At 69.3% G+C, this 56,269-nt stretch carries 60 protein-coding genes, 1 tRNA gene and 1 pseudogene (1 of these 62 only partly in view); 47 read left to right on the forward strand and 15 right to left on the reverse strand.

Annotated features, from left to right (window positions below; translation table 11 throughout):
* Positions 1 to 46: 46 nt before the first annotated feature.
* The 4 genes from BIU97_RS13900 to ptsP all read right to left on the reverse strand — a co-directional run bounded on the left by BIU97_RS13900 (position 47) and on the right by ptsP (position 4,992).
* Positions 47 to 1,204: a mannitol-1-phosphate 5-dehydrogenase gene (locus tag BIU97_RS13900; RefSeq protein WP_071261428.1), complete on the reverse strand. Its 1,158-nt coding sequence runs from the start codon at positions 1,202 to 1,204 to the stop codon at positions 47 to 49.
* Entirely contained in the window at positions 1,201 to 1,638 is a 438-nt protein-coding gene (locus BIU97_RS13905) for a PTS sugar transporter subunit IIA (RefSeq protein WP_071261425.1), read from the reverse strand. The genes BIU97_RS13900 and BIU97_RS13905 overlap by 4 nt, the downstream gene beginning before the upstream one ends.
* Before the next feature lie 91 nt (positions 1,639 to 1,729).
* The gene (locus BIU97_RS13910) at positions 1,730 to 3,274 is read right to left on the reverse strand and encodes a PTS mannitol transporter subunit IICB (protein WP_071261423.1); all 1,545 of its coding nucleotides are present in this window, start codon (positions 3,272 to 3,274) and stop codon (positions 1,730 to 1,732) included.
* 62 nt (positions 3,275 to 3,336) lie between these two features.
* Positions 3,337 to 4,992 carry a phosphoenolpyruvate--protein phosphotransferase gene (ptsP, locus tag BIU97_RS13915; protein WP_071261420.1) on the reverse strand — a complete coding sequence of 552 codons (1,656 nt, stop codon included), beginning with the start codon at positions 4,990 to 4,992 and terminating at the stop codon, positions 3,337 to 3,339.
* Positions 4,993 to 5,247: 255 nt separating this feature from the next.
* On the opposite strand from ptsP, the gene BIU97_RS13920 reads away from it, so the two are divergent.
* Positions 5,248 to 6,018, forward strand: coding sequence for a DeoR/GlpR family DNA-binding transcription regulator (locus tag BIU97_RS13920; protein ID WP_071261418.1), 771 nt, complete (start codon positions 5,248 to 5,250; stop codon positions 6,016 to 6,018).
* 77 nt (positions 6,019 to 6,095) lie between these two features.
* The gene (locus BIU97_RS13925; protein ID WP_071261388.1) at positions 6,096 to 6,368 is read left to right on the forward strand and encodes an HPr family phosphocarrier protein; all 273 of its coding nucleotides are present in this window, start codon (positions 6,096 to 6,098) and stop codon (positions 6,366 to 6,368) included.
* Positions 6,369 to 6,460: 92 nt separating this feature from the next.
* Here the strand turns inward: BIU97_RS13925 and BIU97_RS13930 are convergent, their stop codons facing one another.
* On the reverse strand, positions 6,461 to 6,793 hold the full coding sequence (locus BIU97_RS13930; RefSeq protein WP_071261386.1) for a hypothetical protein: 333 nt from the start codon (positions 6,791 to 6,793) through the stop codon (positions 6,461 to 6,463).
* Positions 6,794 to 6,845: 52 nt separating this feature from the next.
* Between BIU97_RS13930 and BIU97_RS13935 the strand changes: the two genes are divergently transcribed.
* The 7 genes and pseudogenes from BIU97_RS13935 to BIU97_RS13965 all read left to right on the forward strand — a co-directional run bounded on the left by BIU97_RS13935 (position 6,846) and on the right by BIU97_RS13965 (position 14,574).
* On the forward strand, positions 6,846 to 7,688 hold the full coding sequence (locus BIU97_RS13935) for an exodeoxyribonuclease III (RefSeq protein ID WP_071261381.1): 843 nt from the start codon (positions 6,846 to 6,848) through the stop codon (positions 7,686 to 7,688).
* Between the two features lie 40 nt (positions 7,689 to 7,728).
* Positions 7,729 to 8,739: a tryptophan--tRNA ligase gene (trpS, locus tag BIU97_RS13940; protein WP_071261379.1), complete on the forward strand. Its 1,011-nt coding sequence runs from the start codon at positions 7,729 to 7,731 to the stop codon at positions 8,737 to 8,739.
* A gap of 2 nt (positions 8,740 to 8,741) precedes the next feature.
* Positions 8,742 to 9,299, forward strand: a complete 558-nt coding sequence (locus tag BIU97_RS13945) for a GNAT family N-acetyltransferase (protein ID WP_071261376.1) — start codon at positions 8,742 to 8,744, stop codon at positions 9,297 to 9,299.
* Between the two features lie 75 nt (positions 9,300 to 9,374).
* Complete coding sequence (gene ribD / locus BIU97_RS13950; RefSeq protein ID WP_071298068.1) at positions 9,375 to 10,409, forward strand: bifunctional diaminohydroxyphosphoribosylaminopyrimidine deaminase/5-amino-6-(5-phosphoribosylamino)uracil reductase RibD; 1,035 nt, start codon at positions 9,375 to 9,377, stop codon at positions 10,407 to 10,409.
* 29 nt (positions 10,410 to 10,438) lie between these two features.
* Positions 10,439 to 11,062, forward strand: a pseudogene (ribA, locus tag BIU97_RS13955) (GTP cyclohydrolase II); the annotation flags it as partial.
* Between the two features lie 183 nt (positions 11,063 to 11,245).
* Positions 11,246 to 12,616 (forward strand): MFS transporter, encoded by a 1,371-nt coding sequence (locus BIU97_RS13960; protein ID WP_071261366.1) that lies wholly within the window; start codon positions 11,246 to 11,248, stop codon positions 12,614 to 12,616.
* Positions 12,617 to 12,729: 113 nt separating this feature from the next.
* Positions 12,730 to 14,574, forward strand: a complete 1,845-nt coding sequence (locus BIU97_RS13965) for an ABC transporter ATP-binding protein (protein ID WP_071261362.1) — start codon at positions 12,730 to 12,732, stop codon at positions 14,572 to 14,574.
* 81 nt (positions 14,575 to 14,655) lie between these two features.
* Here the strand turns inward: BIU97_RS13965 and BIU97_RS13970 are convergent, their stop codons facing one another.
* From BIU97_RS13970 to BIU97_RS13990, 4 genes are all read right to left on the reverse strand, one after another.
* On the reverse strand, positions 14,656 to 16,158 hold the full coding sequence (locus BIU97_RS13970) for an NAD-dependent succinate-semialdehyde dehydrogenase (protein WP_083404845.1): 1,503 nt from the start codon (positions 16,156 to 16,158) through the stop codon (positions 14,656 to 14,658).
* Positions 16,155 to 16,775, reverse strand: coding sequence for an isochorismatase family protein (locus tag BIU97_RS13975; protein WP_071261358.1), 621 nt, complete (start codon positions 16,773 to 16,775; stop codon positions 16,155 to 16,157). The genes BIU97_RS13970 and BIU97_RS13975 overlap by 4 nt, the downstream gene beginning before the upstream one ends.
* A gap of 23 nt (positions 16,776 to 16,798) precedes the next feature.
* A complete protein-coding gene (gene dacB / locus BIU97_RS13980) occupies positions 16,799 to 18,307 on the reverse strand; it encodes a D-alanyl-D-alanine carboxypeptidase/D-alanyl-D-alanine endopeptidase (RefSeq protein ID WP_083420968.1) in 1,509 nt (502 codons plus the stop codon).
* 72 nt (positions 18,308 to 18,379) lie between these two features.
* Positions 18,380 to 19,375, reverse strand: a complete 996-nt coding sequence (locus BIU97_RS13990; RefSeq protein ID WP_071261355.1) for a Gfo/Idh/MocA family protein — start codon at positions 19,373 to 19,375, stop codon at positions 18,380 to 18,382.
* A gap of 155 nt (positions 19,376 to 19,530) precedes the next feature.
* Between BIU97_RS13990 and BIU97_RS13995 the strand changes: the two genes are divergently transcribed.
* Entirely contained in the window at positions 19,531 to 21,201 is a 1,671-nt protein-coding gene (locus BIU97_RS13995) for an HAD family acid phosphatase (RefSeq protein ID WP_071261353.1), read from the forward strand.
* Positions 21,202 to 21,261: 60 nt separating this feature from the next.
* Here the strand turns inward: BIU97_RS13995 and BIU97_RS14000 are convergent, their stop codons facing one another.
* Both BIU97_RS14000 and BIU97_RS18160 read right to left on the reverse strand, forming a co-directional pair.
* Complete coding sequence (locus tag BIU97_RS14000; protein ID WP_139196049.1) at positions 21,262 to 21,702, reverse strand: BLUF domain-containing protein; 441 nt, start codon at positions 21,700 to 21,702, stop codon at positions 21,262 to 21,264.
* Positions 21,703 to 22,161: 459 nt separating this feature from the next.
* Positions 22,162 to 22,245, reverse strand: a tRNA-Ser gene (locus tag BIU97_RS18160).
* Positions 22,246 to 22,360: 115 nt separating this feature from the next.
* On the opposite strand from BIU97_RS18160, the gene BIU97_RS14005 reads away from it, so the two are divergent.
* From BIU97_RS14005 to BIU97_RS14010, 4 genes are all read left to right on the forward strand, one after another.
* Positions 22,361 to 23,635 (forward strand): tyrosine-type recombinase/integrase, encoded by a 1,275-nt coding sequence (locus BIU97_RS14005; protein WP_071297968.1) that lies wholly within the window; start codon positions 22,361 to 22,363, stop codon positions 23,633 to 23,635.
* A gap of 164 nt (positions 23,636 to 23,799) precedes the next feature.
* Positions 23,800 to 24,264 carry a hypothetical protein gene (locus BIU97_RS17780; RefSeq protein ID WP_139196050.1) on the forward strand — a complete coding sequence of 155 codons (465 nt, stop codon included), beginning with the start codon at positions 23,800 to 23,802 and terminating at the stop codon, positions 24,262 to 24,264.
* A complete protein-coding gene (locus BIU97_RS17785) occupies positions 24,258 to 24,485 on the forward strand; it encodes a hypothetical protein (RefSeq protein WP_139196051.1) in 228 nt (75 codons plus the stop codon). Before BIU97_RS17780 ends, BIU97_RS17785 begins: the two co-directional genes overlap by 7 nt.
* A 404-nt stretch (positions 24,486 to 24,889) precedes the next feature.
* Positions 24,890 to 26,185, forward strand: a complete 1,296-nt coding sequence (locus BIU97_RS14010) for a hypothetical protein (protein ID WP_139196052.1) — start codon at positions 24,890 to 24,892, stop codon at positions 26,183 to 26,185.
* A 35-nt stretch (positions 26,186 to 26,220) separates the two neighbouring features.
* Here BIU97_RS14010 and BIU97_RS14015 read toward each other — a convergent pair whose 3' ends face one another.
* Positions 26,221 to 26,718 carry a helix-turn-helix transcriptional regulator gene (locus BIU97_RS14015; protein ID WP_071297970.1) on the reverse strand — a complete coding sequence of 166 codons (498 nt, stop codon included), beginning with the start codon at positions 26,716 to 26,718 and terminating at the stop codon, positions 26,221 to 26,223.
* Between the two features lie 120 nt (positions 26,719 to 26,838).
* Here BIU97_RS14015 and BIU97_RS14020 point away from each other — a divergent pair, with 120 nt between their 5' ends.
* The 11 genes from BIU97_RS14020 to BIU97_RS14065 all read left to right on the forward strand — a co-directional run bounded on the left by BIU97_RS14020 (position 26,839) and on the right by BIU97_RS14065 (position 33,542).
* Positions 26,839 to 27,081, forward strand: a complete 243-nt coding sequence (locus tag BIU97_RS14020) for a helix-turn-helix domain-containing protein (protein WP_071297971.1) — start codon at positions 26,839 to 26,841, stop codon at positions 27,079 to 27,081.
* Positions 27,078 to 27,284, forward strand: coding sequence for a helix-turn-helix domain-containing protein (locus BIU97_RS14025; protein WP_071297972.1), 207 nt, complete (start codon positions 27,078 to 27,080; stop codon positions 27,282 to 27,284). The genes BIU97_RS14020 and BIU97_RS14025 overlap by 4 nt, the downstream gene beginning before the upstream one ends.
* 351 nt (positions 27,285 to 27,635) lie before the next feature.
* Positions 27,636 to 28,451 (forward strand): Rha family transcriptional regulator, encoded by an 816-nt coding sequence (locus BIU97_RS14030; RefSeq protein WP_071297973.1) that lies wholly within the window; start codon positions 27,636 to 27,638, stop codon positions 28,449 to 28,451.
* 84 nt (positions 28,452 to 28,535) lie between these two features.
* Positions 28,536 to 28,685 carry a hypothetical protein gene (locus BIU97_RS18165; RefSeq protein WP_175472458.1) on the forward strand — a complete coding sequence of 50 codons (150 nt, stop codon included), beginning with the start codon at positions 28,536 to 28,538 and terminating at the stop codon, positions 28,683 to 28,685.
* Between the two features lie 69 nt (positions 28,686 to 28,754).
* On the forward strand, positions 28,755 to 29,159 hold the full coding sequence (locus BIU97_RS14035; RefSeq protein WP_139196053.1) for a hypothetical protein: 405 nt from the start codon (positions 28,755 to 28,757) through the stop codon (positions 29,157 to 29,159).
* A complete protein-coding gene (locus BIU97_RS14040; RefSeq protein WP_071297975.1) occupies positions 29,156 to 29,635 on the forward strand; it encodes a helix-turn-helix domain-containing protein in 480 nt (159 codons plus the stop codon). The genes BIU97_RS14035 and BIU97_RS14040 overlap by 4 nt, the downstream gene beginning before the upstream one ends.
* The gene (locus BIU97_RS14045; protein ID WP_071297976.1) at positions 29,635 to 29,844 is read left to right on the forward strand and encodes a hypothetical protein; all 210 of its coding nucleotides are present in this window, start codon (positions 29,635 to 29,637) and stop codon (positions 29,842 to 29,844) included. Before BIU97_RS14040 ends, BIU97_RS14045 begins: the two co-directional genes overlap by 1 nt.
* A gap of 25 nt (positions 29,845 to 29,869) precedes the next feature.
* Positions 29,870 to 30,361, forward strand: a complete 492-nt coding sequence (locus BIU97_RS14050; RefSeq protein ID WP_071297977.1) for a hypothetical protein — start codon at positions 29,870 to 29,872, stop codon at positions 30,359 to 30,361.
* A gap of 33 nt (positions 30,362 to 30,394) precedes the next feature.
* The gene (locus BIU97_RS14055) at positions 30,395 to 31,303 is read left to right on the forward strand and encodes a hypothetical protein (protein ID WP_071297978.1); all 909 of its coding nucleotides are present in this window, start codon (positions 30,395 to 30,397) and stop codon (positions 31,301 to 31,303) included.
* On the forward strand, positions 31,296 to 32,510 hold the full coding sequence (locus BIU97_RS14060) for a DnaB-like helicase C-terminal domain-containing protein (RefSeq protein ID WP_071297979.1): 1,215 nt from the start codon (positions 31,296 to 31,298) through the stop codon (positions 32,508 to 32,510). The genes BIU97_RS14055 and BIU97_RS14060 overlap by 8 nt, the downstream gene beginning before the upstream one ends.
* Before the next feature lie 87 nt (positions 32,511 to 32,597).
* Positions 32,598 to 33,542 carry a hypothetical protein gene (locus BIU97_RS14065; RefSeq protein ID WP_071297980.1) on the forward strand — a complete coding sequence of 315 codons (945 nt, stop codon included), beginning with the start codon at positions 32,598 to 32,600 and terminating at the stop codon, positions 33,540 to 33,542.
* Positions 33,543 to 33,903: 361 nt separating this feature from the next.
* Here the strand turns inward: BIU97_RS14065 and BIU97_RS14075 are convergent, their stop codons facing one another.
* From BIU97_RS14075 to BIU97_RS14085, 3 genes are all read right to left on the reverse strand, one after another.
* On the reverse strand, positions 33,904 to 34,836 hold the full coding sequence (locus BIU97_RS14075) for a TIR domain-containing protein (protein WP_071297981.1): 933 nt from the start codon (positions 34,834 to 34,836) through the stop codon (positions 33,904 to 33,906).
* Between the two features lie 605 nt (positions 34,837 to 35,441).
* A complete protein-coding gene (locus BIU97_RS14080; RefSeq protein WP_139196054.1) occupies positions 35,442 to 35,933 on the reverse strand; it encodes a hypothetical protein in 492 nt (163 codons plus the stop codon).
* A complete protein-coding gene (locus BIU97_RS14085) occupies positions 35,933 to 36,133 on the reverse strand; it encodes a hypothetical protein (RefSeq protein WP_139196055.1) in 201 nt (66 codons plus the stop codon). The genes BIU97_RS14080 and BIU97_RS14085 overlap by 1 nt, the downstream gene beginning before the upstream one ends.
* 318 nt (positions 36,134 to 36,451) lie before the next feature.
* Between BIU97_RS14085 and BIU97_RS18170 the strand changes: the two genes are divergently transcribed.
* From BIU97_RS18170 to BIU97_RS14195, 22 genes are all read left to right on the forward strand, one after another.
* On the forward strand, positions 36,452 to 36,613 hold the full coding sequence (locus BIU97_RS18170) for a hypothetical protein (protein ID WP_175472459.1): 162 nt from the start codon (positions 36,452 to 36,454) through the stop codon (positions 36,611 to 36,613).
* A complete protein-coding gene (locus BIU97_RS14090; protein WP_071297984.1) occupies positions 36,613 to 36,987 on the forward strand; it encodes a hypothetical protein in 375 nt (124 codons plus the stop codon). Before BIU97_RS18170 ends, BIU97_RS14090 begins: the two co-directional genes overlap by 1 nt.
* Before the next feature lie 682 nt (positions 36,988 to 37,669).
* Positions 37,670 to 37,894 (forward strand): hypothetical protein, encoded by a 225-nt coding sequence (locus BIU97_RS14100; protein WP_071297986.1) that lies wholly within the window; start codon positions 37,670 to 37,672, stop codon positions 37,892 to 37,894.
* A 68-nt stretch (positions 37,895 to 37,962) separates the two neighbouring features.
* Positions 37,963 to 38,433: a phage terminase small subunit gene (locus BIU97_RS14105; RefSeq protein WP_071297987.1), complete on the forward strand. Its 471-nt coding sequence runs from the start codon at positions 37,963 to 37,965 to the stop codon at positions 38,431 to 38,433.
* The gene (locus tag BIU97_RS14110; RefSeq protein WP_071297988.1) at positions 38,433 to 40,082 is read left to right on the forward strand and encodes a hypothetical protein; all 1,650 of its coding nucleotides are present in this window, start codon (positions 38,433 to 38,435) and stop codon (positions 40,080 to 40,082) included. The genes BIU97_RS14105 and BIU97_RS14110 overlap by 1 nt, the downstream gene beginning before the upstream one ends.
* A 10-nt stretch (positions 40,083 to 40,092) precedes the next feature.
* Entirely contained in the window at positions 40,093 to 41,433 is a 1,341-nt protein-coding gene (locus tag BIU97_RS14115; RefSeq protein ID WP_071297989.1) for a phage portal protein, read from the forward strand.
* Entirely contained in the window at positions 41,414 to 42,262 is an 849-nt protein-coding gene (locus tag BIU97_RS14120) for a VG15 protein (RefSeq protein WP_071297990.1), read from the forward strand. Before BIU97_RS14115 ends, BIU97_RS14120 begins: the two co-directional genes overlap by 20 nt.
* 62 nt (positions 42,263 to 42,324) lie before the next feature.
* Positions 42,325 to 42,813 carry a hypothetical protein gene (locus BIU97_RS14125; protein ID WP_071297991.1) on the forward strand — a complete coding sequence of 163 codons (489 nt, stop codon included), beginning with the start codon at positions 42,325 to 42,327 and terminating at the stop codon, positions 42,811 to 42,813.
* A 59-nt stretch (positions 42,814 to 42,872) separates the two neighbouring features.
* Positions 42,873 to 43,850, forward strand: coding sequence for a P22 phage major capsid protein family protein (locus BIU97_RS14130; protein ID WP_071297992.1), 978 nt, complete (start codon positions 42,873 to 42,875; stop codon positions 43,848 to 43,850).
* A 13-nt stretch (positions 43,851 to 43,863) separates the two neighbouring features.
* Positions 43,864 to 44,433 carry a hypothetical protein gene (locus BIU97_RS14135; protein WP_071297993.1) on the forward strand — a complete coding sequence of 190 codons (570 nt, stop codon included), beginning with the start codon at positions 43,864 to 43,866 and terminating at the stop codon, positions 44,431 to 44,433.
* Entirely contained in the window at positions 44,430 to 44,768 is a 339-nt protein-coding gene (locus BIU97_RS14140) for a hypothetical protein (protein WP_071297994.1), read from the forward strand. The genes BIU97_RS14135 and BIU97_RS14140 overlap by 4 nt, the downstream gene beginning before the upstream one ends.
* Entirely contained in the window at positions 44,761 to 45,018 is a 258-nt protein-coding gene (locus tag BIU97_RS14145; protein ID WP_071297995.1) for a hypothetical protein, read from the forward strand. The genes BIU97_RS14140 and BIU97_RS14145 overlap by 8 nt, the downstream gene beginning before the upstream one ends.
* An 8-nt stretch (positions 45,019 to 45,026) precedes the next feature.
* On the forward strand, positions 45,027 to 45,437 hold the full coding sequence (locus tag BIU97_RS14150; RefSeq protein WP_071297996.1) for a hypothetical protein: 411 nt from the start codon (positions 45,027 to 45,029) through the stop codon (positions 45,435 to 45,437).
* A 113-nt stretch (positions 45,438 to 45,550) separates the two neighbouring features.
* Positions 45,551 to 46,114 (forward strand): phage tail tube protein, encoded by a 564-nt coding sequence (locus BIU97_RS14155; protein WP_071297997.1) that lies wholly within the window; start codon positions 45,551 to 45,553, stop codon positions 46,112 to 46,114.
* Positions 46,111 to 46,320: a hypothetical protein gene (locus BIU97_RS14160; RefSeq protein ID WP_071297998.1), complete on the forward strand. Its 210-nt coding sequence runs from the start codon at positions 46,111 to 46,113 to the stop codon at positions 46,318 to 46,320. Before BIU97_RS14155 ends, BIU97_RS14160 begins: the two co-directional genes overlap by 4 nt.
* 82 nt (positions 46,321 to 46,402) lie before the next feature.
* On the forward strand, positions 46,403 to 46,741 hold the full coding sequence (locus BIU97_RS14165) for a hypothetical protein (RefSeq protein ID WP_071297999.1): 339 nt from the start codon (positions 46,403 to 46,405) through the stop codon (positions 46,739 to 46,741).
* A gap of 152 nt (positions 46,742 to 46,893) precedes the next feature.
* Entirely contained in the window at positions 46,894 to 47,163 is a 270-nt protein-coding gene (locus tag BIU97_RS14170; protein ID WP_071298000.1) for a hypothetical protein, read from the forward strand.
* Between the two features lie 3 nt (positions 47,164 to 47,166).
* On the forward strand, positions 47,167 to 50,913 hold the full coding sequence (locus tag BIU97_RS14175; protein WP_071298001.1) for a tape measure protein: 3,747 nt from the start codon (positions 47,167 to 47,169) through the stop codon (positions 50,911 to 50,913).
* A complete protein-coding gene (locus BIU97_RS14180) occupies positions 50,910 to 51,776 on the forward strand; it encodes a hypothetical protein (RefSeq protein WP_071298002.1) in 867 nt (288 codons plus the stop codon). Before BIU97_RS14175 ends, BIU97_RS14180 begins: the two co-directional genes overlap by 4 nt.
* 12 nt (positions 51,777 to 51,788) lie before the next feature.
* Entirely contained in the window at positions 51,789 to 52,763 is a 975-nt protein-coding gene (locus BIU97_RS14185) for a hypothetical protein (protein ID WP_139196056.1), read from the forward strand.
* The gene (locus tag BIU97_RS14190) at positions 52,763 to 54,352 is read left to right on the forward strand and encodes a hypothetical protein (RefSeq protein ID WP_071298004.1); all 1,590 of its coding nucleotides are present in this window, start codon (positions 52,763 to 52,765) and stop codon (positions 54,350 to 54,352) included. Before BIU97_RS14185 ends, BIU97_RS14190 begins: the two co-directional genes overlap by 1 nt.
* Positions 54,349 to 56,269: the 5' portion of a hypothetical protein gene (locus BIU97_RS14195; protein ID WP_071298005.1), read on the forward strand. 338 nt of this gene lie beyond the right edge of the window; only the first 1,921 of its 2,259 coding nucleotides appear in the window; the start codon lies at positions 54,349 to 54,351; its stop codon lies off the right edge, out of view. The genes BIU97_RS14190 and BIU97_RS14195 overlap by 4 nt, the downstream gene beginning before the upstream one ends.

A 56,269-nucleotide genomic window follows, 5' to 3' on the forward strand; every position in this document is an offset into this window, starting at 1 on the left:
CCGTCACCAGCTGGTGACGGGCCTCCCGGTCGGCGACCTGCGGACGTCAGGCGCGCGCGGAACGGACCCGCTCGGCGAACGCGGCGTGCAGGGGGTGCTGCTCGTCGAGTCCGGTGACCTGCGTCACGACCGCCGCGTCGGACGTGTCCGACGCGAGCAGGGCCCGCAGCTCGACGCTCTGCTCGTCGTCCGGCACGTCGAAGCGGAGCGCGGCGCCCATCGCGTCGAGCAGCGCCGTCGGCTCGGTGCCGTCCTCGGCGAGGGCGGCGGCCGGCGAGACGAAGCGTTCGTCGCGGGACAGCTTGCGCAGCGGCTGGCGACCGACGCGCGTGACGGTGTCGGGCAGGTGCACGTTCTCGAACCGGGCGATGATCGCCTCGACGTACGCGCGGTGCACCTCGGGGTCGAGCTCGTGACGACGGACGAGCAGGTCGCTCGTCTCGGCGAGCACGGCCTCGAGCGCGGAACGCACGGCCGGGATCGCGATCGCGTCAGAGATCTTGTCGGCCCCGGCCACGAACCCGTGGTACGCGACGGTGGCGTGCCCGGTGTTCACGGTGAAGAGCTTCCGCTCGATCGAGGCGTCGAGGCCGTCGACGTAGTGCGCGCCGGGGATCTCCGGCTCGTTCCCGCCGAACGGCGTGCGGTCGATCGCCCACTCGTGGTACGTCTCGACGGTGACGTCGAGGCCGGCGCCCTCGGGCTGCGCGGGGACGATGCGGTCGACGGCGGTGTTCGCGAAGACGGCCTTGGCGAGCGCCGCGTCGCGGCCGTCCTCGGGCAGGGCGGCGACGATGAACTCGCGCAGCCGGTCGGTCGCGTTCAGCGCGTTCTCGCAGGCCATGACGGCGATCGGGGCCGCGTCGGCGTCGCGGGCGACGAGTGCCCGGGCGATGACCGGCGCGATGAACTTCAGGACGTTCGGGCCGACCGCACAGGTCACGACCTGGGCGGCCGCGATCTCGGCGACCACGCCGTCCTCGTCCTGCGCGCTGTTCAGCGCGCGGAAGTTCGTGACCTCGTGGTCCTGCGCCCCGGCCCCCACCTCGTGCACGGTGTACGAGTCGGCGGCGGCGAGGGCGTCGATGAGCGGTGCGGCGACGTCGGCGAAGACGACCTCGTAGCCGGCCTCGTGCAGGAGCAGGCCGACGAAGCCGCGGCCGATGTTGCCCGCGCCGAAGTGGACGGCGGTCCCGGTGCTCACTCGTTGACCTCGCCGAGGATCGACAGGATCGCGGCGGTGTCGCCGGCCTCGGTGAGCTTCTGCACCTCGTCCTCGTCGGAGAACACGATCGCGATCTTCGACAGGATGTCGAGGTGCTCGTTGTTCACGCCGGCGATGCCGACGACGAAGCGCACGGGGTTGCCGTCCCAGTCGATCGGGGTGGCGTAGCGGATGAACGACAGCGCCGACGACTTGATGGCGTCCTTCGCGTCGTTCGTGCCGTGCGGGATCGCGAGGAAGTTGCCCATGTAGGTGGACACGCTCTTCTCGCGCTCGAGCATGGCGGGGTAGTAGTCAGCGGTCACCGCGCCCGCGGCCTCGAGGATCTCGGCCGCCTCCTTCATCGCCTCCGACTTGGTCGGCGCGGTGTCCTCGGTGTGGATCCGGATCTGGCTCTCCTGCAGGACGGGCATCGGTGGTTCTCCTTGGTGTTCGACGACGTGGTGGAGGGGACGGGGTCGCCCCCGTCCCCTCCGATACTGCACTTCGTTACTGGTGGTGGCGTTACTGGTTCTTGAGCTGCTCGACGACCTGGTCGTACTGCGGCGCGTTCATGAAGTTGCCGACCGACACGTGCTGTGCGTTCGGGTTCTTCTGCTTGGCGCGCTCGGTCAGCTCCTCCTGCGTGATGATCAGGTCCTCGTCACCGGACAGGTTCGCGATCGCCTTGTTGGAGACCGTGACCCCTTCGATGCCCGCCTTCTTGATCTTGTTGCGCAGGACGCTGGCGCCCATGGCGCTCGAGCCCATGCCGGCGTCGCAGGCGAACACGAGGTTCTGCACGCGGGTCGCCGTGGTGGTCGCCGAGCCGACGCCACCGAGGCTGGCCTCGGCCTCTTCCTCGTTGGCCGGGGAGTTGTTGCCGAGCAGGCCCGCGGTCGCCGAGTTGACGTCGCGGCCCTTGTTCGCCTGGAGCTTCGCCATCGCGGCGCTCATGTCACCGTCGTTGCCGGAGGCGAGGTCGCGCTTGCGGGTGGCGATGAGGAAGAACGACGCGACCGCGAACGACACGGCGGCCGAGAGCACGACCGACAGGATCACGCCGAGGAAGCTGTCACGCGGGGTGTTGCCGAGCACGGCGATGATCGAACCCGGGGAGGCCGGGGCCGTCAGGCCGGAGTTGAAGATGACGTTGGTCAGCACGCCGGTGCCACCACCGAGGATGACGGCGACGAACAGGACCGGCTTCTGCAGCACGTACGGGAAGTAGATCTCGTGGATGCCACCGAAGAACTGGATGATGATCGCGCCGGGAGCGGTCGACCGCGCGATGCCCATGCCGAAGAACGTGAAGGCGAGCAGGATGCCGAGACCCGGGCCGGGGTTGGCCTCGAGCAGGAACAGGATCGACTTGCCCGACTCCTTGACCTGGTCGACACCGAGCTGGTCGAGCACGCCGTGGTTGATGGCGTTGTTGAGGAAGAAGACCTTCGCCGGCTCGATGAAGACGCTGGCGAGCGGCAGCAGCGAGTGCGTGATGAGGAACTCCACGGCGACACCGAGCGCGTCGGCGATGGCGGTGAAGACCTTCGAGAGCCAGAAGAACCCGGCCAGGAACAACCCGAACCCGAGGATGCCCGCGGAGTAGTTGTTCACGAGCATCTCGAAGCCCGGCTTGATCTTGCCGTCCCAGAGGCGGTCCATCTGCTTCACGAGGTACGCGCCGAGCGGGCCACAGATCATCGCGCCGAGGATCATCGTCGTGCCGGAGCCGAGGATGACGCCCATCGCGAAGATCGAGCCGACCACCGCACCGCGGGTGTCGTACACCATGCGGCCACCCTGGATCGCGATGGCGAGCGGGATGAGGTACGTCAGGATCGGGCCGACGACACCCACGACGCTGCCGTCACGGGAGCCACCGAGGGCGGCGACCGGCGTCCAGCCGTCCGGGATGAAGAAGGCGGTGATGATGCCCCACGCGATGAAGATCGCGATGTTGGGCATGACCATGCCGGAGAGGAACGTGCCGAACTTCTGAACGGCGACGCGTGCGCCGCCCCGCGACTTCGCGGGGGCGTCGGGCGCTGCAACGGACGACGTTGTCATGTGCGGTGACTTTCTGTGTGGTGGTGCTGCTGCAGTGGGAGGTGGGGTGGTGCTGGGGCGGCTCAGGCGGCGTGCGCCGCGGCCGCGGCGGACTTCGCGGCCGCCGCCGTGCTCGCGGCGAGTGCTGCCGTCGCCATCTCGCGGGCCTGTTCGAGCGTGTGGGTGCCGAGTTCGGCGCGCACGTCGGCCAGGGCCGCGGGGGTCATGGAGAGGGTGGTGGCACCGAGGCCGACGAGCACCACGGCGAGCAGCGGGTCGGCTGCGGCCTCGCCGCAGATCCCGACGGCCTTGCCCGCGGCGGCCCCGGCGGCGCCGAGCTGCGCGACGAGGCGCAGGACAGCGGGGTGCCACGGGTCCTGGTAGGACGCGACGGTGCCGAGCATGCGGTCGGCGGCCATCGTGTACTGGGTCAGGTCGTTCGTGCCGATCGACACGAAGTCGGCGTTCTGGAACACCTGGTCGGCCATCAGCGCGAGCGAGGGGACCTCGGCCATCACACCGGCGGTGCGGATGCCGAGTTCGCGGGCGAGGTCGACGAAGTACTCGGTCTCCTCGGCGTCGGCGACCATCGGCGCCATGACCCAGAGGTCGGCCTCGGTCTCGGCGTCGGCCTGGGCGAGGGCGGTGAGCTGGTCGCGCAGCACCTCGGGGTGGTTCCGCAGGGCGCGGAGGCCACGACGACCGAGCGCCGGGTTCTCCTCGTCCTTGTCGGTGAGGAAGGGCAGCGGCTTGTCGGCGCCGGCGTCGAGCGCCCGGACGACGACCTTCTTGCCGGGGAACGCGGCGAGGAGCTGCTTGTAGGACTCCTTCTGCTCCTCGACGGTGGGCGCCTTGGGCGAGTCGAGGAAGAGGAACTCGGTGCGGAAGAGCCCCACGCCCTCCGCACCGAGAGCAACGGCGCCGGCGGCGTCGGCGGGGCTGCCGAGGTTCGCGAGCAGCGGGACGACGTGGCCGTCGGCGAGGGCACCGGCGGTGAGCGGTGCGGCCGCGGCGGCGAGCCGGTCCGCGATGCGCTGGTCGACCTCGGCGACGAGGGCCTCGGAGGGGTCGGTGACGACGGTGCCGTCGACCGCGTCGACGACGACGTGGACGCCGTCGGCCAGGTCGTCGGCGCCGGTCACGCCGACGATGGCCGTGATGCCCTTGGCACGGGCGAGGATCGCCGTGTGCGAGGTCGGGCCGCCGTCACGGGTGACGAGCGCGAGCACCTTGTCGAGGTCGAGCAGGGCCGTGTCCGCCGGGGCGAGGTCACGGGCCACGAGCACGAAGGGGGTGTCCGACTCGGGGACGCCCGGCGCGTGCACGCCGCGGAGCTTGGCGATGATGCGCTGCGCGACATCGTCGAGGTCGGCGGCGCGCTCCCCCATGTAGCCGCCCATGCCGACGAGCAGGTCGCGGAACTGCGCGAACGCCTCGTACACGGCGCGCTCGGCGTTCGTGCCGCCGTCGATGCGGGTGTGCACGTCGTCGAGGAGCGTCGGGTCCTGCGCCATGAGCGCCTGCGCCTCGAGCACGGCCTGGGCGTCGCCGCCGGCGAGCTGTCCGCGCTTGTTGAGGTCCTCGGCCACGGCGGCCAGCGCGTCGTGCACGGCCTGCTTCGCGTCGTCCGCCGAACCGGTCAGCGCGTCCTTCGACGGTTCGCCGAGGGGGTCCGCCATGCGGAGCACGGGGCCGTGGGCGACGCCACGGCCGACGCCGGTGCCGAGCAGTTCGGACATTCGAGACTCCTTCATCTCACGCGCGCTTGCGGTGGGGTGGTTCGTTCGGTGCACAGCGGCACGGCAGGCGGACCACGCCCGTGCGGCTCGTGCAGCACCCTACCCCGATCCGCGTTGACAAACAAACACATCCGGGGATAAAAATGCAGAAACAGATGCCCGTTTGCGTCTGCCGGCCACGCGCTCTGCGCCGAGTCCGGCGTGGATGTGCCCGGACATGTCCGTTCTGTTCCGACCCGGAGACGACGAGGCCCGATGTACGCACCAGAGCGCCACCAGCGCATCGTCGACCAGGCGCGCACGCACGGCCGGGTCGACGTGAAGGACCTCGCCGAGTCCCTCGAGGTCACCCCCGAGACGATCCGCCGCGACCTCACCTCGCTCGAGCGGCGCGGCCTGGTCCGGCGCGCGCACGGCGGCGCGATCCCGGTCGAGCGCATCACCCTGCACCCCGGCGTCGGCGACCGCGGCGGCATCAACCAGGCCGAGAAGATGGTCATCGCCGAGGCCGCGCTCGAGGAGCTGCCGGAGAACGGCTCGGTCATGATCGACGCCGGCACCTCGACCATCTGCCTCGCGGAGATGCTCCCCACCGACCGCGGGCTGACGGTCGTGACGCACTCGCTGCCCGTCGCGATGGCGGTCGCCGGCCGCCCCGGCATCGACCTGCACCTGCTCGGCGGCAACATCCGCAGCGACTCGCTCGCCGGCGTCGGCACGTGGACGCACCAGCTCATCGGCATGGTCAGCGTCGACGTGGCCTTCGTCAGCATCAACGGCATCACGCCGGAGCGCGGCCTGACGACGCACAACATGGCCGAGGCCGCGGTGAAGTCCGCGATGATCAAGTCCGCCCGACGGAGCATCCTGCTCGCGGACCACACCAAGTTCGGCCGCGAGGAGTTCGGCCGCGTCGCCCCCCTCGCCGCGATCGACACGATCATCACGGACCCCGCCGTCAACGCCGACCTCGTCCGCGAGGTCGAGGCCGCCGGCACCGAGGTCTTCTGGCCCGGCCGCGACTGACCCGCCGGCCACGTCCCGGAACCGTCCACCCCGCGCTCGCTAGCATGAGCGCTCCACCCGTCGACAGGAGTACATCGATGTCCGAAGCCACCCGCACCGTCACCGTCGCCAGCGCGTCCGGCCTGCACGCCCGACCCGCCTCCCTCTTCGTCCAGACCGTGACGGCGTCGGGCCACCAGGTCACGATCGCCAAGGGCGACAAGTCCGGCAACGCCGGCAGCATCCTCGCCCTGCTCGGGCTCGGCATCGAGCACGGCGACGAGGTCACCCTCACGGTGACCGGCGACGACGCCGAGACGACGGCGGACAGCCTGGTCGAGTTCCTCGGGACGGACCACGACGCGGCCTGACCGCACAGGTCGCGTCCCGGACGCGACCACCTGACGTACGGGAGGCCCGTGGCTGCGCAGCCACGGGCCTCCCGTCCGCCTCCTGGTCGCTCCTACTGCCCCAGGGACGGGATCGGACGCAGCTCACCCCAGCCGAACGAGCTCTCGGCGATGAAGTCCTGCAGGTCGTCGGCCAGGTCGTGGAGGAGCCCGGCCAGGTCGTCGACGTCGTCCGGGAGGCTCCTCGACCCCTGGGTCTCGCCCACGATCGTCCAGACGACGGACATTGAGCCGTCGACGACGTCGTCCTGCTCCTGGTCGAGTTCCCAGTCGCCGTGCGGACCCACCCAGAAGCGGGCGGAGCGGAACTCGTCCGGACGGAGCATCTGCTCGGCCACGGGCCGGAACGCGGCGAGCAGCTCGCCGACGGTCATCACGACGGTCACGGTCCGATCGTACGACCGAGGGGTGTCCGCAGCCGCCGATAGGGTGTTGTGCATGACCCGCCTGCGCCTCGCATCCGTCAACGTGAACGGCGTCCGCGCCGCCTTCCGCAAGGGCATGGGCGACTGGCTCGCGACACGTGACGTCGACGTGCTGGCCCTGCAGGAGGTCCGCGCCTCGAGCGACGACCTCGCCGCGCTGCTCGGCGACGAGTGGGACATCGTGCACGACCCCGCGACCGCGAAGGGCCGTGCCGGTGTGGCGATCGCATCGCGGCACGGTGCGCACGTGCACCGCGTGGCGCTCGGCCCGGACGACTTCGACTCGGCGGGCCGCTGGCTCGAGGCCGACTACGAGATCGGCGGCACCACGGTGACCGTCGTGTCCACGTACGTGCACTCCGGCGAGGCCGACACCCCCAAGCAGGACGAGAAGTGGAAGTTCCTCGACGCGATGACGGAGCGGCTCCCCGCGCTCCGCGAGCACAACCCGCTCGCCGTCGTCGTCGGCGACCTGAACGTCGGGCACGACCAGCGGGACATCAAGAACTGGAAGGGCAACGTCAAGCGCGCGGGCTTCCTGCCCCGTGAGCGTGCCTACTTCTCGCGGTTCTTCGGCGAGCAGGGCGCCGAGGTCGAGGGGGCCGACGGTTCCACCGGCCCCGGTCTCGGGTGGGTCGACGTCGGCCGCGCCCAGGCCGGCGACGTCGACGGGCCGTACACGTGGTGGTCCTGGCGCGGCCAGGCCTTCGACAACGACACCGGCTGGCGCATCGACTACCAGGTGGCCACGCCCGACCTCGCCGCGAAGGTGACGGAGTACACGGTCGACCGCGCCGCGGCGTACGACCAGCGATGGTCCGACCACGCCCCCGTGGTCGTCGACTACGAACTCTGACCCCCGCTCCTCGCCCCACCTCACGCACAGGACCACCACCATGACCACCACCCGCATCTTCTCGGGCATCCAGCCGTCCGCCGGCTCGCTGCACCTCGGCAACTACGTCGGGGCGCTCATGCAGTGGCGGACGCTGCTCGACGACCACGACGCCATCTACTGCGTCGTCGACATGCACGCCATCACCTCCCCGCAGGACCCGGCCGAGCTCCGGGCGAACACCCGTGCGACGGCCGCGCAGTACATCGCCTCGGGCATCGACCCGACGAAGGCGACCCTGTTCGTGCAGTCGCACGTGCCCGCGCACGCCGAACTCGCCTGGGTGCTCAACACCCTGACCGGCTTCGGCGAGGCGAGCCGGATGACCCAGTTCAAGGACAAGTCCGCGCGGCAGGGCGCCGAGGCCGCCTCGGTCGGGCTCTTCACCTACCCGATCCTGATGGCCGCCGACATCCTGCTGTACGACACGAAGGTCGTGCCGGTCGGCGACGACCAGCGGCAGCACGTCGAGCTCACCCGCGACCTCGCCGGGCGCTTCAACTCGCGGTTCGGCGACACGTTCGTGGTGCCCGAGGCCCGGATCCTCACGGAGACCGCCCGGATCTACGACCTGCAGGACCCGACGAGCAAGATGAGCAAGTCCGCGGCGTCGGACAACGGCCTCATCCGGCTGCTCGACGACCCGAAGCGCACCGCGAAGAAGATCCGCTCCGCGGTGACCGACACCGAGCGCGAGATCCGCGCCGACCGTCAGGCGAAGCCGGGGATCACGAACCTGCTGTCGATCCTGTCGGCGTTCACGGGGTCCTCGATCGCCTCGCTCGAGGCGTCGTTCGCCGGCAAGGGCTACGGCGACCTGAAGGGCGAGGTCGCCGACGCCGTCGTGGCCGAGCTCGAGCCGGTCCGTGCCCGCACCCTCGAGCTGCTCGACGACCCGGCGGAGCTCGACCGCCTGCTCGCCGTCGGCGCCGACCGCGCCGAGGCCATCGCGCAGGACACCCTGGCACGGGTGTACGACCGCATCGGGTTCGTCCCCCGCACCCGCGGCTGACCGTGCAACCCGTCACGCTCGAGTCCGCGCGGGTCCGGCTCGACGTCCCGACCCGCGCGGACACGGCGGCGATCACCGCGGCGTGCCAGGACCCGGACGTCATCCGGTGGACGACGATCCCGACGCCGTACCGCGACCAGGACGCCCGCACGTTCGTCGACGCGCTCGTCGGCCCGGGCTGGGCGTCGGACCGCGAGTACACCTGGGCGATCCGCCGGCCGGGGTCGACCTGGCTCGACGGGATCATCTCGTACCGCACCGCCGGCCGCGACCTCGGGTTCTGGCTCGCGCCGTCCGCCCGGGGCGCCGGGCTCATGCACCACGCGGTCGAACTCGTCGTCGGCTGGGCCTTCGACCGGGGCGCCCCCGACGTCTACTGGGAGTGCTACGCGGGCAACACCGCGTCGGCGTCGGTCGCGCGCCGCGCGGGCTTCTCGTACACGGGCACCGGCGAGGCCCGCGTGCCCGGCCGCGACGGCGGGCCGACGCCCGCGTGGACGGGCCTGCGTCGCGCAGACGGCGCTGCCGCGTCGGCCCTGCCGTGGCCGACACCCGCCTGAGGTGACACGTCACCGACCGACCGCCGGTAGGCTCGGCGCGTGAACGACTCGGTACGCCCCGACGAGGTCCGCGCGATGCGCCGCGGCCTCGAACTCGCCGCCCTCGGGCCGGCCGTCGGCGACCACGCCCGCGTCGGCGCGGTGATCCTCTCCCCCGACGGCGAGGTCCTCGCCGAGGGCTGGCACAAGGGCGCCGGCACCCCGCACGCCGAGGTCGACGCCATGGCGAAGGTCGACCCGGCACTGCTCCGCGGAGCCACCGCCGTCGTCACCCTCGAGCCCTGCAACCACGTCGGTCGCACCGGCCCCTGCGCGGTGGCACTGCTCGACGCCGGCATCGGACGGGTCGTGTACGCCGTCGACGACCCGGGCGACCAGGCGCACGGCGGCGCCGACCGGCTGCGGGCCGGCGGGGTCGAGGTCGTCCCCGGCGTCCTCGCCGACGAGGCCGAGGCGTTCCTGGAACGCTGGCTCACCTCGGTCCGGCTCGACCGTCCCTGGGTGACGGTCAAGTGGGCGTCGAGCCTCGACGGCCGGGCAGCCGCGGCCGACGGCACGAGCCGCTGGATCACCGGTGCCGCCGCACGGCAGCACGTCCACGAGCAGCGTGCGGCGCACGACGCGATCCTGGTCGGCACGGGCACGGTGCTCGCCGACGACCCGAGCCTGACGGCACGCGGGGACGCCGGCGAACTGCTCGCCGACCAACCGCTCGCCGTCGTGCTCGGCGACCGACCGGTGCCGGACGACGCCGCCGTCCGTCGGCACCCGCGCGGCCTGGTGACCCTCCCTGGCCACGACCTCGTCGCCGCGCTCCGTGCCCTGCGCGGGCACGGCGTGCACTCGGTCTTCGTCGAGGGCGGACCGACCGTGGCGTCGGCGCTCGTCGCCGCGGGCCTCGTCGACGAGTACCTGGTCTACCTCGCCCCCGTGCTGCTCGGCGGCCCGCGCACCGCACTCGACGACCTCGGGGTGGGAAGCATGCCGGACCGTCGACGGTTGCACGTACTATCGACCACCAGCCTGGGCCCCGATCTGCTGGTCCGAGCCCGACCGCACCACGCTGCACCCGGGCACGACGGGCCCACGAACGACCGGAGCACCACATGACCGACGCACTCACCTCCCCCACCCCCGGGAGCCCGGTCCAGTTCGAGGTCGCGACGAACGTGCCGACGACCCACGGCACCTTCGAGATGCGCGCCTACCGGGACCTCGTCACCGGGGCCGAGCACGTCGCCGTCATCGGCAGGACCCCCGACGGCGCCGCGCCGACCGACGGCGCCCTGGTCCGCGTGCACTCCGAGTGCCTGACCGGCGAGGCGTTCGGGTCGCTCAAGTGCGAGTGCGGGCCGCAGCTCGACGCCGCGCTCGACACGATCGCCGCCGAGGGCGGGGTCGTCGTCTACCTGCGCGGCCACGAGGGACGCGGCATCGGGCTCGTCAACAAGCTCAAGGCGTACCGCCTGCAGGAGGACGGTCTCGACACCCTCGACGCCAACCTCGCGCTCGGCCTGCCCGCCGACTCCCGCGACTACGGCGGCGCCGCCGGCATCCTCGCCGACCTCGGCATCACGAACGTCCGGCTCCTGTCGAACAACCCGGAGAAGCGCCGCCAGCTCGAGGAGCACGGCGTGACCGTCGAGTCGCTCGTCCCGCTCGTGGTGGGGATCTCGGCGCAGAACGCCGGGTACCTCGACACCAAGCGGGACCGGATGGGCCACCAGCTGCCCGCCCACCTCGAGGCCGGTGCCGCCAGCTGACTCCGGGCTGATTCGCAGGTTGCCGACGTCTGTCGTATGATCGACGCCTCCGTCACGAGCGGTCCCCCTTCCCCGAACGCACCCGACCGGTGTCCGCGCCACCCCGCGCGAGCCGGTCGGCGTCCGCCGTCCGGGGCACCGCCGCGCTCCCCGTGAGCGTCACCCTCGGAGTCCCCTCACCCCATGTCCGCCGCACCGGCACCCACCACCGCCCCCTCGAAGCCCACGGGCAACCCGCGCTCCCGCGTCGTCGTCGCCAGCCTCGTCGGCACCACCATCGAGTTCTACGACTTCTACGTCTACGCGACCGCCGCGGTCCTCGTCTTCCCGACCCTGTTCTTCCCGAACGAGGACCCCACGGCGTCGCAGCTGTCGTCCTTCGTCACCTTCGCGCTCGCGTTCTTCGCACGGCCGGTCGGCTCGGTCCTGTTCGGCCACTTCGGCGACCGGATCGGCCGCAAGACCACCCTCGTCGCGTCCCTGCTCGTGATGGGCACGGCCACCTTCCTCATCGGCTGCCTGCCGACGTTCGACACGATCGGCGTCTGGGCCCCCGCACTGCTCGGCGTGATGCGCTTCGCCCAGGGTGTCGGCCTCGGCGGCGAGTGGTCCGGTGCCGCGCTGCTCGCGACCGAGAACGCCCCGGAGGGCCGCCGCGGGGTCTTCGGATCGATGCCGCAGCTCGGCGCGCCGATCGGGTTCCTGCTCGCCAACGGCCTGTTCATCGCCATCAACGCCGCGATGCCCGCCGCTGCCGACGGCACCCCGAACGCCGACTTCCAGGCGTGGGGCTGGCGCATCCCCTTCCTGCTCTCCGCGGTGATGGTCGTCATCGGCCTGTACGTGCGGTTCCGGCTCGTCGAGTCCCCCGCCTTCCGCGGTGTCCAGGAGTCCGGCACGGTGGCGAAGGTCCCGCTCGGCCGGGTGTTCCGCACCTCGTGGAAGGCCGTCATCGTCGGCACCTTCGGCATGGTCGCGACGTACGTGCTCTTCTACTTCCTGACGACGTTCACCTTGCAGTACGGCACCACCGGCACCGAGAACAGCCCGCTCGTACCGAAGGTCGGACTCGGCTACTCCCGTGGGGAGTTCCTGACCCTGCTCATGATCGGCGTCGTGTTCTTCGGCGTCTTCACCCCGGTCGCCGGCTGGCTCGCAGACCGGTTCGGCCGACGCCGCACGCTCATCCCGACGACCGTCGGCATCGCCCTGTTCGGCCTGATGTTCCAGCTGTGGTTCGCCGCGTCCACCGGCCCGATCACGGTGGTGACGTTCCTGGTCGTCGGGCTGTCGCTCATGGGGCTGACGTTCGGACCGATGGGTGCCCTGCTGCCGGAGCTCTTCCCGACGAACGTCCGCTACACCGGCTCGGCGATCGCGTACAACGTCGCGTCGATCCTCGGGGCCTCGCTCGCGCCGACCATCGCGCTGGCGCTGTGGCGGCCGGACGGCAACATCTTCCTGGTCGGGCTCTACCTGACCCTCGCGGCCGTCGTGACCCTCGTCGCGCTGCTGTTCGTCCGCGAGACCAAGAGCACCGACCTCGACGCCTGAGCGGCGAGGCGGGCAGGGCGGAGGGGCGCCGTCGGCGCCGGGTGAGAGGATGTGGGTGCGTCACGGTACGGTGACGCCCAGATCACCAGCACCACGGCAGGAACCAGGACACGATGAGCTTCCCCTTCGCCCGTCCGAAGCCGAAGGACGGCCCGCGCGCCACCTTCGGCCGACTCTTGTCCTACCTGTTCGAGAACAAGCCCGCGATGGTCGTCATCATCGTGCTGAGCGTGCTCGGCGCCGGAGCGTCGCTCGCGCAGCCGCTCCTGGTCAACCAGGTCGTGACCGCCGTGCAGCAGGGCAACACGCTCAGCACGCTCGTCTGGCTGCTCATCGGGCTCGTCATCGTGTCCGGGCTGCTCAACGGCGTGCAGCACTTCCTGCTGCAGCGCGCGGGCGAGGGCGTCGTGCTCTCCACCCGTCGCAAGCTCATCGGCCGGATCCTCAACCTGCCGATCTCGGAGTTCGACACCCGCCGCACCGGTGACCTCGTCTCGCGCGTCGGCAGCGACACCACCCTGCTCCGCGCGGTGCTGACCCAGGGCCTCATCGAGTCCATCGGCGGCGCGCTCACCTTCATCGGCGCGATCATCGCGATGGCGATCATCGACCCGCTCCTGCTCGTCATCGTGATCGTCATCGTCATCGTCGCGATCGTCGTCGTCGGCGGCCTCAGCCGGCGCATCCGCGTCGCCTCGCGCCGCGCCCAGGAGAAGGTCGGCGACCTCACGGCCGCCGTCGAGCGCGGCATCGGCGCGGTGCGCACGATCCGCGCCGCCGGTGCCACCGAGCGCGAGGTCAGCGAGGTCGACGGCCACGCGACCGAGGCCTACGTCCGCGGCCTCGCGATCGCGAAGATGTCGGCCCTGGTCGTCCCCGTCGCGAGCATCGTCATGCAGGTCGCGTTCATCGTCGTCCTCGGCGTCGGCGGCGCGCAGGTCGCGGCCGGCACCATCACGATCGCCACCCTCATCACGTTCATCCTGCTGCTGTTCATGATGATCATGCCCCTCGGCCAGGCGATGGGCGCCGTCGTCGCGGTCGCGCAGGCGCTCGGTGCGCTCGGCCGGATCGAGGAGATCCTGGCGCTGCCGAACGAGTCCGACGGCGACGCCACCGTCCGGCCGGCTGCCGCCGTCGCCACCGACGACGCGATCACCTTCGAGCACGTCACCTTCCGCTACGCGGCCGCGGCCGACGCGTCCGGACCGGACGGCGCGGCCGGCGACGACCGGACCGGAGGCACTGACCACCCCGCCGACGAGCGCCCGGCAGACGACGTGGTGCTGCAGGACGTCTCCTTCCGCGTCCCGCGCGGATCACGGGTCGCGCTCGTTGGCCCGTCCGGTGCGGGGAAGTCGACGACCCTGTCGCTCATCGAGCGCTTCTACGACCCGACCGAGGGGGTCATCCGCCTCGGCGGCATCGACGTCCGCGGCATGGACCGCGACGAGCTCCGCGCCCAGATCGGCTACGTCGAGCAGGACGCCCCGGTGCTCGCCGGCACCCTGCGCGCGAACCTGCTCCTCGGCTCGCCGAACGCCTCCGAGGCCGACTGCGTGCGCGTGCTCGAGGCCGTCAACCTCGGCGAGGTCCTGCACCGCGACCCCGCCGGCCTCGACGCCCAGGTGGGCGAGGACGGCGTCATGCTGTCCGGTGGCGAGCGCCAGCGGCTCGCGATCGCCCGGGCGCTGCTCGCCGCTCCCCCGATCCTGCTGCTCGACGAGTCGACGTCGTCGCTCGACGGCGTGAACGAGCAGAAGATGCGGCTCGCGATCGACGCCGTGGCCGAGGACCGCACACTCCTCGTGATCGCCCACCGCCTGTCGACCGTCGTCGACTCGGACGTCATCGTCGTGCTCGAGCACGGCCGGGTCGTCGGGTCGGGCACGCACTCCGAGCTCGTCGAGTCGACACCGCTGTACCGCGACCTGGCGAAGCACCAGCTCCTGGTCTGACGGACGGAGCCGGCACCCGACCCGCCGCTCGGAGCGGACAGGCCGGGTACCGGCTCCTGGTCGGCGCGGTCTCGCGCGGCGCTAGGCGGCGAATGGGTCGGGCGTCAGCACGTACACCGACTCGAGGTACTCCTCGATGCCCTCGTGCGAGCCCTCGCGTCCGAGCCCGGAGGACTTCACGCCGCCGAACGGGAACGCGGCGTTCGAGACGACGCCGGTGTTCAGGCCGATCATGCCCGTCTCGAGCCGCTCGGCCAGGCGCTGACCGCGACGCAGGTCCGCGGTGAAGGCGTAGGCGACGAGCCCGAACTCGGTGTCGTTGGCCAGGCGGATGCCCTCGTCCTCGGTCGCGAAGCGCGTGATCGAGACCACCGGTCCGAAGATCTCCGTGGTGAGGATGTCCGATCCCGGGCGGACCTGGTCGAGCACGGTGGGCTCGTAGAACGTGCCGGGACGGTCGACGCGGCTCCCGCCGACGACGAGCTCCGCGCCGCGCTCGACCGCGTCGTCGACGAGTCCGGCGGTCTTGTCGACGGCGCGGTCGTCGATGAGCGGCCCCATCGTCGTGCCGTCCTCGGTGCCACGCCCGATGCGCAGCGCGCGCACCTTCTCGGTCAGGGCGGCCACGAACGCGTCGGCGATCCCCTTCTGCACGAAGAAGCGGTTCGCTGCCGTGCAGGCCTCGCCGACGTTGCGGAACTTCGCGAGCATCGCGGCGTCCACCGCGGTGTCGAGGTCCGCGTCGTCGAACACGATGAGCGGGGCGTTGCCGCCGAGCTCCATGCTCGTCTTGAGGACGTTGTCGGCGGCCTGCTTGAGCAGCGCCGACCCGACCGGCGTCGAGCCGGTGAAGGTGAGCTTCCGGAGCCGTCGGTCCGCGATGATCGGCTCGGACAGGCCCTTGGCGTCGCTGGCCGGGACGACGTTGAGTACGCCGTCCGGCAGACCGGCCCGGCGGAAGAGCTCGACGAGGAACAGCGTCGTCAGCGGCGTGAGGTCCGCAGGCTTCACGACGACGGTGCACCCGGCGGCCAGGGCCGGCCCGATCTTGCGGGTCGCCATGGCGAGCGGGAAGTTCCACGGGGTGATGGCGTAGACGGGTCCGACGGGACGCTTCAGCACGATCCCGCGGCCGGTGCCCTCCGGGTTCGTGCGGTAGTCGCCGCCGATGCGGACGGCTTCCTCGGAGAACCAGCGGAGGAACTCGCCGCCGTAGGTCACCTCGCCGCGGGACTCGGCGAGGGGCTTGCCCATCTCGAGGCTCATGAGGGCGGCGAGGTCGTCCTCGTGCTCGCGGACCAGGTCGAACGCCCGCCGCATGATGTCCGAGCGCTCGCGCGGAGCCGTCGAGGCCCAGGCGTCCTGCGCGGCGACCGCCGCGTCGAGTGCGGCGATGCCGTCCTCGGGGGTGGCGTCGGCGACCTCGGCGAGGACCGCGCCGGTGGAGGGGTCGCGCACGGCGAAGGTCCCGCCGCCGGACGCGGCGCGCCAGGTGCCGCCGATGAACAGGCCGGTCGGGACGCCCTGGACGGCGACGTGCTCGTCCGAGACGGTGGTGGTGGTGGTGCTGGTGGTGCTCGTCACAGTTGTGCTCCTCCGGGGTTGGCGAGGCCTTCGTCCATGTCGCTGCGGTCGATGTGGCCGCCCGCAGCGCGGATCTCCTCGAGCGCGCGGGAGCTGCGGTCGGCATCCACCCCCGCGACGAGGTCGTCGTAGACGGCGACGTCCATGTCGGCCGCTCGGGCGTCGAGCGCCGATGCCCGCACGCAGTGGTCGGTGGTCAGTCCGACGATGTCGATCGAGCGCACGCGGTGCTCGCGCAGCAGGTCGGGCAGGGCGACGCCGTCGGCGGTGTGCGCCTGGAACGCCGAGTAGTCAGGCTTCCCCTGGCCCTTGAAGACGTCGACGTCGATCGTCGTGGTGTCGAGGTCCGGGTGGTACGCCGCACCCGGGGTGTCGGCGACGCAGTGCACCGGCCACGTGTGCACGAAGTCGGGTCCGGCCGGTCCGGCGAAGTGCCCGCCGTTGTCGTCGTCGCCGTGGTGCCAGTCGCGCGAGCCGACGATGAGGTCGTACTCGTCGGCGTGCCGGCCGAGGAACGCGGAGATGCGCTTCGCGAGCGCCGCTCCCCCGCTCACTGCGAGGGCTCCCCCCTCGGTGAAGTCGTTCTGGACGTCGACGACGAGGAGTGCTCTTGCCATGCACCCATCCAACACCCGGTGCCCTACGACGCGGTGAGCTTGCTCCCGCACGAGTAGGTCGCTGCGGTGACCGCGTCGAGCGCCGGCAACGCGGCGGCGCGCGACGATCCGATGGCGTAGAAGGCGAAGGTGAGCCGGGACCCGTCTGCCGCCTCGATGTACCCGCCGAGCGTGTTGGCGCTGTCGATCCAGCCGGTCTTCGCGTGCACCTTGCCGCGGGCCACGGCGTTCGCCCCGGTGAACCGGCTGGCGAGGGTCCCCGACACCCCGGCGACCGGCAGTGCGTCCGCGAGCGTGCCGAGGCCCTTCGCGCCGGCGGCGACCTGGACCATGAGGTGGGCGACGAACTCCGGCGACACTGCGTTCGCGGCGCTCTCGCCCGAGCCGTCCTTGATGACGATGCCGGCGGGGTCGACGCCGTACGAGCGGAGCGCCGACTGGTAGACGCCGGTGAGCGAGGCCGCCGACCCGTTCGCGCCGGACTCCTTCGACGACACCCGCGCGAGCATCTCGGCCAGGGTGTTGTCGGAGTTCGGGATCATCTGCCCGATGAGCGTGGACACCGGCTGCGACGACACCGACGCGATGGTGTCCGAGCTCGTGGTCGCCCGCTCGACGATCTGCGCCGATGCCGCCCCCGCGACCCCGGCGTTCGCGAGCGCGGCGCGGAAGGCGGCTCCGGCTCGGCCGACCGGGTCCTCGGAGCGGGGCGACGTCGCCGCTGCGGGGTTCGCGCGGTCGCCGTCGACCATGAGCGCCGTGACCTCCGGCTGGTAGCCGATGGTGCGCTCGGACACCGGCCAGGTCGGGTCCCAGGCGTCCGCGTCGCTCCAGTACGAGTCGTCGGTCACGATCGTGGTCACCGGGGTGGAGCCGACCTTCGCCTTGACCTGCTGAGCGAGCTGCGCAAGCGTCGGTGCGCCCGGGTAGACGGTGCCGGCGCCCGCGGACAGCGTCGCGTCGCCGTGTCCGACGAGGGCGATCGTGCCCGCCGACTCGCGGGTCACGGTGGTGGGGATGCGGTGGTCGCCCCCGAGCACGGCCAGGGCCGTCGCGCTGGTGAGGGTCTTCATGACGCTGCCCGTCTGCGCCGGTCGCTCGCCGTGCTTCGAGAACAGGACCTCGCCGGTCTTCGCGTCCATGACGTAGCCCTCGAAGTCGCCGAGCCCCGGTGCCGACGCCGCCGTGGCGATCGAGCAGGTGCGCAGCGGGGCCGGGGTCGCGGGACTGTCCGGGACGGCACGGGCGGTCGGTGTCGCGGTCGGGCTCGGCTTCCCCGTCGGCCGCGTGGTCGCGGTCCGGCTCGGGGCGGACGACGGGCTCGACGTCGGGGCGGGCCCGGCGGTCGTCCGGGCCGGTTGGGTCATCGCGGAGGCGACCGCGACGGCCCCGCCGGAGCCGACCACCAGCACGGCGGCGAGCCCACCGGCGATCCACGGGACCGGTCGCCTGGCCGCGGAGGCACGCGCCCTCGCGACGGCGGCGCGGAGGCGCTCCGGGACGGACGACGGGGTGGGCTGCGGCTCGGACATCGCGACGATCCTACGGAAGTGCGGCAGGAGCCTCCAGGCCGAGCGCCCGATCCGTGTGCGGGGTGAGCCGGCTCACGCGGCGTCGGGTGGGCCGTCGGCCGCGTAGCGGACGCCCACCTGGCGGCGCGCCTCGTCCATGAGGGCCATGATCGCGACGGTCTCGTCGGGGTCCATCGGGCCGCCGTCGTGGACGCCCGAGGTGACCATCGCCTCGAAGGCACGCGCCTCGTGCGCGTAGCCGGTGAGCTCCTCGCGTCCGTCGAACTCCTCGACCACCTCGCCGTCGGCGTCGCGGATCCGCCACGTCGTCGGGGTGAACCAGGTCGCGTCGAGGTCGATGCGCCCGGACTCGCCGATCACCGACGCGGTGTTCGGGCTCCGCAGGTCCATGCCGAAGTGCAGCATCGACTGCGCGCCGCCCTCGTGGGTGAGCACCAGGCCCATCTGCGTGTCGACGCCCTGGTCGCTCAGCGTGCCGGCCGCGGCGACGGCCGTCGGGACCCCGAGCACGTCGACCGCGAACGAGACCGGGTAGATCCCGAGGTCGAGCAGGGCACCACCGCCGAGCGCCGGGTCCCGCAGCCGGTGACCGGGGTCGGTGGGGAGCGCCTGGTGGTGCGTCGCCTCGACGAGCACCGGCCGGCCGATGCGCCCCTCGGCGAGGGCCTGCCGGATCATCGCCGCCTGCGGCAGGAACCGGGTCCACATCGCCTCCGTCACCGCGACCCCGGCGGTGCGGGCGGCGTCGACCACCGCTCGCGCCTCGGCCGCGGTGATCGTGAAGGCCTTCTCCACCAGGACGTGCTTGCCGGCCGCGATCGCGAGCAGGGCGTCCTCGGCGTGCCGCGCGTGCGGCGTCGCGACGTACACGGCGTCGACGGCGTCGTCGGCGACGAGGTCCGCGTAGGAACCGTGCGCCCGTGGGATCCCGAACTCGGCGGCGAAGGCGTCGGCTGCCTGCTGCGTCCGGCTGCCGACCGCGACGAACTCCACCCCCGCGGCGACGCAGTCGCCCACGAAGGACCGTGCGATGCCGCCCGTACCGATGACTCCCCAGCGAACCGTCATGCACTCTGTCTACCAGGGTGCCCGGGGCGGAGCCGGACGAACCGGGTGTCCGATCCGGGCAGACGGTCTGGACGACGGGTCCGGGGAGCACTACCGTTCTGCTCGACCCCCGGACGGGGGCCGTCTCCCCCGAGTCGAAGGTCTGCAGGTCGCCGATGCGCCGATCCGTCCTCTCCGCCGTCGCCACCGGCGCCGCGATCGCCCTCACCGCCACGCTGTTCGGTGCCGCTCCGGCCGACGCCCACGGGTGGGGGTCGCACGGCCGACCGCCCGGACAGGCGGCAGATGCCCGGCTGACCCCGCGGACGCACTTCACGATGGCGGCCGACGGGTCCTCCGGAGCGACCCAGGGCGGTGAGGGCATCCCGAACATCGACGTCGTCAAGAAGACCATCGCGACGTACTACGGCGACCCCGGCACCGGTCTCGCCGACCGCGACGACTCCCCCTACGTCCGAGAGGTGCGCTCGATCGTCGCCCGGCAGAGCGCCCAGCTGCGACGCATCCACGACGCCGCCGTCCGCCGCGGCGAGAAGCCGGCGATCGTGCTCGACGCGGACGACACCACCCTCTGGACCTACGACATGGAGGTCGCGGACATGCACTTCGTCTTCGACCCCGCCCGGCAGGACGAGTGGGTGCAGGACGAACGCTTCCCGGCCGTGCCGTCGATGGTCCGGTTCGTGAACCGTGCGCAGGCACTCGGGTTCACCGTGTTCGGGCTCACCGGACGGAACGACGACCAGAAGGCCGCGACGGTCCAGAACCTGACGAAGGTCGGGTACACCGCGTTCACGCAAGACCGCTTCTTCACCAAGTGGACCGGGGCCGGCGCGTCCCAGCAGCCCTCGTACGTCACGTGCGCCACGGCGAAGTGCACCACCGTCGAGTACAAGGCGCTGACCCGCAAGCACATCGAGCAGGACCTCGGGTACGACATCGCCCTGAACATCGGCGACCAGTGGAGCGATCTGCAGGGCGGGTACGCCGACCGCTCCCTGAAGCTGCCGAACCCGACCTACTCCCTGCCCTCCGCCGACCTGCCCGGTGTCTCCGAGCCGCGCCTGTCCCCGCGGACGCAGTTCACCACGGCAGCCGACGGGTCCTCCGGCGCGACCCAGGGCGGTGAGGGCATCCCGAACATCGACGTCGTCAAGAAGACCATCGCGACCTACTACGGCGACCCCGGCACCGGCCTCGCCGACCGCAGTGACTCCCCCTACATCCGCGAACTGCGTGCGATCGTGCGCGGGCAGGCGCCCGTCATCGCCGCGCAGTGCGCCGTCGGCCGCGGGCTCCACCGCAACCCGGCGATCGTCCTCGACGCCGACGACACCACCCTCTGGACCTACGACATGGAGGTCGCGGACATGCACTTCGTCTTCGACCCCGCCCGCCAGGACGAGTGGGTGCAGGACGAACGCTTCCCGGCGACCCCGTCGATGACCTCGCTCGTGTCGGTCGCAGCGCGCTCCGGCTGCACCGTCATCGGGCTGACCGGCCGGAACGACGACCAGCGGGCCGCCACGATCGAGAACCTGCACCGCGTCGGCTACCCGCAGTTCTCGGCGACGCAGCACGGCACGCAGACCTACTACACGAAGTGGACCGGCGTCGGCGCCTCGCAGCAGCCGTCGTACGTCACGTGCGCGGCGGCGAAGTGCACCACCGTCGAGTACAAGGCGCAGACCCGAGCGCACATCGAGTCGCGGTCGGGCGGCGGCTACGACGTCGTCGCGAACCTCGGCGACCAGTACAGCGACCTGCTCGGCGGCTCGGCGGACCGGACCGTGAAGCTGCCGAACCCGACGTACTACCTGCCCTGACGGCCGGCACCGGCGCCCGCGCCGGTACCGCTCCCGGTGCCGCGGCCGGCGCCGCTGCCGTCAGCGGCGGTGCTTGCCCTTGGCGGCGTCCGGCGCGGCCAGTGGGTGCGTGCGGAACCACCGGAGCAGCTCGCGCGACCGACTCGTGTCCCCGCTCCGGTCCCCGTCGGCCAGGAACGCGTCGAACCCGTCCGGCAGGTCCCCGTCGCCGTCGCGGTGGAACGCCATCGTCCACTCGCCGAACCGGGGGGTGTGGATGCGCTCCTCGACGAGCAGACCGACGTCGGTGTGGCGAGGGTCGTCGATGATGCGCTGGTAGGTCTCGAGCACGGCGGCTTCCGGTCCCTCGACCAGCTGCATGAACCGCCCGTCCTTGAACACGAGCATGCCGGACAGGCCGGCGGCGGCGTTCCGAGCGCGGGCGTGCTCGAGGAGCGCCTCGAGCTGCGGCTGCTCGAACGGCTCGGCCGCGGCGCTCATGTAGACCAGTGACAGAAGCAAGACGACCTCCAGTGCTGCGAGCCTCGGAGCACCATGCTGCCGCGCACTGCGCACTCCGGGTCAGCCCCAGAACGGGGACCGGCGACGCATCGGTCCGGATCGGCCCATCAGGCCCGGCGGGCGACCCGCCCGGACCCGACCCGAACGGGTCCGGACGGGGCCTTCCCTGATCCCGTTACACCAGGTGTTCGGAGACCGGGGTCGCCCGGATTGGTCGGATCGGTCGGATCGGTCGGATCGGTCGGATCGGTCGGATCGGTCGGATCGGTCGCAGTGTGCCCGCGCTGACGTTCGGGTCGACGACGCGGGCACACCCGTAACGGGTCAGAACGACCGGACTGATTCGGAGCCCTGTCCGTCTCGGATTGGAGTCGGTCGTCAGACGACGAAGATGCTGCACCCCCGCACACACAGCAGGGCCCCGATCTGCGGCTGAACGCTGATCGGGGCCCTGCTTCGTGGAGCCGCCTGTCGGAATCGAACCGACGACCTATTCATTACGAGTGAATAGGAGAGGTAGACTGTGGGTACTCGATAAGCGCCGCTGATCACGGTAGATGGCCGGACTGGTGCGGATCGGGCTACCATCGGAGAGTGCAACCGCAATCATGTGATTGCGGTTAGTTGTGTGTACTGATGTGTGTACCTGGAGGTTGCAGTGCCGAGGAAGCGCGATTCGGGTGACGGGGCGCTCTACGCGATCCGCGGGGGCAAGCTCTGGCGGGCCGTCATCGACGACGGCTTCCATCCCGACGGCCGACGTCGTCAGCGGGTCGTCACGTCGAAGACGAAGGAGGGCGCTCGCCGCAAGCTCGACGCGATCAAGGACCAGATCAAGCAGCACGGCACCGCGCTCGACACGAAGACGACGCTGGACCAGTGGGCGACGCACTGGCTCGAGACCGTCGGGAAGCCGAATCTCAAGCCGAACACCCTGCTGTCCTACGAGTCGGTCGCGCGGAACTGGATCGTCCCCACGATCGGCGCGAAGAAGGTCGCGCTGCTCAAGCCGTCCGACGTGCGCATCATGACGAAGGCCGTGGCCGATGCCGGCCGAACCTCGGCGACGTCGCGCAAGGCGTACCAGGTGTTGTCGCTCATGCTCGAGTCCGCTCGCGTCGAGGGCATCGCCTCCCGCAACGTCTGCGAGGACGTCAACGCTCCCGTGCAGGGCGAGTCGAACCGCGGCGCACTCAGCACGGACGCAGCGCTGTCTGTCCTCAAGGTCGCCGCCGAGCACGACGACGGAACCCGCTGGTGGGTGGCACTCCTGAGCGGTCTTCGGCAGGGCGAGCGAATCGGGGCGCGGCTCGAGTCCCTCGACCTCGACTCCGAGCAACCGACCATCGGCGTCGAGTGGGCGCTGTCCGAGGTGCCTTTCGAGCACGGGTGCGGACGACTCGACGACGACACCTGGCGCTGCGGCAAGAAGCGCGCCGGCTCCTGCTCGAACCGTCGGCTCCGGATCCCCGACGGCTTCGAGTACCAGCAGCTCAACGGCCGCCTCTGCCTCATCCGCCCGAAGTCCGGCAAGCCGCGGTACGTGCCACTGATGCCGGCGCTCGCCGAAGCGCTCCGTCGCTACCTGATCAAGACCGCCGACCGACCGAACCCCTACGGGCTGATCTGGCGGAAGCCGAACGGTGAGCCGCACCTGTGGGGTGAGGATGAGCAGACCTGGCGCGACATCCTCTTCGAGGCAGGGATCATCGCCGACGAGGACCGCAAGCCCGGCTCCCGCGTCCCGACGACACACTGGGCGAGGCACACGACGACGACCGTTCTCATGGAGCTCGGCGTCGACGCGAAGATCATCGGCGAGATCGTCGGCCACCAGTCCGAGGCCGTAACTCGCAAGTACCAGCACGTGTCCTCAGCGGCGGCTCGCGAAGCCATGGACAAGCTCGGCTCGCACTTCGCGCTCACAAACTGAGCGACTTGCTTGACATGGCCCGGGGAGTCCGGTCTTGTAGTGGTGTGACATCTGGAGCACTGCAGCGCTGGCAGCAGGACAGAGCTCGAAGCCTGGACAACTTGGAAGCAGGGCACACAGCGCTCACGCGGGGAACTCAAGGTCGGCAGTGGTTCACGGAGGAGATGAACCACGCACTGATTGTTCGCGTCGCGGGTGAATTTCAAGGGTTCTGTCGCGATCTGTACCTTGAATCTGCGGACTTCGTATCAGCATGCGTCACTGATCCAGGGCTCGCAAACATCATGCAGCTGCAGTTCGGCACCGGGATGCAGCTGAGTAGAGCCAACGCCACGTCTGAATCACTCGCAAAGGACTTCAAGCGCTTCGGCTTCCCACTCTGGCAGGAGATGGCCGTCGTCTACCCCTTCAAGTCTCCCGCCTGGCGAGCAAGCCTGGCGGCGCTCAACGACGCCCGGAACGCGATCGCCCATCAGGATGATCTCAAGCTGGCAGCGGTCCGAGCCGCTCAGCCGCTGACCCTGGCCACCGCGCGTCGATGGCGTAGTTCACTGGGATCTCTCGCCCGAGGCATGGACAATGTAGTGGGCAAGCAAGTGAAGCTACTGATTGGAGCGGCACCATGGTGAACCAACCGACGCCGCGACGTCGTCTGCAGGTTGGCGATGCCGTATCGGTACCGTTCGGTCGACGGTGGTTGAACGGAACAGTGATCGAACGGACGAAGAGCATCGGCACCGATCCGAAGGTCGTTGTCAGCGTGCACATCGCGGGTGGTCCCGCGGACGAGGAGATGCTCTCCACCTACCGCGAGGAGATCCTGCGGACGCCGGATGGCGATCAGGACTGACGAAGACCAGGGAAGTCGTTGACGCTTCTCGGCGCTCGTGTGTCACGCACCACAAGGATGGTTATCAGCAGATCATCCTCGATCTGAAGCATCTGATGGCTGACGGGCGTCCATCCCTCGCCTATCACCCGCACAGTCTCTGGAAGGTAGATGTTTACATCTAGAGCCAAGGACTCACCAGTGCCGGCGGGGAGACGATCAGCAGGCTCGCGGAAGGTCAGGATTTTTGTCTGAAGCATGTTTCGATTGAACACCATGGCCCGCTAAGCGCTTCCCTTCGACGCTCGCTTCATTGGGCCTGCTCAGGGATGATCAGAGCTGTGCCGCACTCCTCGAGCCACCTCAATGACAAGCAGGTCCGAGTCCTCCGTTGGATTCAGCGCGGCTGCCCTGACGGCGAGTACGTGGACGGCAACTACGGCCACCGCATCACCGCGAAAGCGCTTGCGAGTCGCGGGCTGGTTCGCATCACAGGGCATGGGCCGAGTTGGAAGGCGACGCTGACGGACGCCGGCGCGTCTCGCGTCGCCGAGCTCAAGCCATCTACGACGGCGGACGCACCCGGAGACGCAGCGGACGACTTGAAGGCGCTGCGCGACCGTCTCGAAGCGGGCGGCGGACGCTTGGGATTGAACGACCGCGATGACGACATTGACTACCCGAAGCTCGTCTGGCACTTCAACAAGAGCGAGTACCGCCCTCACGGCAAGGAGCTCCACCTCTCTTACCCGAACTGGCAGGACCGGAAGCATCCGCGACTGGAGTATCGCGATTGGTTCTGGGATCTCGTCGAGAAGCCCGAGGTCCAAGCGATCGCTCCGAAGTCCCACCTTGGGACGCTCGCAAAGACCTTCCTGGAGTCGAAGGGCGACCAGTTCGTGACGAAGGAGTCACTCCCCCGTGCCGCACGCATCATCGAATCGATCGTCCGGCACGCGGCCAAGGCCGGCATCACGACCAGAGACCCACGCGCCGTCGACGAGCGCACTCGACGGGGCGGAGGCTCGGCCAGGGAGTGGAGTGGGCACATCGAGCTCGACGTAGGCGAGGCCGTATTGCGTGTGCAGGTCCGCGAAGTCGGTGGTCGCGGCGGGGAGAAGTTCGACTGGTCCAGCGGTGGATCGTTCGACCGGAAGCTCTACGACCAGATTCAGCGCCTGCCTCAGTGGCAGCGCAACCGGAATTATTGGTTCGTTCCGACGGGGAAGCTCGAGCTACGAGTTGCGCGCCCCGGGTTCGGTTTCGACGGGTCGAAGTGGGGAGACACGAGGACTGACCAACTCGAGGATCGCCTCGGCGATGTGTTCCAGCGACTCGGCGTCGCTCAGCTTGAGCGGGAAGCGGCAAATTCGCGAGCGAGGGCGGCCGAAGAAGAGCGCGACCGGGACTGGGCGGCGGCCATGACCCGAGCGAAGGCTCTATTTCGAGCGAATCAGGAGGAGGCTCTGCTCATGGAACAGGCGTCGAGATGGAGACGGCACCACGAGATCACCGCGTTGGTCGAGGAATTGAAGCGACGCAGCCGCGATGACGGGGCAGACGCAGCGACCGTCGAATGGATCGCCCTCGGCGAAAGAGCAGCTCGCCGGCTCGACCCTTTCGAAGCTCTGGCAGCACCCAATTACTCGAACCCAACAGCAGAAAATCTTGAACCGTATCTCGATGGTTGGAGCGCCTACGGACCTCGCCGCGCACACTAATCGAGACAACGATCGATCACGTGCCAGGGCCGGCGTCAGCTATTGCCTCGCGATAGATCCCTGAACCGCTCCTTGAGCTCGTTGAGGAGAACGTCGGTGTTGTACGCACTCAACGCCTCACGCACCGCCAACCGTGCGTCGTAGGCCTGCTGCTGCTGTTCGAGCACATATTCGGAGTTCGATCGCAGCGCTTCGGAGTATTCATCAGGCGACAGATCGAAGCTAGCCGCACGCTGAGCGAACTCTGCTTCCAAGCGTTCCTTGTCGTCCTGTGACAACGTCTCCGGATCAAGGAAAAGTCGCTTGAAGTCCTCGAATGTCAGGTCTGGATCGCCACTCATCTCGCGGTGATCGACGTACCTCAGCTCATCGCGGAGGACGCGCTGCACCTTGTAAGCCTGCCTAGGCGGCACACCCTTCGACTCCCAGTTGGCCACCGTCTTCTGGTGCACGCCGAGCTCGTCAGCGAGCTGTCCTTGAGTCCAGCCGTGCAGCTGACGGGCGTCGCGCAGCTTCATCCAGGAGATGTTCATGCCTCAACCCTGGCAAGAACTGGCAAGAGAAGCAACTACGCATCGGCACCAGTTAGGGGTATTGCCAAATTTATCGTTGCCTGTCTTGCATCTTCACTCCCTCTTGCCTATCTTTGACGCATGCAGACACGACGACTGAACGGGACGGCGCTCCGGACCATCCGCGAACTGTCGGGCCTCCGCCACGGGCAGTTCGCCAAGCGGGCAGAGCTCGACCCTGGGTACCTCACCAAGCTCGAGAACGGCTCCCGCCAGCCGTCGCCCGCTGTCCTCCGTCGCCTCGCTGACGCGCTCGGCGTCTCCTTCGAGGCCATCTCCTTCCCGGTGGTGGTCGAGGACGCCGCCGTAGGAGCAGCAGCATGACGGCCGGAATCGCCGTGCGAATCGAGTTCGCACCAGCGCTATTCACCAGAGAGCTCGCCGCGTATTACCTCAGCTGCTCTCTCCGCGACATCGACGATCTCCGTGCGAAGGGTGAGCTGATCCCCGTCGGAGACACGAAGCGGGTCAAGTTCCGCAAGTCCGATCTGGACCGCCACGCGGAGAACCTCGCCGAGCGCTCCTAGCCGCTCCCCCTCCATCTTCCGATCGCATGCGCCGCACGGACGGCGCTGATCGGCGCGCCTGGAAACGACCCCGTAAGGGCACGACCTCGCCGCATCCGCACCTTCACAACTGCACAGCGTGGCAACAACGCAAGGCACGACGTACACGGCACCCGTAGCTGGACAACCCGTCGTCGTGCACCCAGAGCATCCGTCGCGGCGACGGGGCACCACAACGAGCGCATCGCGCCGGGTGTCGAACTGCTGCGACAGCCCGTCCCCAGGAGCTACCGCGCGAGCGGCGGCGGGGGCACGTCCGGATCGGCACCGGGCGGCGGGCACTCCCAGAAACCCGACAGCGAGGAGCACCGCATGACCGCTCTCGACATCATCAACCAGGACGGCACGCTCGTCGTGACGTCCGAGACCATCGCCGCCGGCTCCGGTGTGCAGCACAAGAACGTGCTCGAGCTGATCCACGCCAACCGTCCCGACTTCGAGGAGTTCGGGCAGGTCGCGTTTGAAACGCGACCTGGCTACAACAACGCCAGCGTCCGCGTCGCACTGCTCAACGAGCAGCAGGCCACACTCCTGATGACGTACCAGCGCAACACCGAGCAGGTGCGCCAGTTCAAGAAGGCGCTCGTGAAGGCGTTCTTCGAGATGGCCGCCCGGTTCAAGGCATCGCAGGCCGTGGAACTCACTCGGTCCGACCTGGCCCACATGATCCTCGACGCGGAAGCCGAGCTGGCGCATGCGCGTGCCGAGACCGAAGTACAGGCGCAGCGTGCTGCGCTCGCCGAGGACGACGTCGCCGCGTTCAAGAAGGACGATGGACTCGTCGTCCGGGCGTTCATCCAGAAGCATTTCCCCGACGAGCGAGAGTCGACCCTGTGGTCGTTCTTCTACGGCCGCGGTTACGTGGTGAACGACCCTCGCGGCCGTTGGTCGGAGACACAGCAGAGGCGCGTACCGGGTGCGAACCACCACATGCCGCTGCAACCGGGCCGTGAGTGGTTCCACGCACCGGAGCAGCTCGACCGCAACCGGAAGCCCCGCCGGCAGCTGCGCGTTCGGCGCGACCGAGAACTCGACCTTGTTGCACACCTGGAGCGGCACGGCTTCACGTCAATCCGCAGCACCAGTCTCGACGTCTTCGGCTCCCCGTCGACGCTCCGGGCGGTGTGACGTGCGCCAGGCATTCAAGGAGTGGGCCACCGCCGTCGCGTTCTTCTCCGCAGTCCTGGCGGCCATGTTCCTCCCATCGGCCCTGTGACCGAGGACCTCGCCCCTCGCGGCTGGCGGGACTACCACCAATCCCGGCGGGCGCAGGAACTCCGCCGCGACCTCGCCGCGGTGGAACCGGACGTCGAGGTCACCGACTGGTGGCTCGAAGACGCCGAGCCGCCGCAGCAGCCCTGAACAACCCCACCAACGACGAAGGCCCCAGCGTTCCAGCGCCGGGGCCTCCACTCCCGAAGGAGAACTGACTTGTCCGCTGCAACTCTCTCACAGGCCGCCGACAACGGTGGCGACGTCCTCGCCCAGTACGGCGTGGAGACCATCAATGTCGACCGGGTGTACGTCGCCGGCGTCGGCTACCGCGAGACCCGGCCGCTCGTGCCCGGTGACCCCTTCATCCTCACGCTCCGGCAGGACGACATGGTCGGCGCACGGGTCTACGCCGACCGCTTCGGCTGCCTCGAGCACCTCAAGCGAGACGGTCGTCAGCCCGGTTACCAGTGGGGCGACGACGAAGCGCCGGAGGACGACGAGCTCAACATGCGCTTCACCTACCTCGGCGACTACGAGTTCGTCTCGACGCACCTCGACCCGGGCACTCTCGAGATCACCCTGCGCTTCCGCCGCACCACCGCCGAGGGGGTGCCCGCATGAAGAACGCACCCGCCGGGACCGGCTCGCACCTCAAGGTGCTCCGCGAGAGCCTCCGTGTTCCGCAGCCCCTCGTCGCGGCGATGGCTGGCACGTCGACCGCGTACCTCGCGAAGGTCGAGGACGGCGTGCTCTCCCCGGCTCGGAGCTATGTCCGGAAGGTGACCGAGTCGATCATGCAGCTCGCGCAGGATCCGCCGCGCCCCTGCCCTGTCCTCGGCTGCGACAACTCGAAGCACATCAACGGGATGGACGGCCACGGCGGCATCGCCGACCTGCACCACGCAAACGAGAAGCGCGGTGAAGGGTGGATTGTGTCGGTCGAGCGCTTCGACGGTCAGGACCTCGAATGGTCCGTCTACGCCGAGGTGTCCGACGACATGGCGCTCGCCGCAGTCGACTTCCTCGCGTTTACCGCAGCGTACGAAGAAGCCGCCGCCTACGCCGCCGTCCTCAACCGACGAGGGGTCGTCATCTGATGGCCGACTTCCCCGTCAGTTCTTTCCAGCTCGACGACGACCCGCCCACTGTCGAACTATCGCTACGCGGGCTTGACCCGACGCCCGAATGGGACGGCTACACGCTCGTGCTCACGCCAGACCGTGCCGACGAGCTCGCTGCGGCTCTCAGCAGCAAGGCCGCCGATGCTCGCGCCGGCCTCATCGACATCGCTTTCACCGACTCATGATCGACCCGAATCACGAGGTACCCGCATGACCCACCATGTCGCAGTCAGCTCTACCCTGTCGGCCGCCGCCCGCGAGGCGCTGGCCGACTTCCTCTCGGCGTCGCGCTCGGTAGACGAGATCGTCAACCCGGACCGCGGCTGGCCCGCCGAAGCCACCGCCTCCATCGCGCAGGAGCTCGTCGACGCCGGCTACGGCACCATCACCAACGGCACGTTCACCCTTGACATCCGGCCGGTCGCCCCGCAGCAGCTCCCCACCGACGCACTCGACGAACTCTCCCCCGCGCTGCTGCTCATCGACCACATCGTCGAGCGCACGAACCGTCAGCGCTCGCCGGAGAAGCCGAACCCCGACAACGTGCTCGGGACGTCGTTCGCTGTCCTCCTGCAGCTGCAGAACGTCCTCCGGTTGGCCGTGTACGGCCGCCAGGGGCGTCTGAACGACGAGGACGTGGCTCGGCAGCTCCCGACCGTCGCGATCATGCTCGCCCGGGCGATCCGGGCCGAGGTGGCGTGACGCCGAACTTCAACAGGAAGGAGGCATCCCGACGTGCCTCGTGATCGCGCGAATCTGCGCACCGACCTCTGGGCAGACACGTCCTGGCGCGGCCTGACCTTTGGCGCGCAGTGGCTGTACCAGCACATCCTCACCACATCGACTCTGAACGCTTGCGGGGTCGCGGACTGGCGAACCGTCCGCATCGCAGCGATGAGCGTCAACGTCACCCCAGAGCTGGTCGAGGAGTTCGCCGCCGAGCTCGAGCGGCACTACTTCCTCGTCGTCGATCGGCACACGGAAGAAGTCCTCATCCGGTCGTTCTTCCGGCACGACGGGATTCTGCTGCAGCCGAACCCGATGAAGGGCGCTCTCCGGCAGTTCGCCGGCATCGCGTCCGGCCTGCTTCGTGGAGTCATCGCCCACGAGATGAACAGGCTGCAGCAGGAGAACCCGAACGGGTTCAGCAAGGACGGCACCGGCTTCAACGTCTGGACGCTCGAGGGCATGCGGACTCTCCTCGGTTCGCCGCAGATCGACGTGAAGAACCCTTCCGGTACCCCTTCCCCTAACCCTTCGTTGAACCCTTCACCGAAGGGTTCCCCTAACCCTTCGGTGAACCCTTCGCCTACCTCTACCTCTACCTCTACCCCTACGGATGCTTCGCATCCCGGCGAGGAGACAGAGCCGAAGAAGGCAAGGGAGACGCGGCTTCCGAAGGACTGGGCACCCGCTTCGACGCACTACGAACTCGCCCGAGAGCGTGGTGTCGACGTCGTGGCTGAGGCGGAGGCGTTCCGTCTACACGCGGAGACACACGACCGTCACGCTGCGCGGTGGAACGCCGCGTTCACGACGTGGTTGAAGAAGTCCAAGCCGCGGCCCGACACGCGGACACCTCGTCAGGGCATCACCCCGGACGAGATGCGTCGCCGACGAAAGGAGGCGATGAGCCGTGGCTGAACCGCAAGACATCGAGCTCGCGTACATCGGGGCGGCGATGACGATCCCGGAAGTGCTCGAGGTGACGTCGCTGCGTCCGGACCAGTTCGAGTCAGTGCCCTGCTGGACGCTGTTCGAGTCGATGGTCGAGCGCCACGAACGCGGCCTTGGCGTCTCACAGGCCACGATGTCGGAACTGTTCCCGAGGTACGACCGGGAAATCTGGTCCTCCACGGACAGCATGTCCGACGTCGTCGCGTGGGAGTTCCACGAGCAGGGCATCAAGCTACGAGCGATGCGGCGAGCCGTGCGAGCGGCAGCACTGCGGCTGCAGCAGGTTGCTGACGCGCCTGAGGCGGACATGGACACGATCGTCGACGTCGTACAGGCGACGACGGCGACGACGCTGGCCGCGGACGAGCGCAAGGCGACATCGATGCTCACGGACGCCCGTGAGGTGCTGGCTGAGATGCGGAAGGCCGTGAAGGTGTACCCGTCGCCGTGGCGGACCCTGAACGACACCATCGCGGGCTTCGCGCCGGGGCGGATGACCGTCATCGGGGCTCGGCCGGGGGTGGGCAAGTCCGCAGTCGCGACACAGATCGCGTTCGAGCTTGCCTCGCACGGGCCAGTGATCGTCGCGACGATGGAGATGGACAAGGGCGAGGTGTACTCGCGCATCGTGTCGCAGCAGGCGGGGATCTACTACGGCGGGATGACTGGGCAGCTGCCCGAGTTCCTCGCCGCGCGGGAAGACACCTGGCTGCGGGAGAAGCTGCGCGACATCCGAGTCATCGATTCCGGAACGCAGACGGTGCAGTCGATCCGGGCAGCCGTGCGGGCCACTGCTCGGAAGCAGCCCGTCGCCGGCGTCGTCGTCGACTACATCCACCTGCTCACCACGCCGCAGCGGATCGAGAACGAGACGCAGCGGATCAACGAGATCACCCGGTCACTCAAGCAGCTCGCGATGGACCTCCGAGTGCCCGTCATCGCCCTGTCACAGCTGAACCGTGGCGGCGACACCGGCATGCCGACGCTCAAGGACCTCCGCGGCTCCGGCGGCATCGAGCAGGACGCCGACGCGGTGATCTTCCTCTACCGCGACGAGGACACCGCCGACCACCAGCTGATGGTCCACGTCGCGAAGAACCGGCAAGGCCCGAACTTCGTGAACTTCCCCCTCGAGTGGCAGGGCGAGTTCGTCCGCGCCGTCGACCCCAACTGAGTAACCACACGGCGAGCGCCGACACCACACCGTGCCGACGCAGCCACCCCAACCGCGGCGCTCGCCGCAGACCTCGAAGGAGCACCCTTGAGCACTGACGCCTCCCACGACATCGACACCACCGACGACGCCGCGATCGACATGGCGGTCACCGCGTCCTACGCCCGGGCGAAGCTCGTCAACGCCGCGGACCTCGTCGCTCACGTCCGCGGGCTGGTCGTACCCGCCGGCGCGCAGCCATCCGACGGGCAGCCCCGCGCCTCGCGATCCGAGGCCCCGCTACCGTTCCGCCCGGACCCGCTCGAAGCGTCCGACCGGGTGTACGCGCACCTGCTGAACTGGGTGCGCTACTGGTCGGATGCGCTGCAGGTGCAGCCACCCGCCACGGCGTCCTACGCCTGGGCGACCGACGCAGGCCCGCAGGGTTTCCGGTCCACCGTCACGCCGGTCGGCGCGTACGGCCTCACTCAGACCCTCACCACGTGGCTCCTGCTGCGGCACGACGCGATCCTCCGGCAGCCTGACGCCGGCGACTACTTCACCGCGGTCGACGACTTCCTCGGCCAGCTGCGCGCCCGATTCCCGATGCGAGCACCACGGGCGCGGCCGACGCTGCCCCGACCGTGCCCGGTGTGCGCCACCGACACCATGACGATCGAACGCCGAGGCGAGCAGGTCACGGACATCGCACTCGTCTGCGGCTACTGCGCGTTCGAGGGCGAGGCGAAGGCCCTCATGAAAGACCGCGGGATCCGGTCGCTCATCACCGACATCCGCATCGAGGAAGCACCCGAGCCCACCGAGTGGTGGACGAAGAAGCAGGCGACCGACGAGATGCGGATCACCCTGCAGACCCTCAACCGGTACATCCGAGAGGACGGGCTGGCGACGCAGACGAGGGACGGCAGCGTGTACGTCCGCGCCGGCGACGTCCGCGACCTCTGGCGCGGTAAGCAGGTGCAGCGACTCGCGACGAACATGCGGCGTCCCGTCGGCGCGCAGGCGGCACCCGTGCAAGGAGCGACAGCCTAGAAGCGGCGGGTGACGACGGCTGATGTTGAACGCCGTCTTCACCCGCCGTGCTCCATCGTTGATCGCGACGAAGCCCGCACTTGCGCGACTGTTCATCCGTCGGTTAGGATTCTCGTGACACCGCATGCCCGCCCGGAATTCTCCGGCGGGCATTACTTGTACCCGTGACACCGCTCGCGAGGCAACTGCCGCACTTGTCCACATCTGGACAGGTGCGAGTTTCCTCGCACCTGTCGGATTTCCGACAACTGTCCCAAATGGGACACCTTGACCCCTAGCTCAGCGGAAGAGCACGCGGTTTCTACCCGCACGGTCGGCAGTTCGAAGCTGCCGGGGCGCTCTACAACGTCACTGGCAGGACTCAACCCGGTTCGATGTCAGTCTCATCTGGCTCTTCAAGGTCGTCGATGCTCGCAGCATCAGTCGTGATGAGTTCAAAGTGGGTCGCAGTCGGAGTAGCAACGACCTCGATCCTTCTTTGCAAAGCCGTGAGGGACTCCTTGCTAGCCGAACGGCCAACCAACAGCACTACGCGGGCCAAGTCGTCGGAGATCCTTGCACTGACAAGCGCTGCTCCGGCTTGCGGGTCGCTGTCCACCATCTCCTTGACGAGTCGCGCGAATCGGTCACTCCTCAGCTTTTCGTAGAGGACACGGGACGACGTCTTGATTCGGGGCTCAGAGACATCCGGCTGACTGAACTCAGAGCGTTTACGATTAAGGGAGAACGCCGCCTCGCCGGTCTGCTCGATGCGCCGTACTCTCTCGACCAGCTCGGAAAGCATGTCACTGTCGGATCGGATAGGTTCGTTCCCATCGTCGCCTTCCAACGGCTTCCAGGAATCCCGGATACTCGGCCAGACGACAGCCAGTAGCGCCTCGAACGCTTGATCCGGCAGATTCTTGTTTGCGGCCGTGGCAACCTGCTTCAGCAAATCGGCCATGTCGTTCTCGTCCTCAAAGTTTGTCGCTTGTCGAGGTGCTAATGGCGTCGTGATGTCACTGATCCGCAAATCGAGCAGAACCGTTGAAACGGGACATCCGAGGCTGGCGAGCCAACCACCCTCGTAGTTGAGCCACGGCGCCTCCTGATTCGACTTCGAGATCAGTACAACCCCGTAAGCCGCTGATCGCAGTTCAGCGTTGATGACCTCGATGCCATCCGCACCCTTGGCGATACTCTTGCTTGACACAAAGACATCTACCTCAACGGCACACAGGGTAGGCAAGGCCGCTTTCAAAGCTTCCGCGACGGCACGCTCGGGCTCCCCCGACCAGCTAATGAAGATCTTCACGTTCCAGACGTTACGGCATCGAAGGCCGCGCCATCGAAATGCCCTCGACAGTCTCCGGCGCGCATCAGGCCAAGAGCCAGCCGCCGGTCATGGTGGTTCGCCCACCCGCGGAGCCGAACCGCGAGAACAAGCAGGCCAGCCCGCCGCTTAAGCCGTCCAGGGGACGACAGACGGGCACCGCCTTCGAGTGGGCGGACAGGACAAGCGCGACGGTGCTGCCACCGTCAGCCGTTCAATCGGATCCGCCCCTGCCGCCCACTAGTCGTGCACCCGCACACTTCCTCGTACCCGCCGACACGCACCGCCACCGCACCCGCCGTCAAGCCCCCTGGGAGGCACGACTGCACAGCGACCAACATGCCGCGGCGCGAGCACGAGGAACACGAGTTCGTGCTTGCTTCGCGGCCGACGGCACCGGTGAAGCGTGGCGACCGATTTGCTCCCGGCGAAGTCATCTCGCCCGGGTCGACCGATGTTCCGTCCGAGATGCCGCCGGCCTACGTCACCCCACGCGGAGCTATCCGCTCTATGGTCGGTGACTTGCCATCAGCATGGCCAGGGGCGGACCGAGATCCGCTCACAGTAGCCATGTACGAAGGTCGCGACTAGGCCAGGCGGGAATGCTGCTCCTTTGAGCGGCTCTCCTTCGGCTTCTTCCCCGCGCGGTATTGCTCCACATAGGCCTGCCAATCGAGGCCGTTGTCGAAGGAGATCGTGGCCGGGTCCAGCAGAGTCCACTCGCGAACCCCGCGCCCAGGAATCTCCGCCGGCAAGTCGGATCCGGACCAAGCCTCGCCAAGACGAATGTGGTCGAAGCTCGAGATGGAGATCCGGGCTTCGGGACGGGCGAGCCCTACATCGTAGATGCTCACCGCTTCTGCACCGAGGTTCTGGACCGTCAGCTTGAACGAGATGCGGTCGACAGGATGCCCGGGGTCATCGAGGTCGTCGGTCCCGTACTCGGTCTCCACCGCGTGTTCGCGTTGCAGACCGACGCGGAGTCGTGGCGCACGCCGCGCGGCCGTGAATATTTGCCACCCAAGGGTGAAGACCGACAGCCCAAAAGCAGCAACCGCTACCCAGGTCACATTGCTCACTACTGCGCTCCCCCACGCTCCCCGCGGAGCCGCTCCTTCTCTGCATCGAGCGCCAGCTCGCGCTCGGCTTGCTCTCGCAGCATGCGTGCGCGCAGCTCGGCATCTCGGGCGGGGTTCGAGCGGAGCTTCGCGATGAACGGGAGCAGCAGGATCGCCAGCACGAGCACAGAGAAGATGGCGATGGGCACAGAACCGTCCATGGGATGAGCCTAGCTCGCACCACACCAGGCCGAGACCCCCGAGGGAAGCCGCGCTGGCATGCGGACCCCGGACGAGGACGGCCGGCCACTTCCGCACGCAACGTCAGCGGCTGCCGATAGGAACGCCCCGTGTCCTGCAAGAAGATCCGCTACCGAGACCGCATCGCCGCGTTGCTCGCGATGGCGAACGCGCAACACCGTGACAGCTCCGTACGACCCAGGACTGAGCAACGCGCGTACCGCTGCCCAGCGCGCCGAGGCTGGCACCTCACCTCTCGCGCCGACAGAGGACGCCCCTCCACCTGACAGGAGCCGACCGTGAAGCTCTCCGAACTGCGCGCTCTCCTCACCGCCTCCGGCGTGAAGACCACCGCCGGGATCGACCGGTTCGACGTGAAGCGCGCCGCCGGCGTGGTCATCGGCGTCGACGTGATGTTCACCGACGGCACCGTCACCTACCTGCCCGTGGAGGGATCCTGATGCCCAAGCTCGCGAAAACGATCGTCGTGAACCGCCGAGGCCAGCGAGAGTTCAGCCTGACCGTCGACGGTGAGGAGTTCGGCTACCTCCTCGCACGGGAACCGATCACCACCACCACCGACCCGGAAGACCTCGGGACCGTGAACCTCACGCTCATCGCCGCGAGGATCACCGTCGTCGACGACTCGACGTTCAGCAACCAGCACGGCAACACCGACCTCAGCCCCGATGCCGCCCGCGACCTGCTCAACAAGCAGCGAGGCGTGCACGATGGGCACGACGTCGTCCAGCACCGAGACGGGAAGCCGCCGTGGTGCAACCACTGCGGTCTGACGAGCGACGGCAAGCAGCCGGTCTCCCGCTTCCGGGATTAGCCCGGGTACCGGTCCCAGACCGGAGCCCGGGTGCCGGCTACCCGGATGGGTACCGGAACCCCAATCGTCCCCGTCGGCACGCCCGACCCGATGACCGCGCACCGGACCAGGACGAACACCCGCACCTCGCTCGAGCCCATCGACTACGACAGCGAGGGCGCACCGCTGTACGCATGGCAGCTCGACGACGAGCGCTGACAGGAGCACAACGTGGGTGAGCAGTGGTCCGGCAGCACACGCAAGCAGCGACTCCCGCGCGACTGGGACGAACGACGCACCACCGTCCGCGATCGAGCAGGCGGCCGATGCCAAGCCACCATGCGCGACGGCACACGCTGCGTCGAGGTCGGCACGGACTGCGACCACATCGTGCACGGCGACAATCACGCTCTCGCGAACCTGCAGTGGCTGTGCTCATGGCACCACGACAAGAAGACCGCACGCGAAGCACTCGACGCACGACGACACCAACGCGTCCCGTCCGCGCGCAAGCCTCGCGAGAAGCACCCAGGACTCCGGTAGGCACGGGCGCGACGAACGCGCCGCACACGAGCGCACGCAGCCGCACAGGGGGCCTCCCACCCCCTCCCCCCGGGTCCGTCCTGGTCGTAGAGGTGCTGTGGCTCTCCCCGTGTACGGGTCTGGGGTTTTCCGACCGACCGAGAAGAAAGCGACATATCGCATGGCACGCATCCAGATCCTCACCCTCCCCTCGCAGGAGCAGGGCGGCTTCGTCAACTACCCGTTCGCTCTGGTCATCGACCAGGTCGAGCACGACGAGATCATCAGCCACGGTGGCGAGACCGTCCGGGCCATCGAGACCGAGCTGTTCGACAAGGACGCGATCGTCAAGGCGACGGGAGCAACCGGCGTGATCGTCGCTCGCGGCACGCTCGACGTCGCCTGATGTCGGACTCACCACTCGCCCCCTGACCGAAACGGAGCAGGCGGCCTCACCCGAAACGGGAGCTCACCATGCCTGGTCACGGCCCTGCACCGAAGGACCCGAAGAAGCGCGCGCGCCGCAACTCGGATCCCACCGTCGTCCGGATCCTTCCCCGCGCTGTCGTCGCGCAGCCCGAGCTGCCGACGATCTCCGTCGAGGAGGACGGTGAGCTCCGCGAGTTCACGTGGCCGGCGATCACCCGGCAGTGGTGGGACATGTGGGCGACCTCGCCCCTCTCGCTCGACTTCACCGCGACCGACTGGTCGGAGCTGCGAGATACCGCGCTCATCCACGCCCGCTACTGGAACGGCGACATCAAGCTCGCCGCCGAGCTGCGGCTGCGCACCGCGAAGTTCGGCGCGACTCCCGAGGACCGTGCCCGGCTCCGAATCACGTTCGCGCAGGCGGAGGAAGCCGAGACGAAGACCACCAACCGTCGGCCGAGCTCGCGCGACCGCTTCGGTGGCATCGCGCTTCCCCCGGAAGCGACGGCGAACTGATGCCGTGGCGACCGCTCGACGGCGAGGCGTTCCCGACGCTCGGCTTCCACGTCGCCGACCAGATGGCCGAGTACCTCGACTACGTCGTCTCCCGCGAGCAGCTCGAGTTCCTCATCCGCCTGTACGAGATCGACCCGCTCAGCTGCAAGCGCGTGAAGACCCGCGCCGTCGTGCAGCGTCCCCGCGGCTGGGGCAAGTCCCCGTTCCTCGGCGCGACCGGGATCAGCGAAGCGCTGTTCGAGGTCGTCCCCGACGGCTGGGACGCCTTCGGGCAGCCCGTCGCCCGTCCGTGGATCGACTTCAAGAGCATCATCAACGTTCCGGTCACGGCGACCTCGGACGACCAGGTGCAGAACACGTGGGCACCGATGCTCGAGATGGCGCGCATGGACGCGCTCGTCAACGAGTTCGACGTCGACCCGATGGACACGTTCATCGCGATCCCCGGCGGCAAGATCGAACCACGCACGTCGTCTGGCCGGTCGATCAAGGGCCTGCCCGGCCAGGTCGCCGCGATCATGGACCAGACCGAGGAGTGGGTGAAGGGCAACGGCGGTCTCCGCCTCGCCCAGAACATCCGCAACAACTCGACGAAGGCGTCCGGGATCACGATCGAGTCCCCGAACGCGTTCACCCCGGGCGAGAACTCGGTCGCCGAGGCTTCCGCGCGGGACTGGGACCTGATCGAGTCCGGGAAGTACCCCGACCTCGCCGCCGCCCGCCAGATCCTCTACGACCACCGCGAGGCTCCGGCGGACACGGACCCCGCCGACCGCGACTCCCTCATCGCCGGCCTCCGGTACGCGTACGGCGACAGCTCGGACCACCCCGACGGCTGCGTCCTCCACGACCCGCCCTGCGAGCCCGGATGGGCACCGATCGAGCGGCAGGCGCTGGCGTTCCTCGACACCTCCAACGACCCGCAGGTGCTGCGCGCCGACTTCCTCAACCAGATCACCCACGCGACGAACTCCTACGTCTCGCAGCCCGATCTCAAGGCGATCCAGGCGCTCGACAAGGTGGTCTCGAAGACGGAGCCGGTCACGCTCGGCTTCGACGGCTCGGAGGGGCGCAAGCCCGGCAAGGGCACCGCCGACTCGACGGTCCTGATCGGCTACTCGGTCACGCAGCGCCACCTGTTCAAGATCGGCGTCTGGGAGCAACCCGACGGACCCGCCGGCGAGGGCTGGCGACCGCCGGTGCTGCAGATCGAGGACGCCGTCCGGCAGGCGTTCAAGGACTACAACGTCGTCGGGTTCTACGCGGACCCGTCCGCGGGCTGGGCCGGCCACGTGAAGACGTGGGAGGGCGAGTACGCGCGCCGGCTCAAGGTCAAGATGTCGCGCGACGAGCCGATCCGGTGGCGGCAGAAGGACCTCGCCCGGACGACGGACACGTTCGACCAGCTCGAGTCCGCCATCAGCGGCCGCGACATCACCTACGACGCCTCCCCGGAGCTCACCGCCCACTTCATCAACGCCCGCCGCGACCGCCGCCGCTCCGGGTACGTGCTGATGAAGCCCGAGCACGACCCGGACGGCTCGAAGATCGACGCCGCATGGGGCGCGATGTTCGCTTACGCGGCCGGCATCGACGCCCTCGGCGCGAACCTCACGAAGAAGAAGACGCTCGCCCGCCGCATCCGCTGAGAGGAGACCCGTGGCTACCACCCCGGCCGAATGGCTCCCGATCCTGGCGAAGCGTCTCGACGCCCCCCAGGAGCGGATCGCGAAGAACCGTTCCTACGCGAACGGCAACGCCCCGATGCCCGAGATGGGCAAGAACACCCGGGACTCGTGGAAGGCGTTCCAGAAGAAGGCCCGCACGAACTACGGCGGCCTGACGTGCCAGTCGCTCGGCGGCCGGATGGTGCCCAACGGGGTCCGCGTCGGCACGTCGACGACGAACCCCGCGGTCGTCGCGGCGCGCCGGGTCTGGCGCGACAACCGCCTCGACGTCGTGTTCAGCGACGCGATCTCGAACATGCTCACCACGAGCGTCGGCTACCTCATCACCGGCGTCCGCGACGGCCAGCCGATCATCACGTCGGAGAAGCCCGAGCAGGTCATCACCGCACCCGACCCGGCGCAGCCCTGGCGCGCTCGTGCAGCGCTCAAGGCGTGGCGGGACCCCGACGTCGGCAAGGACTACGCGCTCGTCTGGCTCCCCGGCGTCCGGCAGCTGTTCTCCCGCAAGTCGACGAACGACAACGGCACTCCGCAGCCGCAGGTCGCCGGCGACTGGGACGAAGACGGCCCCGCCGAGATCCACGCCGGCGGCGTCCCGGTCTACGTCCTCGAGAACAACGACGGCGTCGCCGAGTTCGAGCCGCACATCGACGTCATCGACCGCGCGAACCTCGGCAAGCTGCAGCGCCTCGTCGTCACCGCGATGCAGGCGTTCAAGCAGCGCGCCATCAAGGGCGGGCTGCCGACCCAGGACGAAGACGGCAACGACATCGACTGGGCGAAGGTCTTCGACCCGGCCCCCGGCGCACTCTGGGACCTTCCGGACGGCATCGACGTGTGGGAGTCGGCAGAGACCGACATCCGGCCGCTGCTCGAGGGCGAGAAGACCGATGCGCGCGACTTCGCGGCCGTCACCCTCACCCCACTGTCCGTGTTCATCCCGTCCGGGGAGAACCAGTCCGCCGAGGGCGCGCAGAACGCGAACAAGGGCGAGATCCAGAAGGCGAAGAACCGCATCACGCGGGCGACCGCGCCGATGGAAGGGTCCCTCCTCGAAGCGCTCCGCGTGCTCGGCGTCGACGACGGCGAGACCGTCGAGCTGCTGTGGGAGCCGCCCGAGCACATCTCGTTCGGTGAGAAGACCCTGGCCGCGAAGCAGGCCAAGGAGGCCGGCATGTCGGCCCGGTGGATCAAGCAGAACATCATGGGGATGTCGCCGGACGAGATCGACCAGGACGAGTCCAACGCCACCTCCGACGCCCTGCTCACCGCGACCCTGATCGGAGCAGCCGGTGGCACTGGCAACGCTTGACCAGCTGACCGCTGCGCACCAGGCGACGACGGCGAAGATCCGTGACCGGACGCTCGCCGTCACCGCCGCGCGGTGGGATGCATCCCCGGCGTACCGGGACGCGGACATCGACCGGCTGATCTCGCAGATCCTCCCGCAGGTGCAGGCCAGCCAGCTCGCGACAGCGACGCTCACCGGCGCGTACATCGGGCAGGCCGCGCGCCTCGCTGGCACGGAGGTTGCGCCGGCGACCGTGAACCGCGACGCGATCCTCGGCTACCGGGGCACACCCTCGGCAGACGTCTACCGACGCGGCGCGGTCACGCTGTACACGGCGCTGTCGAACGGCTCCCCGTTCGACGCAGCGGTCGCGTACGGGCTCGACCGGATGCTCACGATCGTCGCGACCGAACTGCAGCAGGCGAAGAACCGGCAGGCGCAGCGTGCGCTCGAGGCGTCCGGGTTCTACGGCTACCGCCGCGTCCTCACCGGCCTCGAGAACTGCGCGCTGTGCGCCATCGCCTCGACGCAGAAGTACAGCAAGCACGAGCTCATGCCGATCCACCCCGGCTGCGACTGCGGCGTGCAGCCGGTGCGCGAGGCGGACGGGCCGGCCACGATCCTCGACCCCGACCTGCTCGAGCGCACCCACACGCTCATCGACCAAAAGCTCGGCGGCACCGACCGCGGCGCGCGCGACCTCGGTCTCGACAAGCGCTCCTCCGCGGACAAGCCCCTCAGCGACTTCACGGACCTCGTCGTCGTCAACGACCACGGCGAGCTCGGCCCCACCCTCGCGTGGCGGTCCGACAAGTTCACCAGCGCCGCGGACATCGCCGCGCTCACCTGACTTCCCCACGCCGTGGGGAGTGGCCGAAACGGCCAACCACCAACCCGAAACGGGAGATACCGATGTCGGACGACGACAAGACGCAGCAGACCGAGGGCGCAACGCTCGAGGAGCAGCTGCAGGCAGCCCAGGCCGAAGCCGAGAAGTGGAAGACGCTCTCCCGGCAGAACGAGCAGCGCGCGAAGGACAACGCCGAGAAGGCGAAGAAGTTCGACGAGCACGAGGAGGCCAACCGCTCCGAGCTCGAGAAGGTCCAGGCGCGCGCCGACGCCGCCGAGAAGGCGATCGCGGAACGCGACGCCAAGGAGGCCGCGGCCAAGCTCCGCGAGGAGATCGCCACGGAGAAGAAGTTCGCCGATCGCAAGATCAAGGCGTCCGCGCTCCGCGGCACGACCCGCGAGGAGCTCGAGGCGCACGCCGACGAGCTGCTCGAGCTGGTTCCCGCACCGCCGGCTGGTCCGTCTGCTGACGGCCAGGGCAACACGGGCGGCCAGATCGGCGAAGGCGAGATGTCGGCCGACGACGTCGTGGCGGCAGCGACCGCCAGGTAACCCCCGCTGGTGTTCGCCACGAACCCCAAGCGGCCACATCACACCACCAAGGAGGAATCGTGGCAAACATCTTTACCAAGGGCGAGAAGCTCGCGCAGACCGCGCTGGCGCTGCTCCGGAAGAACATCAAGGCCCCCGGCCTGTTCACCACGAAGTTCGGCGTCGCCGACTTCGCTGGTGCTGAGGGCGACACGATCGGGATCAAGCGCCCGGCCGTGCTCGTCGCCCGGCAGAAGGAGTGGCGCGGTGACGACAAGATCGTCATCGACAAGCTCGTCAACACCAAGATCCAGATGACCCTGGACCAGCACCTCTACAGCGCCGTGCAGCTCTCCCCCGAGGAGGAGACGCTGGACGAGGTCGACTACGTCCGCGACGTCCAGGCACCGCAGGTCGCTGCGGTCGCCGACGCGGTCGCCGCGGCCGTCGTGAGCGCCCTGACCGGTGCGACCTTCGTCAACTCGGTCAAGTTCAACCCGAACTCCGCCGACGCGATGGAGTCCGACCCGCGGAAGGTCGCCATCCGCGCTCGGAAGCTGTTCCAGAAGGCGCACGTGCCCGCCACCGGCCGCTACTGGCTCGTCGGCGCGGACATCTCCGAGGCGATCGCGTCGAACGACAAGCTGCTCGAGGTCGACACCTCCGGGCTGCCCGAGGCGCTCCGCGAGGGCGTCGTCGGCCGTCTCGGCGGCTTCACCATCGTCGAGCTCGACGAGCTCGACGCGACCGCGTCGTACTTCGTGCACGAGTCGGCGATCGCCTGGGCCGTCGTGGCCCCGGTGGTGCCGAACGGTGTCGCGAAGGGCGGCGGCGTCGCGGCCGGCAACGGTCTCGCCGTCACGCAGCTGTGGGACTACGACAGCGACTACCTGAAGGACCGCTCGGTGGTCCACGCCTTCGCTGGCGCGTCCCCCGTGCAGGACCCGAAGACGAACGCGGACGGCTCGCTCGTCCTCGACGGCGACAACAAGCCGACGCTGCAGTTCGTCCGCGCGGTCAAGGTCACGTACAGCACCACCGCCCCCGCGGCGTCCTGAGAGGAGTGAGGTCATGGCCGAAGCGCTGGCAACGAAGGACGACGTCGTCAAGGCGCTCGGCCGTGACCTCACCGCCTCCGAGGCGAAGCAGGTCGACGGGCACCTGCTGAAGGTGTCGGAGCTGTTCCGGCTCGAAGCACGCCAGCAGTTCACCCCGGGCCGGTCCACCAACCGGCTCCGGGTGACTGCCGGCGCGCTCACCCTCCCGCAGCGCCCCGTGCGCGCAGTCCACACGGTCGACGGCGAGCCTGCCGACCGGTTCACCCTCATCGGGCAGCGCCTCGAGGTGCCCGTCCCGACCGGCACGATGGTCGTGGTCGACTACGAGCACGGCTCGAACGAGATCCCCGACCTGGTCAAGCTCACCGTCGCCGGCATCGTCGCGCAGCTGTTCGAGGCGGACCCGCGCGCCCGCGCCGGCGTCTCGCAGCGCGGGGAGACCCGCGGCCCGTTCAGCTCGCAGGAGACGTACGCAGCCTGGGCGCAGGGCGCGGCCCCGCGCCTCGCCCCCGACGATGTCCGCACCGCGCAGTCCTACCGGGTGAAGTCGTACGGCCTGATCGTGCAGGGCGGGTACCGATGACCGGCGAGACCGTCACCTGGCACCACCGCACCGACACCGGCAAGCGCGACCGCTACAACAAGCCGATCCTCGCCGACGCCGACACCCCCCTCGACGACGTCCTCATCGCGCCGAACCTCGGCGACGAGGTCACCGGCACCGCCGAGAACACCTCGAGCACCCGGATCACCCTCTACCTCTCCGCCGTCGCCGGCATCAGCGCCGACGACGAGATCACCGTCCGCGGCACCCGCTACAAGGTCCTCGCCGACGAAGCCGACTGGTCGACCGGGATGAGCGACTGGAAGCCCGGATCCGTCGTCCAGGTCGAGCGGAAGGCGTACGTCGGTGCCTAGATCCCGGGTCGTCCTCAACCGCCGCGGCTTCGGTGCCGTCCTCGCGTCGAAGGCGATGGAGCAGCAGCTGCGTCCCTACGCCGACGACATCGCCGCGCAGATCCCCGGCGGCGCGACCGTCACCGCGATCCGGACCGGCGTCGGCACCTCGAACTCCCGCGTTCGCCTCCGCGTCGAGGCGGAGGTCTGGGAACGCGCCCGGCTCGTCGCCGCGATGCGCGCCGTCCTCAGCAACGCCTCGTCCCGCTAGGAGGACCCGTGTACGGCGTCATCTACGGCGACTTCCTCGCCCACCTCATCCGCCGCACCGACGAGCTCCTCGCGGCCCGCAGCGAGCCGTACGTGGCCGGCGTCGAGGTCTCCGACCGGAAGTCGCCCGACAGCCGCCGCGCGGTCGTGCTCACGACGAGTCCCGGCGGCGGCACCGGCAACACGCTCCGCACCTCCTACGTCACCGTTGACGTCATCACCGACGACCAGGGCACCGCGGTCGACCTCATCAACCTCGTCCTCGCGCTGGTCACTTCGCGCGGCCCGGGCGGGATGGTCGACGGCTCGCCGATCACGGTCGCCGAGGTCAACGGCGGACCGAACGCCGACCCGGCTGCCGACGGCTTCTTCAAGCAGACCGCCGAGCTCGAGCTGCAGCACCGCGGCCGCAACCTCTGACCTCACCACCCCCTCAAGGCCCTGCCCACCCGGCGGGGCCTTTCGCATGCCTCCCGCCGAGCAGGGACCCCCGGGCGAACGCCCACCACCTCAAAACTGGAAGGAAGGTCCCCGTGGGCCAGAACTCAGAGAACGTCCGCGTCGCGGTCACGGGCGCGGTGTACGTCGCCCCCACGATCGCTACGCGCCCCACCACCGCCACCAGCACCCTCGGCGCTGACCACAAGGAACTCGGCTACATCAGCGACGGCGGGATCACCGAGACCCGCGACCGCTCGACGAACCAGATCCGTGCGTGGCAGAACGGTGCGCTCGTCCGCGAGCCCGTCACCGAGTCCTCGATCCGCTACCAGTTCGTCCTCATCGAGACGAAGAAGGAGACGATCGAGCTCTACTACGGCGTCAAGGTCGCACCCGACGGTTCGATCAAGATCGACCCGTCGAAGACCGGTGGCCGGCAGTCGTTCGTCATCGACGTCATCGACGACGACGACATCATCCGCATCGACGTGCCCTCCGGTGAGGTCACCGAGGTCGGCGACCAGGTGTACGTCAACGGCGACCCGATCGGCTACGAGGTGACCGTCACCGGTTACGCGATCACCGACGGCGACGAGTCCTACTCGGCCATCAAGTGGTACTCGAGCCTCGACACCACCGAGGGGGCCGCCGCGTGAGCCAGTCGAAGGACATGTACGTCCGCCACGTCCGCACCGGCGAGATCAAGAAGGTCTCCGCCGAGCAGCGCGAGAAGCAGGACAAGAACTACTGGGTCCGGGTCACCGGCAAGGACGTGAAGGAGACGGCCCCCGAGGTCGCCCCGTCCGCCGAGGTCGAGCCGACCCAGAAGACCACTCCGAAGGCGAACAAGCCCGGCGAGTGACCGACCGGTGTGCCGGGGCGCTCGGGCCTCGGCACACCGCCACACCCTTCCCGAGCACTCTCAACCGAGCCAGGAGAACACCGTGAGCGAGACCCCCACCGCCGTGCAGGCGCTGCAGATCAAGGCCAAGAGCCGACCGGCGCTCGTCGTCGAGTACGACGGCACCGAGTACACGCTGCCCGGCCGCGTGCCGCCGGAGATCATGACGATCCAGGCGCAGAACAAGAAGCCGAAGAACCCCGCGAAGGACGTGCAGGAGCAGTGGCAGCGCGACCTCGGCGTCGCCACGATGGACAAGTTCCTCGAGCTCGTCGTCCCCGAGGACCTCCGCGCCGCCGTCGACCTCGAGGACCTCGAGACCGTGTTCGAGCACTGGGCGGAGCACGTGGGCCTGGGGGAATCCAAGGACTCCAAGAACTAGCGGAGTCCTACCCCGACGAGCTCGTCTGGGAGCTGCACCAGCTCGGCATCGACGTCGACGACATCGGCGACGACGGTGCCCACCTCGACGAGGAGCTACCCCAGGAACGGCGCGACGAGGCCCGGCAGCGGCACCAGAAGGCGATCGACCACGTGAAGGTCGATCGCCTTCTGCGTGTCGCGACCCGAGAGCCGTCATCGGTCCTCTACGCCGCGCGGGCCGGGTGGGACTTCCCCGTCAGCCGCCAGTGGATCGCGACGACCGACTTCATCGACGCCTTCTACGCCGCCAACCACAGCAAGGGCAGCCCGCGACCGAAGCCGTACCCGCGGCCCTGGCGCGACGCCAACACCGACCGACTCGGCAAGACCAATCTCTCCCCAGCAGAAGCGCGGGAGGTGCTGCGAAAGAACAGGGGCTGACCCATGTCGACCGAATCCGCGATCGCCTACGTCTCCGTCGTCCCGCAGGCCAAGGGTGCCGGCCGCGCGATCGAGCGGCAGATCAACCCGCAGGCCCTCGGCGCGTCCGTCGGCAGCAAGATGTCGCCCGGCTTCCTCAAGTCGGTCGGGTCGATGGCCGTGAAGTCGACCGCCCTCATTGGCGGCGGCGTCACGGCCATCGGCGCGACGATCGCCGCGGTCGCCGCGAAGAAGGGCATCGCCCGACTCCTCGACATCGACGACGCCAAGGGCAAGCTCGCCGGCCTCAAGACCTCGACCGCTGGCATCGCCAAGATCATGGACAGCGCCCTGCAGTCCGTCCGCGGCACCGCGTTCGGGCTCGGCGACGCCGCCGGCGTCGCATCGAACGCCGTGGCCGCCGGCATCAAGCCCGGCCAGGCCCTCACGAAGTACCTCAAGCTCACCGCCGACGCGGCCACCATCGCAGGTGTCTCGCTCGACGAGATGGGCTCGATCATCAACAAGACCACCACCGGCGGCAAGGTCTTCACCGACAACCTCAACCAGCTCGCCGACCGCGGCATCCCGATCTTCCAGTGGCTGCAGAAGGAGTACGGCGTCTCCGCCGAGGAGCTGCAGTCGATGGTGTCCAAGGGCAAGGTCGACGCCGCCACCTTCCGCAAGGTCATCCAGGAGAACATCGGCGGCGCGGCGCTCGCGTCCGGCAAGACCGTCCGCGGCGCGTGGGCGAACGTCGGGGCCTCCCTCGGCCGCCTCGGCGCGATGTTCCTCTCCGGAGGCGTCGCCGGCGCTCCGGCGCTGTTCACCTCGATCACGAACGCCGTCGACCGCGGCACGGCCGCGCTGCAGCCCTACGCCGACGTCCTGAACGAGAAGGTCACCGCGGGCATGGCGTCCCTGGCTGGCTGGATCGACCGCGTCGACTTCGGCAAGGTCATCGCCGGAGCGGAGGCGTTCGTCGGCAAGGTCCGCGACGTCTTCTCCTCCCTCAGCAGCGGCGACACCAGCACCGCCCTCGGCAGCATCGGCACCTCCCTGTCCTCGCTGTCCCCGGCGTTCACCGCGTTCCGCGAGCAGCTGCCCGAGCTCGGCGACTCCGCCGGCAAGCTCGCCGCTGCCGGCGTCACCGTCCTCGCGGGCGTGCTCGGCTTCCTCGCCGACCACGTCGACACTCTGGTCAAGTACATGCCGCTGATCGTCGCCGGCTTCATCGCCTGGCAGCTGGCAACCCGTGCCACCGCCGCAGCGTCGATCGTCCTCCGCACCGCCGAGCTCCTCGCGCTCCCGGTGCAGATCCGCCGCAACGCGATGCGTCTCGCAGCCGCCCGCCTCGAGTACGCCACCGCGCGCGGCATGACCGTCTCGTCCGCCGCGACCGCGGTCAGCACGAACGCCACGAACCAGAACGCATCGGCGATCGCACGCCTCACCCTGGCGCAGCGGATCTCGACCGGCGCGACGAAGGTCGGGACGATCGCGACGCTGATCGGTGCCGGCGCGCTGCGCGTCTTCGGTGCCGCGGTGAAGGTCGCGATGGGGCCGATCGGCATCGCGATCGCCATCGTCGGCGCGCTCGTCGCCGGGCTCGTGTGGTTCTTCACGCAGACGAAGCTCGGCCAGGCGATCGTGCAGACGGTCTTCGCCGCCATCAAGGTCGCCCTCGCCGCCGTCGGTGCCGCGTTCACCTGGCTGTGGCAGAACGCGGTCAAGCCCGCATGGGACGGCATCGCAGGCGGCGCGACGTGGCTGTGGCAGATTATCCTGCAGCCCGCGTTCGCCGGCATCGCTCTCGCCGTGCAGACCGTCGGCGGGTTCTTCGTCGCCCTCTGGACGAACTACATCGCCCCGCCGCTCACCGCGATCGGCAACGCCATCGGGTACCTCTGGAACAGCTGGATCTCCCCGATCTTCCAGCTCATCGGCGCGATCGTCGTGTGGGCGGCGCAGATGTTCGGCGCGGCGGTGTCCGCGATCACCGGACTCATCGTCAACACCCTCGGCGTGGCGTTCTCGTGGCTGTGGACCGGCGTCATCCAGCCGGTCTTCTCGTGGATCGGCACGGCGATCAGCGTCTGGTGGACCGGCGTGCAGGTCGTGTTCGGCGCGGTCGTCGGCTTCGTCCGGAACAGCCTCGGAGCGATCTTCACCTGGCTGCGGGACAGCGTCATCACGCCCGTGTTCGGCTACATCGGCCGCGTGTTCAACGTCTGGTGGAACCAGATCGTCATGCCGATCTTCAGCGGCGTCGTCGGCTTCCTGCGGAACACCCTCGGCCCGGTGTTCACCTGGCTCCGTGACACGATCATCCGCCCGGTGTTCTCCGGGATCGGCACGATCATCCGCGGCGTCTGGAACACCTGGCTCAAGCCCGTCTTCGACAAGATCGCCGACATCGCGAAGAACACCATCCCGAAGGCGTTCTCCGTCATGAAGGACGGCATCGGCAAGGCGTGGGACAAGGTCAAGTCCGTCGTGAAGGCCCCGATCAAGTTCATCGTCGAGACGGTCATCCGCGACGGGATCATCGGCAACTTCAACAAGCTCGCCGACGTCTTCCACACCAAGCACCTGCCGGACGTGTCCCTCCCGAAGGGGTTCGCCGGCGGTGGCATCCTCCCCGGTTGGTCTCGCATGCACGACGGCGATGACCAGCTCGTCCCGATGCGTCGAGGCGAAGGCGTCATGGTGTCCGAGGGACTGCGTAGCGCAGCCGACCGGCAGGCGTTCCTCGCCGCGAACGCAGCAGGACGTCGCGGGGTCGGCTTCGCGTCGATGCTCGGAGGCGGCTTCGCCAAGGGCGGCATCCTCGCGGACACCAAGAAGAACGTCTCCGCGGGGTGGGACTGGATCAAGGGCAAGGCCGGCAAGGCGTGGGACTGGACGAAGAACGCCGCGAAGACCGCGGCGTCGATCGTCTCCGACCCGATGGGCACCTTCGGCAAGCTCATCAAGGGGCTGATCGGCAAGATCCCCGGCGGCGGCGTCATGGTCGACATGGCGAAGGGCGTCGGCAAGAAGGTCCTCACCGGTGCGATCGAGAAGATCAAGAGCATCGGCGACCTCGGCGGCCTCACCCCCTTCGGCGGCAACGGGAAGAACGGCAACATCGCTTCGTCGTCGCTGGCGAAGGCGCTCGGGTTCGCCCCGGGTTCCGGCGTCGGCGCGACGGGCGGTCTGCTCCGGAAGTCGGCCGCGGCCGCCTGGAACCTCGCGTACCGGGCGTCCGGCGGGGTCCTCCGGCTCACCGAGGGGTACCGCGACCTCAAGTCGCAGGCGTACCGGTGGGGCCTGTTCCAGAACGGCGGCAACCTCGCCGCCCCGATCGGCACGTCCGTCCACGGCCTCGGCCTCGCAGCGGACGTCGCCGGCGGTCAGGCGTGGCTTCGCGCGAACGGTGCGAAGTACGGCTGGGCGAACACCGGTCTCGGCTTCTCGCAGCGGGAGCCGTGGCACTTCGAGTTCAAGGGCATGTCCCGGCAGGTGCCGCAGCTCGCGAAGGGCGGGATCGTCGGCCGCCGACCTGGCGGCACGCTCGTCAACGTCGGCGAGGGCCGCTACGACGAGGCCGTGGTGCCGCTCCCGCGGGGCCTGAACAGCAACGTCCTCGGCAACGGGCCGCGCGGCCGGCGCGACGCCCCGCTCATCGAGGGCGGCGTCCAGTTCGTGTCCTCGGGCAACTTCCGCAACGACGTCGACGAGTTCGACCACTACCTGAGCGCGCTCGAGCGGGGAGGACGGCACACGTGAGCACCGACTGGAAGATCGACTGCGGGTCGGACGGGTTCGTCCTGTTCGGCTCGCAGTCCTCCCGGTACCCGTTCGCGATCGCACCGGAGATCGGCGACGCCGACCGGACCGATCAGGACAGCTCGCTGCCGGGCGTCGACGGCACGTTCTTCGGCGTCGACACGACCGCGGGGCAGACCGTCGCGTTCGGCCTCACCGCGGTCGGCGAGGACGACGCGGAGGCTGCGGCGCTGTACGCGGCGTTCCGGAAGGTGTGGCGAGCCGACACCATCCGTGCGACGCCGGGAGCGGTCGCGACACTGACCGCCCCGTCGGGACGGTCGACGTTCGGCCGGCCCCGGCGGATCACGCCGGCGTACATGCCGCGAGGTGCCGGCGCGGTCGGCATCACCGCGGACTTCGCCACCCAGGACGACCGCTGGTACGGCCCCGAGAAGCGCCTGTCCGTGCCGCTGCGGCTGTCGCAGTCGGGCGGCTTCGTGTTCCCGCTGACGTTCCCGATGGTCTCCCGCGGGTACACCACCGCGGCGAACACGTTCGTCGTCGACGGCGATGTCGACAGCTGGCCGGTCATCACGATCAAGGGGCCGATCCTCAACCCCACGGTCGAGGTCCCGGGCTGCTTCCGGTTCAGTGCTGCGCTGACGCTGCAGTACGACGAGCAGCTGCGGATCGACACCCGGCCCGGACGGCAGACCGTCCTCCGGTCGGGCTCGAAGATCGCCTCCCTCACCCGCACGTCAACGCTGCTGCCCGCGGCGTCGCTGCCACCGGGCGCGCACACCCTGACCCTCTCCGGCTCGTCCTCGACCGGCTCACCGACCGCGCAGATCGCGTGGCGTCCCGCGTACTCGACTCCCTAGGAGGGAACCAGCATGGCTCTTGACCCAGTGCCCTTCGTGATCGGCGGCGACGCGGAGCACGGCCCCAGCGTCTTCCGGCAGCTCGCGTACCTCGCGACGAACGGCAACGAGGGTGTCGTCGGCCCCGGCGACCTCAAGGTCACCGCCCTGTCGGTGCCCGGTGCCGGCGTGCAGGTCGCCGCCGGCGGCGCGTCGATCCTGAACCGTGTGTCCTCGCAGGAGGCGTACACGGCGCGGAACCCGAACGCGGACACGACGTCGGTGAAGATCGCCGCGACCGGATCCTCCGGCGGCCGGTCCTCGCTGGTCATCCTCCGCGTCGACAACCCCTACATCGACGGCAACGCGCAGGCACCCGCCGACCCGGTGAAGGGGCCGTACGACTACTTCGACGTCATCGCCGGTGTCCCGGCGGGCACGACGCGGCTGCAGGACATCGCGCAGTACGCCGGCGTCTCCGCGATCACCCTCGCCCGCATCGACCTGCCCGCCTCCACGGGGACGGTGACGAACGCGATGATCACCGACCTGCGGGTCCTCGCGAACCCGCACGAGACGACGATCGTGTCCGCGAACCTCGGCACCGTGTCGGGGACGATGAACACGACGAACGACCAGGCGTTCCCGCCGTACCAGCCGACGATCGAGGTCCCGCGGTGGGCGACGCACGCCCGCATCGACCTGGTCATCTCGCAGCTCTCGGCCGCCGGCAACTCGAACGGGTTCGTCACGCTCTCCGCCCGCGACACGACCGGCAACACGATCATCGGCGGCACCGACACGATGGCGTACAACGTCGACACCGACGGCACGTCGGTGCGGTTCGTGCACCTCGCCACGATCTACGTCAACATCTCCGCGTACCGGGGCAAGAGCTTCAAGCCGTACTCCCACTTCCGGAAGGGCAGCTCGAACCAGAACGCGCTGACGTACGACCAGTACTCGCAGATGGTGTACCGGACGACGTTCTACGAGCGGATCAGCTGATGGAGCGGCTTGTCATCCAGCGTGCGACGACGGGCGACGTCCTCTCGTACGACTACCGCGGCGTCACGCGTGACGCGTTCACGCGGGCGCTCTCCGCCGTCGGCACCATGCCAATCGCCATCCCCGCATCGCAGGCAAAGACGGTCGCGGCTGACGGGCTACCGATGTTCGACGAGTGGGGCACGATCGTCACCCTCGACGACGACGGGGAGATCCGGTTCCGCGGGATCGTCACTGAGCTCACCTACGCCGGCCCCGAGTGGAAGATGACTCTCTCCTCGGTGCCGACGGTGCTCTACGGCATCCCGTACGACGACACCCCGTACTACGGGGCCGAGGTCGACCCCGCGTCGATCGTCCGGAAGCTCGTCGCGCACGTGCAGTCCTACCCGGACTCCGACGTCGGTATCACCGTGGTCGGGTCGACGCCGGTGCGTGTGGGGTCGTTCTCGACCCAGCGCCGCATCGAGGCGGAGGCGTACTACGCCGAGAAGGTCGCCGACTACAACGCCGAGAACAAGAAGCTGCAGGCGCTCAAGAAGATCGTCGCCGCGACTCGGAAGACCGCCGCCACCCAGCGCGGCAGCCGGGCAGACGCGTCGAAGGACGTGACCGCGGCGAACAAGGACGTGGCGGCGGCGAACCGGGCTGTGACGGCTGCCAAGAAGGCACTGACGGCGGCGAAGAAGACGAAGGACCCGGCGAAGATCGCAGCGGCGCAGCGGGCACTGGACGCTGCGAACGCGACGGTCGCCGCTCGCAAGGCGACGGTGCAGGACCGGATCGCGGCCCGCGACGGCCGCGACGCGACGCTCAAGACCACGAACGACCGCATCAAGGCGCAGCAGGCCGACGTCGACGCACAGGCGGCGATCGTCCGCACGATGAAGGACCGGAAGGACAAGGCGTCCGAGCTCAAGAGCGCGGCGCAGCAGCAGGAGTCCGAGGACGGTGGTGCGTACGCGCTCGAGCCGTGGGAGGCGCAGGACTGCGGCCGGCTCATCGACGATCTCGCGAAGGACGCCCCGTTCGACTGGGTCGAGGAGCACTACTGGGCGAAGGACGTCCCGCAGACCCGCATCCGGATCGCGCATCCGCGCACCGGGCGGCGGCTCTCCGGCAGTGACGACCCGACGTTCCAGCAGGGCGTGAACATCACGGTGCAGCTCGAGCCGACGACCAGCGGCGGCGACTTCGCCAACACCGTCTTCGGCATCGGCGCGGGCGAGGGAGCTGGGTCCGTGCGGCGGACGATCTCCAAGCGGGACAACCGGATCCGCCGCGTCGCGACGCTGCAGTCGAAGGACGTCAAGTCGAAGCAGGACATGACGACCCGGCTGCAGCCCGAGCTCGTCGCCCGGCAGAAGGACCTCGCCGTCGACTCGATCACCGTGGCGAACCACCCGAACAGCCCGCGCGGCTCGTACTCCCTTGGCGACGACATCTACGTCCAGGGCGACGTGCCGCACTACGGCCGGTTCGGGCTGTGGCACCGCATCGTCAGCATCACCGAGAACACGAACGGCACCACCGCGGTCGGCCTCAAGCTGACCGACTCATTCACCTACGGAGCAGGAGTCGAGGCATGACCGGACCCGAGAAGATCGCCCGCCGAGTGTTCGACCTGCAGACGCAGATCGACAAGCTCGGCCGCGCGTCCCAGCTCGGCAACACCACCATCGCCGGCGGGGCGGCGGTGCCCATCACCGAAGTCGTCGCCGAGTCCGTCGTCACGAACGACGCACTCCCCGACGTGCAGGAGGACATCGCCGACAACGACGAAAGCGTCTCGGACCTCACCGCGATCTTCGACTCGTTCGACGCCGACATGGACGCACGGTTCGAGGAAGCCCGCGCCGAGCTCGACGACGCCCGGTCGCAGATCGAGGACTCGATGTCCGACATCGACGACACGTTCAGCACGCAGTACGACGGGCTCTCCGAGGACGTCGACACCGCCATCCGCGCCGCCGGCAGCGCACTGACCGAAGCCGAAGCGGCGTCCAACGCGGCGCTCGCGGCGGCCGGGCTCGCGGCGTCCAAGGGCGAGACGATCGTGCAGGTGTCGGCCCCGTCCGGGTCCCGCGCGAACCCGGCGAACCTGTGGATCGACATCAGCCTCGACAGCAGCGGGGTCCCGAAGAACCAGCCCAACCGGTACAACCCGGAGACGGCGAAGTGGGAACCGATCACCGACGCGCAGACCGTCGCAGCCGCGCAGGCCGCGGCCACCGCGACGGCCGCCGCGCAGGCAGCGAAGGACGCCGCCGCGCAGGCGTCCGCAGCCGCCGGCGTTGCGCAGCAGACCGCGTCCGACGCGAACCAGGCCGCCCTCACGGCAGCCGGCATCGCGAACGGCAAGGGCAAGGTCATCTACCAGGCGTCCAAGCCGACCGGCGCGAACGCCGCCGTGGGGAACCTCTGGATCCGCTCGAGCGACAACACCCCGTGGGCGTTCGACACGGCGAAATCCGACTGGGTGCAGGTCACCGACAAGGCGGCCACCGACGCCGCGGCCGCCGCGGCCGCCGCGAACCAGGCAGCGGTCGCCGCGTCGAACGCCGCAAAGGCGGCGCAGGACACCGCGGACGGCAAGCCGCTCATCCTGTTCTCGAGCACGGCGGGTCCGTCCGGGACCGCGCCGACCGGGACCATCTGGTTCCTCTGGGACGCGGCGAAGAACGTCGCCGGGCAGTGGCTGCAGTCGGGCACGCTCGCATCGCCGGAGTGGACGCCGCAGCAGATCCGGTCCGAGGTCATCGCGAACCTCGACGTCGCGAAGCTCACCGTCGGGTCCGCGGCGATCGCCGAGCTCGTCGCGCAGAAGATCGCGGCGGCGACGGCGAACTTCCAGACCGTCAACGTGTCGAACCTGTTCGTGACTACCGGCGCGACGATGGCGCAGGCGACGATCGACTTCCTGTTCGCCAACGTCGTCCAGGCGAAGAAGATCACCGCCGGCATGATCGACGTCGCGACGCTGAGTGGTGTAACCATCACCGGCGCGAGAATCAAGTCCGCTGCCAGCGGCCAGCGGGTGGAGATGGCGGGCACGCAGCTCGACTTCTACGACCCGCAAGGCGCGTACGCCTCGAGCGTCCGCGGGTGGGTAGTGAACGCCCGCGGCCGCGGCGTCGAGATCCTCGCTCCCGCAGCCACTGGCTTCGGCGCGACCGGACGACTGACCGTGTCGACCCAACGCGATATCGCTGTCGCCTTCGCCGACCAGAGCGTGCAGGTCGACGTGTCTGCGGACGCTGGCGTCGATGGACCGAACATCGTCGGCAGACAGTTCTGGGTCAAGTGGGCCGACCCGAATGGCCGCGATTCGGTGAATCGGGTCTTCGGAAGTGGAGACGACGGGGTCACAGAGCTTGTTGTCGCCCGGGCGCGGATCGGCGCGCTGACCGCCACTCAAGGTGCTTCAGTGCTCGGAAGCGGCTCGTTCACGGCATCAGTCATCGCGGGCGGCACCGTCACCGCCGCTGGCTTCCGCCTCGCCGACG

Source organism: Curtobacterium sp. MCBA15_009 (genome assembly GCF_001864895.1).
Classification (GTDB): domain Bacteria; phylum Actinomycetota; class Actinomycetes; order Actinomycetales; family Microbacteriaceae; genus Curtobacterium.

Coding starts and splice junctions, on each gene's coding strand:
- BIU97_RS13905 (WP_071261425.1), bottom strand. CDS start 1,638: ATGCCCGTCCTGCAGGAGAGCCAGATCCGGATCCACACCGAGGACACC.
- BIU97_RS13910 (WP_071261423.1), bottom strand. CDS start 3,274: ATGACAACGTCGTCCGTTGCAGCGCCCGACGCCCCCGCGAAGTCGCGG.
- ptsP (WP_071261420.1), bottom strand. CDS start 4,992: ATGTCCGAACTGCTCGGCACCGGCGTCGGCCGTGGCGTCGCCCACGGC.
- BIU97_RS13920 (WP_071261418.1), top strand. CDS start 5,248: ATGTACGCACCAGAGCGCCACCAGCGCATCGTCGACCAGGCGCGCACG.
- BIU97_RS13925 (WP_071261388.1), top strand. CDS start 6,096: ATGTCCGAAGCCACCCGCACCGTCACCGTCGCCAGCGCGTCCGGCCTG.
- BIU97_RS13935 (WP_071261381.1), top strand. CDS start 6,846: ATGACCCGCCTGCGCCTCGCATCCGTCAACGTGAACGGCGTCCGCGCC.
- trpS (WP_071261379.1), top strand. CDS start 7,729: ATGACCACCACCCGCATCTTCTCGGGCATCCAGCCGTCCGCCGGCTCG.
- ribD (WP_071298068.1), top strand. CDS start 9,375: ATGCGCCGCGGCCTCGAACTCGCCGCCCTCGGGCCGGCCGTCGGCGAC.
- BIU97_RS13960 (WP_071261366.1), top strand. CDS start 11,246: ATGTCCGCCGCACCGGCACCCACCACCGCCCCCTCGAAGCCCACGGGC.
- BIU97_RS13965 (WP_071261362.1), top strand. CDS start 12,730: ATGAGCTTCCCCTTCGCCCGTCCGAAGCCGAAGGACGGCCCGCGCGCC.
- BIU97_RS13975 (WP_071261358.1), bottom strand. CDS start 16,775: ATGGCAAGAGCACTCCTCGTCGTCGACGTCCAGAACGACTTCACCGAG.
- dacB (WP_083420968.1), bottom strand. CDS start 18,307: ATGTCCGAGCCGCAGCCCACCCCGTCGTCCGTCCCGGAGCGCCTCCGC.
- BIU97_RS13990 (WP_071261355.1), bottom strand. CDS start 19,375: ATGACGGTTCGCTGGGGAGTCATCGGTACGGGCGGCATCGCACGGTCC.
- BIU97_RS13995 (WP_071261353.1), top strand. CDS start 19,531: ATGCGCCGATCCGTCCTCTCCGCCGTCGCCACCGGCGCCGCGATCGCC.
- BIU97_RS17780 (WP_139196050.1), top strand. CDS start 23,800: ATGAACCACGCACTGATTGTTCGCGTCGCGGGTGAATTTCAAGGGTTC.
- BIU97_RS17785 (WP_139196051.1), top strand. CDS start 24,258: ATGGTGAACCAACCGACGCCGCGACGTCGTCTGCAGGTTGGCGATGCC.
- BIU97_RS14015 (WP_071297970.1), bottom strand. CDS start 26,718: ATGAACATCTCCTGGATGAAGCTGCGCGACGCCCGTCAGCTGCACGGC.
- BIU97_RS14020 (WP_071297971.1), top strand. CDS start 26,839: ATGCAGACACGACGACTGAACGGGACGGCGCTCCGGACCATCCGCGAA.
- BIU97_RS14025 (WP_071297972.1), top strand. CDS start 27,078: ATGACGGCCGGAATCGCCGTGCGAATCGAGTTCGCACCAGCGCTATTC.
- BIU97_RS14030 (WP_071297973.1), top strand. CDS start 27,636: ATGACCGCTCTCGACATCATCAACCAGGACGGCACGCTCGTCGTGACG.
- BIU97_RS14040 (WP_071297975.1), top strand. CDS start 29,156: ATGAAGAACGCACCCGCCGGGACCGGCTCGCACCTCAAGGTGCTCCGC.
- BIU97_RS14045 (WP_071297976.1), top strand. CDS start 29,635: ATGGCCGACTTCCCCGTCAGTTCTTTCCAGCTCGACGACGACCCGCCC.
- BIU97_RS14050 (WP_071297977.1), top strand. CDS start 29,870: ATGACCCACCATGTCGCAGTCAGCTCTACCCTGTCGGCCGCCGCCCGC.
- BIU97_RS14085 (WP_139196055.1), bottom strand. CDS start 36,133: ATGGACGGTTCTGTGCCCATCGCCATCTTCTCTGTGCTCGTGCTGGCG.
- BIU97_RS14090 (WP_071297984.1), top strand. CDS start 36,613: ATGCCCAAGCTCGCGAAAACGATCGTCGTGAACCGCCGAGGCCAGCGA.
- BIU97_RS14100 (WP_071297986.1), top strand. CDS start 37,670: ATGGCACGCATCCAGATCCTCACCCTCCCCTCGCAGGAGCAGGGCGGC.
- BIU97_RS14105 (WP_071297987.1), top strand. CDS start 37,963: ATGCCTGGTCACGGCCCTGCACCGAAGGACCCGAAGAAGCGCGCGCGC.
- BIU97_RS14110 (WP_071297988.1), top strand. CDS start 38,433: ATGCCGTGGCGACCGCTCGACGGCGAGGCGTTCCCGACGCTCGGCTTC.
- BIU97_RS14125 (WP_071297991.1), top strand. CDS start 42,325: ATGTCGGACGACGACAAGACGCAGCAGACCGAGGGCGCAACGCTCGAG.
- BIU97_RS14135 (WP_071297993.1), top strand. CDS start 43,864: ATGGCCGAAGCGCTGGCAACGAAGGACGACGTCGTCAAGGCGCTCGGC.
- BIU97_RS14140 (WP_071297994.1), top strand. CDS start 44,430: ATGACCGGCGAGACCGTCACCTGGCACCACCGCACCGACACCGGCAAG.
- BIU97_RS14175 (WP_071298001.1), top strand. CDS start 47,167: ATGTCGACCGAATCCGCGATCGCCTACGTCTCCGTCGTCCCGCAGGCC.
- BIU97_RS14185 (WP_139196056.1), top strand. CDS start 51,789: ATGGCTCTTGACCCAGTGCCCTTCGTGATCGGCGGCGACGCGGAGCAC.
- BIU97_RS14190 (WP_071298004.1), top strand. CDS start 52,763: ATGGAGCGGCTTGTCATCCAGCGTGCGACGACGGGCGACGTCCTCTCG.